This window comes from Methylomonas aurea (assembly GCF_024505045.1).
Taxonomy (GTDB): Bacteria; Pseudomonadota; Gammaproteobacteria; order Methylococcales; family Methylomonadaceae; genus Methylomonas; species Methylomonas aurea.
Window position 1 is genome coordinate 1 of the sequence record NZ_JANIBM010000027.1, and the last position, 57,671, is coordinate 57,671.

The 57,671-nt window shown below is 51.3% G+C and carries 62 protein-coding genes (1 of these 62 running past the window's edge); 36 read left to right on the plus strand and 26 right to left on the minus strand.

The window, feature by feature from the left end; translation table 11 throughout:
* Both NP603_RS16200 and NP603_RS16205 read left to right on the plus strand, forming a co-directional pair.
* Positions 1 to 2,022 (plus strand): efflux RND transporter permease subunit (locus tag NP603_RS16200; protein ID WP_256611990.1); only part of this gene is annotated, 2,022 nt, incomplete at its 5' end.
* Between the two features lie 143 nt (positions 2,023 to 2,165).
* Positions 2,166 to 2,504, plus strand: coding sequence for a hypothetical protein (locus NP603_RS16205; protein WP_256603895.1), 339 nt, complete (start codon positions 2,166 to 2,168; stop codon positions 2,502 to 2,504).
* Between the two features lie 910 nt (positions 2,505 to 3,414).
* Here the strand turns inward: NP603_RS16205 and NP603_RS16210 are convergent.
* The 11 genes from NP603_RS16210 to NP603_RS16260 form a co-directional block, all read right to left on the minus strand.
* Complete coding sequence (locus tag NP603_RS16210; RefSeq protein WP_256611991.1) at positions 3,415 to 3,777, minus strand: hypothetical protein; 363 nt, start codon at positions 3,775 to 3,777, stop codon at positions 3,415 to 3,417.
* Positions 3,778 to 3,950: 173 nt separating this feature from the next.
* Positions 3,951 to 4,583 carry a recombinase family protein gene (locus NP603_RS16215; protein ID WP_256603893.1) on the minus strand — a complete coding sequence of 211 codons (633 nt, stop codon included), beginning with the start codon at positions 4,581 to 4,583 and terminating at the stop codon, positions 3,951 to 3,953.
* A 135-nt stretch (positions 4,584 to 4,718) separates the two neighbouring features.
* Positions 4,719 to 4,970: a helix-turn-helix domain-containing protein gene (locus tag NP603_RS16220; protein WP_305891464.1), complete on the minus strand. Its 252-nt coding sequence runs from the start codon at positions 4,968 to 4,970 to the stop codon at positions 4,719 to 4,721.
* Positions 4,971 to 5,378: 408 nt separating this feature from the next.
* On the minus strand, positions 5,379 to 5,753 hold the full coding sequence (locus tag NP603_RS16225; RefSeq protein WP_256603891.1) for a hypothetical protein: 375 nt from the start codon (positions 5,751 to 5,753) through the stop codon (positions 5,379 to 5,381).
* 2 nt (positions 5,754 to 5,755) lie between these two features.
* Complete coding sequence (locus tag NP603_RS16230) at positions 5,756 to 6,247, minus strand: hypothetical protein (protein ID WP_256603890.1); 492 nt, start codon at positions 6,245 to 6,247, stop codon at positions 5,756 to 5,758.
* A gap of 105 nt (positions 6,248 to 6,352) precedes the next feature.
* Positions 6,353 to 6,538, minus strand: a complete 186-nt coding sequence (locus NP603_RS16235; RefSeq protein WP_256603889.1) for a hypothetical protein — start codon at positions 6,536 to 6,538, stop codon at positions 6,353 to 6,355.
* Positions 6,539 to 6,948: 410 nt separating this feature from the next.
* Positions 6,949 to 8,607: a DUF4942 domain-containing protein gene (locus tag NP603_RS16240; protein ID WP_256603888.1), complete on the minus strand. Its 1,659-nt coding sequence runs from the start codon at positions 8,605 to 8,607 to the stop codon at positions 6,949 to 6,951.
* Positions 8,608 to 8,981: 374 nt separating this feature from the next.
* Positions 8,982 to 10,037, minus strand: coding sequence for a replication initiator protein A (locus NP603_RS16245; RefSeq protein WP_256611992.1), 1,056 nt, complete (start codon positions 10,035 to 10,037; stop codon positions 8,982 to 8,984).
* A gap of 36 nt (positions 10,038 to 10,073) precedes the next feature.
* The gene (locus tag NP603_RS16250; RefSeq protein ID WP_256603886.1) at positions 10,074 to 10,421 is read right to left on the minus strand and encodes a TrfB-related DNA-binding protein; all 348 of its coding nucleotides are present in this window, start codon (positions 10,419 to 10,421) and stop codon (positions 10,074 to 10,076) included.
* A 43-nt stretch (positions 10,422 to 10,464) separates the two neighbouring features.
* Entirely contained in the window at positions 10,465 to 11,562 is a 1,098-nt protein-coding gene (locus NP603_RS16255) for a ParB/RepB/Spo0J family partition protein (RefSeq protein ID WP_256603885.1), read from the minus strand.
* 9 nt (positions 11,563 to 11,571) lie between these two features.
* Complete coding sequence (locus NP603_RS16260; protein WP_256603884.1) at positions 11,572 to 12,333, minus strand: ParA family protein; 762 nt, start codon at positions 12,331 to 12,333, stop codon at positions 11,572 to 11,574.
* A 735-nt stretch (positions 12,334 to 13,068) separates the two neighbouring features.
* Here NP603_RS16260 and NP603_RS16265 point away from each other — a divergent pair.
* The 9 genes from NP603_RS16265 to NP603_RS16310 all read left to right on the plus strand — a co-directional run bounded on the left by NP603_RS16265 (position 13,069) and on the right by NP603_RS16310 (position 24,354).
* Positions 13,069 to 13,497: a MerR family transcriptional regulator gene (locus NP603_RS16265; protein WP_256603883.1), complete on the plus strand. Its 429-nt coding sequence runs from the start codon at positions 13,069 to 13,071 to the stop codon at positions 13,495 to 13,497.
* 68 nt (positions 13,498 to 13,565) lie between these two features.
* A complete protein-coding gene (locus NP603_RS22060) occupies positions 13,566 to 14,276 on the plus strand; it encodes a MerT/CopZ fusion-like heavy metal transport selenoprotein (RefSeq protein WP_331725262.1) in 711 nt (236 codons plus the stop codon).
* A 17-nt stretch (positions 14,277 to 14,293) separates the two neighbouring features.
* Positions 14,294 to 14,728, plus strand: a complete 435-nt coding sequence (locus tag NP603_RS16280) for a putative iron-sulfur cluster-binding metallochaperone (protein ID WP_256603877.1) — start codon at positions 14,294 to 14,296, stop codon at positions 14,726 to 14,728.
* A 314-nt stretch (positions 14,729 to 15,042) separates the two neighbouring features.
* Positions 15,043 to 15,459 (plus strand): hypothetical protein, encoded by a 417-nt coding sequence (locus tag NP603_RS16285; RefSeq protein WP_256611993.1) that lies wholly within the window; start codon positions 15,043 to 15,045, stop codon positions 15,457 to 15,459.
* 90 nt (positions 15,460 to 15,549) lie between these two features.
* Positions 15,550 to 16,911: a TolC family protein gene (locus tag NP603_RS16290; RefSeq protein WP_256603875.1), complete on the plus strand. Its 1,362-nt coding sequence runs from the start codon at positions 15,550 to 15,552 to the stop codon at positions 16,909 to 16,911.
* Positions 16,908 to 18,452 carry an efflux RND transporter periplasmic adaptor subunit gene (locus NP603_RS16295; RefSeq protein ID WP_256603874.1) on the plus strand — a complete coding sequence of 515 codons (1,545 nt, stop codon included), beginning with the start codon at positions 16,908 to 16,910 and terminating at the stop codon, positions 18,450 to 18,452. Before NP603_RS16290 ends, NP603_RS16295 begins: the two co-directional genes overlap by 4 nt.
* Positions 18,453 to 18,470: 18 nt before the next feature.
* Entirely contained in the window at positions 18,471 to 21,653 is a 3,183-nt protein-coding gene (locus tag NP603_RS16300; protein WP_256611994.1) for a CusA/CzcA family heavy metal efflux RND transporter, read from the plus strand.
* A gap of 3 nt (positions 21,654 to 21,656) precedes the next feature.
* Positions 21,657 to 23,981: a heavy metal translocating P-type ATPase gene (locus NP603_RS16305; protein WP_256603872.1), complete on the plus strand. Its 2,325-nt coding sequence runs from the start codon at positions 21,657 to 21,659 to the stop codon at positions 23,979 to 23,981.
* Between the two features lie 49 nt (positions 23,982 to 24,030).
* Positions 24,031 to 24,354, plus strand: coding sequence for a hypothetical protein (locus tag NP603_RS16310; RefSeq protein ID WP_256603870.1), 324 nt, complete (start codon positions 24,031 to 24,033; stop codon positions 24,352 to 24,354).
* Here the strand turns inward: NP603_RS16310 and NP603_RS16315 are convergent.
* From NP603_RS16315 to NP603_RS16380, 14 genes are all read right to left on the minus strand, one after another.
* Positions 24,305 to 25,060, minus strand: a complete 756-nt coding sequence (locus tag NP603_RS16315) for a hypothetical protein (RefSeq protein WP_256603869.1) — start codon at positions 25,058 to 25,060, stop codon at positions 24,305 to 24,307. The two genes, NP603_RS16310 and NP603_RS16315, sit on opposite strands and share 50 nt — an antisense overlap.
* A gap of 249 nt (positions 25,061 to 25,309) precedes the next feature.
* Positions 25,310 to 25,453, minus strand: coding sequence for a hypothetical protein (locus tag NP603_RS16320; RefSeq protein WP_256603868.1), 144 nt, complete (start codon positions 25,451 to 25,453; stop codon positions 25,310 to 25,312).
* Between the two features lie 52 nt (positions 25,454 to 25,505).
* Positions 25,506 to 26,183, minus strand: a complete 678-nt coding sequence (locus tag NP603_RS16325) for a hypothetical protein (RefSeq protein ID WP_256603867.1) — start codon at positions 26,181 to 26,183, stop codon at positions 25,506 to 25,508.
* 74 nt (positions 26,184 to 26,257) lie between these two features.
* Positions 26,258 to 26,395 (minus strand): hypothetical protein, encoded by a 138-nt coding sequence (locus tag NP603_RS16330; protein ID WP_256603866.1) that lies wholly within the window; start codon positions 26,393 to 26,395, stop codon positions 26,258 to 26,260.
* 146 nt (positions 26,396 to 26,541) lie between these two features.
* Positions 26,542 to 26,805 (minus strand): hypothetical protein, encoded by a 264-nt coding sequence (locus tag NP603_RS16335; RefSeq protein WP_256603865.1) that lies wholly within the window; start codon positions 26,803 to 26,805, stop codon positions 26,542 to 26,544.
* A 58-nt stretch (positions 26,806 to 26,863) separates the two neighbouring features.
* A complete protein-coding gene (locus NP603_RS16340) occupies positions 26,864 to 27,154 on the minus strand; it encodes a hypothetical protein (protein WP_256603864.1) in 291 nt (96 codons plus the stop codon).
* Between the two features lie 93 nt (positions 27,155 to 27,247).
* Entirely contained in the window at positions 27,248 to 27,670 is a 423-nt protein-coding gene (locus tag NP603_RS16345; RefSeq protein WP_256611995.1) for an antirestriction protein, read from the minus strand.
* Positions 27,671 to 28,662: 992 nt separating this feature from the next.
* Entirely contained in the window at positions 28,663 to 28,947 is a 285-nt protein-coding gene (locus NP603_RS16350) for a hypothetical protein (protein WP_256603862.1), read from the minus strand.
* Positions 28,948 to 28,962: 15 nt separating this feature from the next.
* Entirely contained in the window at positions 28,963 to 29,325 is a 363-nt protein-coding gene (locus tag NP603_RS16355) for a hypothetical protein (RefSeq protein WP_256603861.1), read from the minus strand.
* A 346-nt stretch (positions 29,326 to 29,671) separates the two neighbouring features.
* Entirely contained in the window at positions 29,672 to 29,986 is a 315-nt protein-coding gene (locus NP603_RS16360) for a hypothetical protein (RefSeq protein ID WP_256603860.1), read from the minus strand.
* 247 nt (positions 29,987 to 30,233) lie between these two features.
* Positions 30,234 to 30,467, minus strand: coding sequence for a hypothetical protein (locus NP603_RS16365; RefSeq protein ID WP_256611996.1), 234 nt, complete (start codon positions 30,465 to 30,467; stop codon positions 30,234 to 30,236).
* A gap of 272 nt (positions 30,468 to 30,739) precedes the next feature.
* Positions 30,740 to 30,931: a hypothetical protein gene (locus NP603_RS16370; protein ID WP_256604017.1), complete on the minus strand. Its 192-nt coding sequence runs from the start codon at positions 30,929 to 30,931 to the stop codon at positions 30,740 to 30,742.
* 59 nt (positions 30,932 to 30,990) lie between these two features.
* Complete coding sequence (locus tag NP603_RS16375; RefSeq protein WP_256604016.1) at positions 30,991 to 31,809, minus strand: DUF932 domain-containing protein; 819 nt, start codon at positions 31,807 to 31,809, stop codon at positions 30,991 to 30,993.
* 958 nt (positions 31,810 to 32,767) lie between these two features.
* Positions 32,768 to 33,436, minus strand: a complete 669-nt coding sequence (locus NP603_RS16380; RefSeq protein WP_256604015.1) for a hypothetical protein — start codon at positions 33,434 to 33,436, stop codon at positions 32,768 to 32,770.
* 173 nt (positions 33,437 to 33,609) lie between these two features.
* Here NP603_RS16380 and NP603_RS16385 point away from each other — a divergent pair, with 173 nt between their 5' ends.
* Positions 33,610 to 33,816: a MerR family DNA-binding transcriptional regulator gene (locus NP603_RS16385; RefSeq protein WP_371927323.1), complete on the plus strand. Its 207-nt coding sequence runs from the start codon at positions 33,610 to 33,612 to the stop codon at positions 33,814 to 33,816.
* Complete coding sequence (locus NP603_RS16390; protein WP_256604014.1) at positions 33,813 to 34,820, plus strand: DNA-methyltransferase; 1,008 nt, start codon at positions 33,813 to 33,815, stop codon at positions 34,818 to 34,820. Before NP603_RS16385 ends, NP603_RS16390 begins: the two co-directional genes overlap by 4 nt.
* Here NP603_RS16390 and NP603_RS16395 read toward each other — a convergent pair.
* Positions 34,791 to 35,432 (minus strand): hypothetical protein, encoded by a 642-nt coding sequence (locus tag NP603_RS16395; RefSeq protein ID WP_256604013.1) that lies wholly within the window; start codon positions 35,430 to 35,432, stop codon positions 34,791 to 34,793. The genes NP603_RS16390 and NP603_RS16395 overlap by 30 nt on opposite strands.
* 351 nt (positions 35,433 to 35,783) lie before the next feature.
* On the opposite strand from NP603_RS16395, the gene NP603_RS16400 reads away from it, so the two are divergent.
* From NP603_RS16400 to NP603_RS16510, 23 genes are all read left to right on the plus strand, one after another.
* On the plus strand, positions 35,784 to 36,701 hold the full coding sequence (locus NP603_RS16400) for a DNA-binding protein (RefSeq protein WP_256604012.1): 918 nt from the start codon (positions 35,784 to 35,786) through the stop codon (positions 36,699 to 36,701).
* Positions 36,702 to 37,330: 629 nt separating this feature from the next.
* Positions 37,331 to 37,759: a hypothetical protein gene (locus tag NP603_RS16405; protein WP_256604011.1), complete on the plus strand. Its 429-nt coding sequence runs from the start codon at positions 37,331 to 37,333 to the stop codon at positions 37,757 to 37,759.
* Between the two features lie 258 nt (positions 37,760 to 38,017).
* Complete coding sequence (locus tag NP603_RS16410; protein ID WP_256604010.1) at positions 38,018 to 38,308, plus strand: TrbC/VirB2 family protein; 291 nt, start codon at positions 38,018 to 38,020, stop codon at positions 38,306 to 38,308.
* Positions 38,309 to 38,311: 3 nt separating this feature from the next.
* The gene (locus NP603_RS16415) at positions 38,312 to 38,677 is read left to right on the plus strand and encodes a VirB3 family type IV secretion system protein (RefSeq protein WP_256604009.1); all 366 of its coding nucleotides are present in this window, start codon (positions 38,312 to 38,314) and stop codon (positions 38,675 to 38,677) included.
* 17 nt (positions 38,678 to 38,694) lie between these two features.
* Entirely contained in the window at positions 38,695 to 41,157 is a 2,463-nt protein-coding gene (locus tag NP603_RS16420) for a VirB4 family type IV secretion/conjugal transfer ATPase (protein WP_256604008.1), read from the plus strand.
* 17 nt (positions 41,158 to 41,174) lie between these two features.
* Entirely contained in the window at positions 41,175 to 41,948 is a 774-nt protein-coding gene (locus tag NP603_RS16425; protein ID WP_256604006.1) for a type IV secretion system protein, read from the plus strand.
* A gap of 12 nt (positions 41,949 to 41,960) precedes the next feature.
* Positions 41,961 to 42,260 carry a hypothetical protein gene (locus tag NP603_RS16430; protein WP_256604004.1) on the plus strand — a complete coding sequence of 100 codons (300 nt, stop codon included), beginning with the start codon at positions 41,961 to 41,963 and terminating at the stop codon, positions 42,258 to 42,260.
* Positions 42,261 to 42,284: 24 nt separating this feature from the next.
* Complete coding sequence (locus NP603_RS16435; protein ID WP_256604003.1) at positions 42,285 to 43,307, plus strand: TrbL/VirB6 family protein; 1,023 nt, start codon at positions 42,285 to 42,287, stop codon at positions 43,305 to 43,307.
* Between the two features lie 39 nt (positions 43,308 to 43,346).
* Complete coding sequence (locus NP603_RS16440) at positions 43,347 to 43,514, plus strand: hypothetical protein (RefSeq protein WP_256604002.1); 168 nt, start codon at positions 43,347 to 43,349, stop codon at positions 43,512 to 43,514.
* A 57-nt stretch (positions 43,515 to 43,571) separates the two neighbouring features.
* Positions 43,572 to 43,817, plus strand: coding sequence for a helix-turn-helix domain-containing protein (locus tag NP603_RS16445; protein ID WP_256611997.1), 246 nt, complete (start codon positions 43,572 to 43,574; stop codon positions 43,815 to 43,817).
* A gap of 212 nt (positions 43,818 to 44,029) precedes the next feature.
* The gene (locus NP603_RS16450) at positions 44,030 to 44,746 is read left to right on the plus strand and encodes a VirB8 family type IV secretion system protein (RefSeq protein WP_256604001.1); all 717 of its coding nucleotides are present in this window, start codon (positions 44,030 to 44,032) and stop codon (positions 44,744 to 44,746) included.
* Complete coding sequence (locus NP603_RS16455) at positions 44,743 to 45,573, plus strand: TrbG/VirB9 family P-type conjugative transfer protein (RefSeq protein ID WP_256604000.1); 831 nt, start codon at positions 44,743 to 44,745, stop codon at positions 45,571 to 45,573. Before NP603_RS16450 ends, NP603_RS16455 begins: the two co-directional genes overlap by 4 nt.
* Entirely contained in the window at positions 45,566 to 46,804 is a 1,239-nt protein-coding gene (gene virB10 / locus NP603_RS16460; RefSeq protein ID WP_256603999.1) for a type IV secretion system protein VirB10, read from the plus strand. The genes NP603_RS16455 and virB10 overlap by 8 nt, the downstream gene beginning before the upstream one ends.
* A 43-nt stretch (positions 46,805 to 46,847) precedes the next feature.
* Complete coding sequence (gene virB11, locus NP603_RS16465; RefSeq protein ID WP_256603998.1) at positions 46,848 to 47,876, plus strand: P-type DNA transfer ATPase VirB11; 1,029 nt, start codon at positions 46,848 to 46,850, stop codon at positions 47,874 to 47,876.
* Complete coding sequence (locus tag NP603_RS16470) at positions 47,873 to 49,735, plus strand: type IV secretory system conjugative DNA transfer family protein (RefSeq protein ID WP_256603997.1); 1,863 nt, start codon at positions 47,873 to 47,875, stop codon at positions 49,733 to 49,735. Before virB11 ends, NP603_RS16470 begins: the two co-directional genes overlap by 4 nt.
* Before the next feature lie 12 nt (positions 49,736 to 49,747).
* Entirely contained in the window at positions 49,748 to 51,997 is a 2,250-nt protein-coding gene (locus NP603_RS16475; RefSeq protein ID WP_256603996.1) for an LPD7 domain-containing protein, read from the plus strand.
* Entirely contained in the window at positions 51,994 to 52,536 is a 543-nt protein-coding gene (locus tag NP603_RS16480; RefSeq protein ID WP_256603995.1) for a hypothetical protein, read from the plus strand. Before NP603_RS16475 ends, NP603_RS16480 begins: the two co-directional genes overlap by 4 nt.
* Entirely contained in the window at positions 52,533 to 53,120 is a 588-nt protein-coding gene (locus NP603_RS16485; protein ID WP_256603994.1) for a transglycosylase SLT domain-containing protein, read from the plus strand. Before NP603_RS16480 ends, NP603_RS16485 begins: the two co-directional genes overlap by 4 nt.
* Positions 53,120 to 54,052 carry a DUF6685 family protein gene (locus NP603_RS16490; protein ID WP_256603993.1) on the plus strand — a complete coding sequence of 311 codons (933 nt, stop codon included), beginning with the start codon at positions 53,120 to 53,122 and terminating at the stop codon, positions 54,050 to 54,052. The genes NP603_RS16485 and NP603_RS16490 overlap by 1 nt, the downstream gene beginning before the upstream one ends.
* Before the next feature lie 57 nt (positions 54,053 to 54,109).
* Positions 54,110 to 54,502: a glycine zipper family protein gene (locus NP603_RS16495; RefSeq protein WP_256603992.1), complete on the plus strand. Its 393-nt coding sequence runs from the start codon at positions 54,110 to 54,112 to the stop codon at positions 54,500 to 54,502.
* 88 nt (positions 54,503 to 54,590) lie between these two features.
* Positions 54,591 to 55,037: a hypothetical protein gene (locus tag NP603_RS16500; RefSeq protein ID WP_256603991.1), complete on the plus strand. Its 447-nt coding sequence runs from the start codon at positions 54,591 to 54,593 to the stop codon at positions 55,035 to 55,037.
* Between the two features lie 28 nt (positions 55,038 to 55,065).
* The gene (locus NP603_RS16505) at positions 55,066 to 55,932 is read left to right on the plus strand and encodes a 3'-5' exonuclease (protein WP_256603989.1); all 867 of its coding nucleotides are present in this window, start codon (positions 55,066 to 55,068) and stop codon (positions 55,930 to 55,932) included.
* Between the two features lie 14 nt (positions 55,933 to 55,946).
* Positions 55,947 to 57,671, plus strand: the 5' portion of a protein-coding gene (locus NP603_RS16510) for an AcrVA2 family anti-CRISPR protein (RefSeq protein ID WP_256603988.1). It continues 6 nt past the right edge of the window; 1,725 of the gene's 1,731 nt are visible here — the first part of the coding sequence; the start codon lies at positions 55,947 to 55,949; its stop codon lies off the right edge, out of view.

The following is a 57,671-nucleotide window of genomic DNA, read 5'->3' on the forward strand; positions in this document are numbered from 1 at the left end:
TTCATCGTCATGAAATGGCAGGGCCTGAACGCCAACATCATGTCGCTGGGCGGTATTGCGCTGGCGATTGGTGACATGGTCGATGGAGGGGTGGTGATGGTGGAAAACGCCCACAAGCATTTGGCCGCCGCCGTCGCCAAGAAAAAAGCCGAACTCACTGAAAAAGAACGCTGGCAAGTGATTGCCGCATCCTGCCGCGAAGTGGGCAGCGGGCTGTTCTTCTCGCTGCTGGTGATCACCGTGTCCTTTCTACCGATTATCACCATGCAGGCGCAGGAAGGCCGCTTGTTCAGCCCCTTGGCTTTTACCAAAACCTATGCCATGGCGGCAGCCGCCATTCTGACCGTGACACTAGTACCGGTATTGGTCGGTTATTTCGTGCGCGGCAAGATCGTGCCCGAGCGCAAGAACCCGATCAACCGGGTTTTGCATGCCATTCACGGCCCGGCGTTGAAGCTGGCCATGCGCTTTCGGCTGTTGACCGTGCTGCTGGCGGCGCTGCTGATGGCGTCGACGCTGTATCCCCTCTCTAAAATCGGCAGCGAGTTCATGCCGCCGCTGGATGAAGGGGATATTTTGTATATGCCGTCCACCTTTCCGGGTATTTCCATCACCAAAGCCCGGGAAGTCCTGCAGCAGACGGACAAGATTCTGAAAACCTTTCCGGAAGTGCATCATGTGTTCGGCAAGATCGGCCGGGCGGAAACCGCGACCGACGCCGCACCACTGATGATGGTGGAAACCACGATCCAGCTCAAGCCGCAGGCGCAATGGCCCAATCCTAATAAAACCACTCGCGAACTGATGGCGGAAATGGATAAGGCCATTCATTTTCCCGGCCTGGCCAATGCCTGGACCATGCCGATCAAGACCCGCATCGACATGCTGTCCACCGGCATCAAGACCCCAGTCGGTATCAAGGTGTCAGGGCCGGATTTGACGGTCTTGCAACGCTTGTCGCTGGACATCGAGCAAGCCATGAAAAGCCTGCCGGACACCTTGTCGGCTTACGGCGATCGCACCGTAGGCGGCTACTTCCTGGATTTTGACATCAACCGCGAAGCCGCAGCCCGTTACGGGCTGACCACCGGCGATGTGCAGGACGTGATTCAAAGCGCGATTGGCGGCATGAACATCACCGAAACCGTGGAAGGGTTGGAGCGATATCCGGTCAATCTGCGCTATCCACGCGATATGCGCGACAACCTGGACGCCTTGCGGCGGGTGCTGATTCCGACCCCCACCGGCAGCCAGATTCCCTTGACTCTGGTGACGGACATTCGCTTCACTCGCGGTACAGACGTCATCAAAAGCGAAGACGCCCGCCCCAACGCCTGGGTGTACGTGGACATCAAAACCGCCGACATCGGCGGCTTCGTCGCGCAGGCGCAAAAGACGCTGGCCGAACAGGTGCAACTGCCCGCCGGCTACACCGTCGCCTGGTCAGGGCAGTTCGAATACATGCAGAGGGCCGCCGAACGCTTGAAGATGGTAGTACCGATTACCCTGCTGTTGATATTCATCCTGTTGTATTGCTCGTTCCGCAATATCACCGAGCCCACCATCGTCATGCTGACCATCCCGTTCAGCCTGATTGGCGGCATCTGGCTGGTCTACTGGCTCGATTTCAATTTATCGATCGGCGTCTACGTCGGTTTCATCGCCTTGGCGGGTACGGCGGCGGAAACCGGCGTGATGGTGCTGAGCTTCATCGATATCGAACTGGAAAAACTGCGGGAACAAAAGCAGGTGCCATTGAGCGCTGCCGACATCATCGCCACGGCGGAAACTGCCACAGCCTTGCGGGTGCGGCCGGTTGCCATTACCTCGCTGGCCAACATTATCGGCTTGATTCCCATCATGTGGGCCACCGGCACCGGCGCCGACGTCACCCAGCGTGTCGCCGCGCCGGCCATGGGCGGCATGCTGACAGTGTTGGTATTGAGTCTACTGGTATTTCCAGTGGTGTACAGCCTGGTGCTGCAAGTTCAGGAAAACCGCAGGCGGGGAGCCGCGGAATGATGTCTTATCCAGCTTCGCTGTCGTACGGATACCCCTTCACTCACTATTTTCGGTCCGATTGTTACCAAGGAGTCGCCTGCAAAAACATGCTCATAACCTAACGCTGTTGCCATTAATCGATTGAATTTATTTGGAGAAAAGTCATGAACACTAAAATTTTAATACCCCTGTTTTTCAGCCTGGGCCTATTGTCCGGATGCGCCGAGACGAACCCGCACCCCATGGATATGAGCCAAGCCATACAAGACGCCAAAACCAAGGCCGATCACGAAGCGTTGGCGCAACACTATGAGGATGCGGCGAAAGAGATGCAGCTGAAGGTCGACGAACACGAGAAACTGCTGAGCAAATATGAGTCGCACGCCTATCTGTATGGCAAGCGAGCTGGAGATTTAAAAGCCCATTGCCGAAACCTGATCAACATTTATAAAAATGCGGTGGATGCCAATATGAGTATGGCAAAAATGCACCGTGCGATGTAATCAAACTTGGTTTGCGGGGGCGCGTAAAGCGCCCCCGCTATTGAACATGACGTGGCAAACGTGAAATCCCGATTTTTGAGAATATGTTGCATGACCAGCATGTTGCTTGCTAGCAACCCGGTACCCCCCGCATCCCATGGATATGAGCCAGGCGTTAAAAAACGCCGCAACCTGCGCTGACCACGAAACCTTGGCGGCACATTACCAAGCAACGGCGGGCAGACTGCAAGCAAAAGCAGAGGAACACAGGGTACTCGCCGCAGATTTCGGCTAAATGCCGGAGGATTTTCACGAAGACTTTAGAGGGCATTGTCAATGGCTAATCGATGCCTATGAAAAGGCGGCCAAAATCAATTTGGAGCTGGCCAATCAACATCGCCATTGGTATCGCCATGAGTAATCTGGGCATGATCCCATTCAAGAACGGCAATGGACACTAGCCAAACACGATGATCAATGCCATTCTGAACATATCAACTCCTTTTCAAAACAGGATTCAGTTGTGGCAAAGTCTGAGATTACCTGCTTAAGCAGGTATTGGCATCAGCTGTTAAAAAGTCATTGCGAGGTTTTGCCGGGCCCTGTGACGGTCAAGTATCAGGCTTATATCAGACCGTTAGGAGCTTAGATTTTCGATCTCTTGACAGGCGGGTATTGGCCGCTATGTTAAGCTCAACATAGTGAAATTATAGATTCCGAGTGGCCGATTCACATAATATTACTCACTTTTATACACTGGATAGAATCAAATAAAGCGAGAAATCCAACTCGATAAAATCATTTAATGTGAGAAAGAAAACCGTCCTGTGCAATTAATGTGAGAAAAAGTGATTTTATAGAGTCAGTTAATTTGAGATGAAAATCCCGGATAAGTGCAAGAAAAGCCGGTTATGAAATCAAGAAACTACATCTAGTATCGGCGATGATGTGTTACCTCAACAACCATTCCGCCAAGCTTAAAAATCAACCAGTCGTACAGAAACATCGTAAAAAATGCCGCAGCAGTCAACAAGCCAAAGCCCCACGTCAGCCGTGTATCGGCTGGATGCGTGAACAGACAGACCACGAACGCGATTATCAATGCGGTGGTCAATGGCGTAATCAAGAAAAACACCAACGGACGCAGAAACATTAAAATCATCAGCAGTAACGTTCGAGCGGAATCCCACGCGAACAAGACGACACGGCACAACGCCATAGCCAGCCACGGAAAAACCCGGTAGCGAACGGTCTCAGCGGCGTTGTTTTGCACGGCCCGCTTGGTAACGTCCAAGATTGCCGGCCGGCGGGCCGTTTTGGCTTTCGGAAAATTAACAACAGTCATACAACCTCCTTCGCATAATCACCATGCAATTGGAATACTAACAATTGTGACCCGAACCCTTAAAATACAACGGGTTCCTAATGTACACCGCGAAAAACTGACTCATGGCCTGTTACGATACGTTATGAATCGGCGGCCACCGCCTTTTTTTGGGCGGCCGCCCAAATCCGCTTCACCTGGCTAACGCTACATGGCGCAAGCCGAGCCGTTTCCTTGATCGAGTGCCCTGCCCTGCGAAACGCGACGACGCGCTCATTAACAGCGGCGTTTACTACACGGCCTGTGTATTTGCCGGCCTGTTTGGCCAGTTCAACGCCCTGCCGTTGCCGCTCGCGCCGAGTTTCGTAATCATCGCGTGCCATCTGCAACGCCAGTTTTAACAATAGCTCTTGCACCGATTCCAAAACAATCCTGGATACACCATCGGCCTTTTCCGCAAGCTCGGAAAGATCAACGATTCCCGGAACTACTAGCTTTGCGCCTTTTGCACGGATCGACGCGACCAAGTTCTCCGCTTCGGCGAGCGGTAGCCGGCTTATCCTATCGATCCGCTCAGCGATCACCACGTCGCCCGGTTGTAATTCCCTAATCATGCGTAGCAGCTCCGGGCGATCCGCCCGTGCGCCAGACGCCTTTTCCTCATACCGGCCAGCGATATAGTACCCCTCCGCTTTAGCCTGGTTAATGATGTCCTCTTGGCGAGTCATATCCTGCTTGTCAGTGCTAACGCGCAAATAGATTCGAGCAACTTTCATATAGTGGTCAACAAGGGTATAGGCAAAAAAGCCACTATAACCCGGATAGCCAAAAACTAAAACATGCGACCCTAAATAGCCACTGTGGCCGGGCCAACCCTAATTGGCCACAAGACCATTTTCGCGCCCGCGAAATTAACTTGCGGCCGATGGCGATTTGTCGTCATGCCTCCATATTTGCCCAAGGCCCGCGAAGTCGCATAAAAGCGCCCAAACTGCATACGGAATTTCTACCTCATTACCAATCCATTTCCGCACAGTCCGCGCCCCGGATTTTTGTTTCAGCCCAAGCGCCTTTGCTGCGGTCGAGCCGGTGAAACCGGCAAGACGCATAGCCGCGGCCACTTCGGCCCCGGTTGGTGTCGGCCAGTCTTCGCTAAATGACATCAGACATTCAGGCCGTATTGTTAATTTATATGGTTCCACCATGCCTTCCTCTAAACGTGCCGAGTGACCGGATTATCATCTGGTCCTGCAATTACATTTTTCATTTTCCGAATATCCAATTTAGGTTAATCATTCATTTGTTTAATCGCCCAACATGAAACGGATTTCACCGGGGAATGTTAATTGTTTAATACGTTTAATGAAATGGTGACAATTCGCCGGCCAGGTCGAGCTGGCCATGTCACCAAACTGGATTGGTGACAGGCACCGGCCGGATCGAGACCAGCGCCGGGCGAACCGTGTCACCATACGATTACCCAATTGGTGTCAGATCCCCGCGTCCGGATTCGCTTGTTTGTCACCATGCGCGTATGGTGACGCCGGCGCGCGATCGAGGCCTTCATTCTGTCACCATCGATACTTACCTGATAAATGGTTGACCGCATCGCGCAGTCGGGCCTTGCCTTGTAACAACAGGCTTTCAATCCTACGCGTTTCCGCCGACAACCGATCATACTCAATGGCCCGCTGTATGCCATCACGGGCGGCCTGTATGCGCTCAGGATCGCACCCGATATATTCACGTTTCCGTTTGCCGCCGTCCTCGGTAGGATAATTCAAGTACATATATTTATCGTCCCGCCAATATTCGTTTGCATAAATCAGACCCGCGTCTTTCAATGCGGTCATTTGCTGTTCAATCACTTGAAGAGTCGATTTTTGAGCTGTAATCAACGCCGGCAATTCGTTGGCTAACGCCTCTAATTCATTTATCAATAACATCGCTAGTGCACTATGTAAGACTGTTTAATAGTGCTAACCGCTTGCGGGCTAAAGGTTAAGTCCAACTCGCACCCGTGCGAAATTAAATCCATGATTGAAATATTCCTAAATTGTAAGCGGCGTTTTCGATCAGTGGCCAATATAACGTAACCAAACGCCTGATCGATGCGGTCACCATCTACACGTTCGGTAATATACCAATGCCAGTTATTCAATTTATAGTGAAGGAAAACTGTCGCTTGATCGTTTAAGCCGGTTTGTTCAGGTGATATTGAAATCTTTTCAATCACCTCGGCTATCGAGACTATTTGTTTCATCATATTCGCTTTATTCTCCCCTCGTAACGTAACTGATATTTCCTTGGCCTGTTTGTTTGAAATATATGGAGAAATAAAAATTGCATCTTGTGCCGCCCGAACTGCTAACGGTGTTGGATGAAATTCGGTGGTGGATGGGCGACGAACACGATCAACGGTTTTATGAAATTTAAACATCGGAAACCTCCGGTAAACTTGGCCAGAGCGGAATTGCCCGGCCTTTAGTAATCACTAACGACTAACATGGAGAGTTAGGCGGAAATCCCTTTCCGCTCCCTCTAATTAGTAAGCGTCCGCTTCCTCCCCGCATTGTTGACAGCCGTATTCCCACGGATCGGCATCGCCAGCCCCGCAATTGTTACACCGCCAAGTGGAGTCTTCATCGCCTGTGGCGACCCGGCTAAACTTGCCTGTTTTCGAGTCTTCCAGCCATTCTTGATCGAATAAATCGACTTCTTGCGTTGCCATCGGATACCTCCGGTAAACTTGGCCAGAGCGAAGCGCCCGGCCTTCTGGTGGTCTGGCGGTTGCCTGAACCACGATTTTATTATCTAGTATATTGTCCTGATTGTCAAGCGTTTTTGCCTGATAGTATAACTAGGCAAACCCCTCGTGGCATAGTCTTTCCAAGCAGATATTCCCGCGCAGAATAGTAGTGCGCAAAATAATATGACTTAAGTCGCCGTTTATGCTTTGGAACTGTGCGATCAAAGCCGATAAACGTCCGTTTTATATGGCAACTCACAAACCGCCGCATTGCCCTACTGGTGTGATGAAAAGGTTTAGTAGTCATATATCAATCCTTTTGGTGACAGAGGTTGCCCGGCGCCGGTGCCGATCCCGGTGGTGTTTGTCACCAGCGCCAGGCGAGTGAACATTTAGGCGGCCTCAGAAAAATCAACTGCCCCGTTTAATTGAAACATCCCGGACAAATCATAACCGGCAGCGGTACACGCTTCGGTGTGTGCATTATTGACCTGTTCATCCGAAGGCGAACCCCAGCGAACGTGTGGCACTATCATTGCGTCGGTAATCTTCTCGGCCATTTCGTAATGCTTCCAGAAATCCGTTGTGGCCGCATTATCATCTTGCGGTAACCATTGGCGTTCTTGACCAACCAAACGATTTAAACGCGCTATCAAATCCTTCCTACGCGGGTAAATATGAACAGTACCAACCCCCGCATAAAACCGAATGTCAAAATATTCCGTGGTATGCCTTTTTGATGGTGTTGGGCCGTAATATCCAGTATCAAACAATGAATAAAGACCGTTGAAACATGAACAAGTCTTAGATTCGTGATTCTCGCCATTGTCGCAATATAATTTGCCGTCGAGCATAGCAAACACTTTATCAAAATCCTGCATTAGCTTTTTAAAGTCCCACGGTATCCCGTGATAATTCCGAACTGGCAATATAAACCGCGTCATTTTGACACGATAGGCTAACTGCCTATGCTTTTCGTTAGATTTCCAGCCTTTGTAATAAGCGCGGTTCTCTGGTCGATACTTGGTTATCTCATCGAAACAATCAAGTAACATCTGGATATTCATATCGCCTTGATTATTAACCAAACCAATTAAAAAGCCTCTTATATTCGACTCAGTAAAAGACAGTTTGGCAATTTCTTCAAATTCAGTCGTAAGGCGTTGATAGGCTTTTGATGAAAGATATTTGTCAAACTCGGTTGAGTGCAAGACGTTTGTCCATGCCCGTTTTTTAAGGTCGTCGTATCCTTTATTAAAACGCTCCTGGATCGCAACGGAATCACCATCCTGTGAGGTTTTGTGTAGCTCATTCAGCGGCCGGCCTAGTAATCTGGCGTAGTAGTCGGCCTCTTCGCGTGCAACTTCTGCGGTTTTTAGTGACTGAACGGCGGCATTAAACACCGCGACTGCGTTACTGATCGTGTTTTGTCGTAAAGCGATGCTGTTCTTGTCTTGATGATCGAGTCCGGCAACGTGCTCGAATTCAAGGCCATTGGTGAAATTAGCTTTAACATCGAGCGTCTTTTTTAACCAAACTAAGGCAATCTCGACCGATGTCTTACGCTGGGTGTCTGGATCAAGAAAAGCCTCAGAAAGAAACTCGACCGAACCATGTTCCTCAATCCATTTGCAAATCAATTTCCGCTTAGCCGAATGGGGATTGCGGATAGTCTCGGCATTCAGTATTGCGACCAGTTCACCGTCTACTAACAAATTGAAAGCCTTAATAAGATGTTCATCGCCAGAAGAAAAAGGCGGGTTCATGATGATATGCGAAAACATTGCCGCACCGTCATAGGCCAAAAAGTCGCTATCGATTACGTTCAGGCCTTTACCGCGTAGGATCGCCTGATTGTCTAAATCGATTTCGATGCAATCGATATTAGCGGGGTGGCGTGATGAATAGTGATGGCTCCACTTTTCAAGCAGTGGCGCAAGTAGATCGCCGCGTCCGGCTTGTGGCTCTAGGATGCGCCGATAATTGTGAGATTGGAACTTAGCAATAGCTTTTTCAGCCAATGCGCGAGGCGTTGGATAGAATTGAAACATCGGAAATCTCCGGTAAACCTGGCCAGAGCGGAATTGCTCGGCCTATCCGTGGTTAGGATGTAAACCACGGCGCTATTATCGTGCCCTATTGTCAGACTGTCAAGCCTTTTCGCCTGATAGCGAAAAGTTTTAAGGTTTTAAAGGTTTTATTAGATTTAGACGCTAAAACACTATTTTTATTTATATAAAACATAGGCTTATAAATATAAGCGGTTCCTAAAGTACCCCGTTCGGTTCTTAATGTACACCTTTCGGTTCCTTAAATACGGGTTCAGGTTCCTAATGTACACAAATCGGTTCTTAATGTACGGAATATCCACAGGTTGCACTCGCCGAAATCGTTTTGACACTGTTGGAACGGTGGCGTGTGTACATTAGGAACCACTACTATCGATGACCTCAATTGAGTCGCGGTGAATCATGACTAATTGCGGGCCTTTGAGTCCTTTTTCCTCGCTTAAAATGTACTCGGGCAGGTCGTTCGTTTCGATGAGTTTACGCAGCATAAAGCAGAATTTCTTAAATGTGCCGGTGCTTCCGCTACGCTCATATATCGTTTGATATGACCACTTTGCGGAGTTCTTACCGGCAGCACGCCGTGCAAGCCGGTAAATGAATCTACCAAGGCCCGGCTCAATAAGAAAATAATCCTGGTGAACCGTGAGAACGTCTGGGCGCTTTCCGTCGATAATTTCCCGGTATAGCCATTTAGGTATTTCAATTTCCAATTCCGCAACGCGGCCCGAATCGGTATAGGACACTACACGATAACCGCCGATCAACCCTTCTGCCTCGACCACGCGTGATTTTTTACCGTTAGTGGTGACACCTTCCCGAACGCTTTTAATCGTTGTGCCTCGAAGCCGATCTAATGCGCGTTCGACTTCTTCGGCTTGTTTGCCGCCATGTCCCTTCCGGCAAAATCGTAGAATGTCGCTGACATGCGGCTTAAACGTTCGGCCTGGTTTCTCGCCTTTGTTAGCACGATAAGCGTTCATGGCTTCAGTTAATTGCGATACCAACATCAATACAATGTCGTAGTCCCAAATCGAGGCCATCCCGTCCGGGCCACTCTTCACCTCGACATAACCATCAGGCAGATCGTACCGGATCACGTCACCGGCGCGGCGTTCCTTTTTGGACAGCCTGAACACTGCGACATCCATAATACTGCGGCTATCGCGTGTGCCTACGTCATAAAGAGCGGGCGCAAAAAAATCCATTTGAGCGTCGCCATTAGGCGGTTTCCGCATATTCGACTTGGCGGCCGGCGGCTGTTTATCGGCGGCAACCTGTAAACGGTGGGCAGTTTGGGCGTAGGTCTCACCTGGGCGAGCCTCTTTCTCAATCCGCTGTTTTTGGGCTTCGCGGATTTTGTCCAGTTTATCCGTCATTGCGGATATTTCTTTTGATACGCCGTGGCCAGTCATTGTAATAAATCCTCGTTTAACCCATTGCCAACTAGACTAATCGCCGTGTTTTTCGCTTTCGTTCCGAAAGGCACTGATGACATTACGGAAGGCCGAAATAATCTCGGACGGCGCAACCAGTGTCACCCGCTCCCAGCCTGGCGGAATCGTTGCGTCGTCCTCTTCTGCCGCTTGGCTGGCCAACACTCTTTGATAGGTATCCCAAACACTATTTACGGCGTCACCGATAGATTGGCGAGAACAACCATATTCGGCGGCAACGGTTGTATAGGATTTATTAGCAACAAGAATCGCATAAGCGGCATCCTGCCGCTCTGGTGAAATTCTTAAAAGCGGCCGAACCGACGCGAATTCGCGTTCGGTCAGGCGTCGTTTAGCCGGCATAGGCAATTAACTCCGAATAACAAAAACATAATGTAACCATGGGTTACGCTTTAACACTGCCAAAAATATTCAACAAACTGAATTTTGAATCACGATCCAGACCGTATGCAAACGCCGCCAATGCAAACGCTCCAACACCGTCAGCAGCAAATAGATCGCCACGCAAACATACCAACATATCGCGGCCGGCATCTTTGCTTTGAACCCCCTTGTCATAAAACACGCGAAGCCAGACATCGATCATTTCCCGGTCGTCCTGGCTCATGTCGTCAAGCACCGACTTAGGCGACTTGTTTTGTAAAAAGATCGCGCTGTAAGCCAGACTCAACACTAAACTAACTGACTCGCGGGATGGCGGAATGGCCGTCGATTGCTCTCCATCGTCGCTTGGTTGATTTTTCGCGCCCGCGAAAACATCAACTTGTTTAGCGGGTTTTCTGTCTTCTTTTTTCTTAGGCGGCTTAACTTCATCCTTAGCGGCTTTTACCATATCCCGCACATTCGTTTTAGCGCCGCCGCGTTTGATTTCATCAACTAACGTCTTTGCTTTCGCCGGGTCGATCTTTTCGATCACCTTTACCGCATTGATGGACTCAACATCGGCGCTCAAATCCTCCGTTACCAAACGTCTTGCCTGCTCGGGTAAATCCAGCAAGCCCATCATTTTTGATAAGCGCGTCCGGCTTATGTTGTACTTCGCCATCACCTCGTCCATGCTCATGGTCTCAAGGTCATGCTCAATCTTCTTCGCTTCTTCAATTTGCGTGAGATTTTTCCGATGGATGTTTTCGACCACTTGGGCTTTTTCAGCCTGTTCATCGGTTAACTCCTTCACTCTCGCCCAAAGCTGCGTTAAGCCCTCGATCCGGGCCGCGCGGCAACGTCGTTCACCAGCCACCAACAGATAAGGCCTTTCACTTCCTGGGCGATTCGCGCGGAGGATAATCGGCTGTAACTGGTTTTCACGAAGACTACGGCCAAGATCGGCTAATTTGTTGTTCTCGTCCTCGAACTCTTCACGAACCTGGCTACCAATCTCAATATCATCCAGGTTAGCCATAATGTCGTATTCGTTGGGGTTACCGCTGGCCCCGAACAAACTATCGACACCACCACCGAATAATGTATTTGTGTTGTTCATATCGCCCCCTTAATTCAAGCGATCCAGAATAGCGGTGCATGCCGCCCGCCATTCATGCGCGGCCTTTAAATGGCCCTCGCCGCTCGTATGTGTCCACACCGGACGGCGATTTGCGATAGCTTTTTTAACTGGCGCACGTTCCGCCAAGGCCTCTTTTAAAATAATCGGCCCGTATTGTTTTTGGAGCAACGCAAGCGCCTGGCGGGCATCCGTGCTGCGGCTATTAACCTTCATCGGCAGAATACCGATGTGTTTCAACCGGGGGTTGAAACCCTGCGTGCGAATAACATGGATCGTCGCCATTAGATCGGCGACACCAGCCAACTCGTACAGGCCGATAGATACCGGCGTCACCACGTAATCGGCGGCCGCCAAGGACGCCATAAGGCGAATGCCGAGCAAAGGCGGCGTGTCGATCACGCACAAATCGTAATCTGCCGCAAATTGCCGTAATGCCTGGCCCGGCTGCCTGATCACTTCGTTTTCGGCCTTGTCAATTGACAGCAAGGCGTTATCCGCCCGGATAATGCCTAAATGATCGTTAAGCACTTGCGGACGGGTCTCCATCGCGCCGGGCACATAGAGTCTTGACGCGAATAAACCTAGCTCTGCGTCAGCGGGAGCCGGGAACGAAAGCGACAAACTACCCTGCTTGTCCATATCGACCAGCAACACCCGCAAACCGGCCTCTATGGCCGCGTATGCAATATGCACGGATAACGTGCTTTTACCGACACCGCCCTTTTGATTGGCTATTGATAATATTTTCATGACGTAACTATTCCTAAAATCGTGGCACCAATGGAAGTATTTTTATGCTCGTTCGACGCGTTCCAATTCCCAACTCGACAAACTAGGCCGATCCGGGAAACTGGTTCGCGAAAGAGTTTGAACCGCTTTTTCAAACACCTCGTGGTCAGTCGCCGTATCCGGTGCGTACACCTCAACGGAACCAGAATAGCGTTCCCACATGCCGGGTGCGCTACGCAAGTGACACAGATATTGAACATAAACCGGCAATTGTGATTCATCGAGCATCTTGTCTACCCCTCTGGTAACCTGGCCAGAGCGAAATTGCCCGGCCTTCTGATGGTGGGGCGATAACCCCGAAACCATGGGTCTATTATCAATAGATAAAGCCGGCGTGTCAAGCGTTTTTGCCTGACACGCGCATAAATATTATTACGCGTCTTCGTGACTCTCATTGGCCGGGGATAATGCCAGCATATGTCGGATGACACTATTAATGAAAAAAATGACAAGTTAGTGAAAAAATAGTGACATAGATAGTGAAAAAATCCGAGAGGATTTGGTTCTTAGAACCTAAAGGAGAGGCATGTTTGCAACTGTGCTGGCGTCATCGACTAGCCAGTTGCGCATTACCTCATAGGCAGACATCTGAGAATTTAGTCGCCATTCAAAATAATATTCATAGTAATTTGTTAATAGCTGATAAGTGGAAAAACTGAGGGACAATAAAAACCCTTTAACATTTGGTTCAAAGAAATGTCGCCTTTAACCATCGGCAAACTTGCCAAACAAACCGAAGTCACCATTGAAACCATCCGTCACTATCAACGCATTGGTTTACTGTCAGAGCCAGCGAAACCCGATGGCGGTTATCGAGTTTATTCAGCTGATGCGATTGCCCGAATACGTTTTATCAAACGCGCTCAACAGGCTGGATTTACCTTGAAAGAAATTGCCACCTTGCTATCGCTTGATGGGGCACACTGTGCTGATGTTCGACAAGTCGCCGAGCAAAAATGCCAGCAGATCGATCAACAAATCAGGGATTTAACCGCTCTCCGTCAGGTATTGGAAAGCCTAGTCAACGACTGTCAGCAGACAGCTCCAACCGCTCATTGCGCTATTCTCGATGCATTTAGCGATGATGCATCTGATCCCAACCTTGATTCTATATCACGCACTTGACTCTGTTCTAAGCAACAGGGTTTAGACTCCTTGCCAACATTGACCATGGTTTGGCTTAGGAGATTGCTATGAATACAGACTCAGAACCCCCCACTAACACCCCGTCATGGCTGGGTATCGGTGCCATATTGGCCGCTGTGGGGGCTTCGGCCTGTTGTGTCGGGCCATTTTTGCTGTTGTCGTTGGGTATTGGCGGTGCGTGGATCAGCACGTTGACGGCGCTGGAACCGGCCCGGCCATTTTTCATTGTCCTGACCCTGATACTTGTAGGGCTCGGCTATCGAAAACTCTATCTAACGCCTGATCGCTGCGCGGTAGGTGAAATCTGCTCCACAACCGACAACCAACGCCAACAGCGCCTACTGTTTTGGCTGGGTTCCGCATTCATTTTGATGCTGCTGGCTTTTCCCTGGGTAGCGCCTTTTTTCATGGCTTGAGAGAATTCCGATATGACCATTAAATCCGGATTATTACTGATAAGTTTGTTGTTACCAGCCACTTTGTTGATGCCCGTGGCTTTTGCTGAAACCACAGAGGCACAGCCAAACCAACAACAATCGGTGACACTGAAGTTAGAGAATATGACCTGCGCCATGTGTACCGTCACCATCAAAAAAGCCTTACAGAAAATCGACGGCGTGCAAAAAGTGGCTGTCGATTACGATGCAAAAACGGCCATGGTTACTTTCGACAGTCACAAAACCAATAGCGCAGCCTTGATCAAAGCCACGACGGACGCCGGTTATCCGGGCTCTCTGGTCACACCTATTAGCCAATAAGACCGAGGATAGCGTCTATGTCTGATTGTTGCTGCCCCACCAAGTCATCCGCCAAAACCCAACAGATTTGTCCTGAATGCGGTTCCGCGTGCAAAAGCGTCGGCATGCCTACGTTGTACCATCAGGTACGGTTTCCCGAGAATCAGTCAATCGTCATTGACAGCTATTATTTTTGTCCGGCAAAAACATGTTCGATTGCTTACTTTGCCAACGCCGGCAGCACCATTCCCAAACAGCATTTACGAAGCTATCAAGCGATTCAGAACGACGCGCTTTGTTACTGCTTTGACATAGACTCCGAGCAGTATTTATCGGCGTTAAAAGATCGACGGGCAGAACCGATCAAAGGTTTCGTCATGCAACGTACCAAAGCCGGCGAATGCGCCTGCGAAATCAGGAATCCGTCAGGCCAGTGCTGTTTGGCCAACTTCAAGCGTTTTGAAAATGAGTGACGTATGGTTGTCGAATTATTACTGGAAACCTTCCGTTTGAACTCTGGGTATTTTTTTCCGGCTTTCGCAGCCGCGAAATATTTCACTATCAGTGGCAAAAAAGTCGGAAGATTTCACTATTTGTGTCAAACCTCCAACTAGCATGTGACATGAATAATGAAATAATCCGACAGAGCTGCCAGGCTAAAGCAATCAGGGAGCCTTCAGGGTCACGCTCGCTGGTGTTTGTTCCTAAATGCTTGAATTATTTTGGATAGCGAGTATTCTTTTGAGGGATGGTTTCCTTACTCCGCTTTAAAACATGGCTCTCTATCGTGCTGATATTCGCTGTGCTCGGTCATTTTGGCCTGGGCCATCGAGATGTGTCGGCCTTTGTGCTATGTTTTGGTGCTGATGGTCATGTCGCTGTAGAGAAGATTGGAAAAGACCCATTCGCTCGTGTCAATGCTGCCACTCGTTTCAACGATGGGTCGAATGCTCTTACGAGCGATGACAGCGATCCCTGCTCGTCGCCTTGTACTGACATTCCTATCGATGGTGATGATCACATTCCCCTGCAACTGACGGATTTATTAAAATTAGCGATTGATATTGGGCTTTTGCCGGTATTTTTTCTGATTTCACTCTTGGTTCTTTATGCCAGAGTCATCATTCGGCAATCAGCTTTTTTAGATCCACCATTTACCGATTCCCGACTGCTTGCGCTGCGCAGCACCGTTTTACTGATTTAGCCACCACTCCTAGCTGCAACTCACCAGCCGAAGGCGCAGGTTCATCTGTGTCCGTGTTGACGTTTCCTCTATGCTACGGAGAAATTTTCCATGTTCTCAAATTATGTGCGGCCACTTGGCGTTGCACTGTGTTTAATGATTACTACCGGCCCGATCAATGCGGGCCCGACAAACAGCACTCAATCAACAGGTCAGCTAAGTGATCAGGCCTCAAACGATCCTAATCATCCAAACGCTGAGGAAACGACCGGCTCCCTGGTTTTGTATCAAGCGCTTGCCCTAGCACTAACCAAGAACCCCGAACTCTCCGCTTTTTCCTGGGAGAGCCGAGCACAGGAAGCCGCCACCCTCCAAGCGGGTTTGTTTCCCAATCCCACCTTCAATGCCAATGCGGCAAACTTTGGAAATCAGGTCATCAAGGGTTTCGACGGCGATGTCGTCACCTTGGAGCTGAGTCAATTGATCGAATTGGGCGGTAAGCGCGCCGCTCGCATGGAAGCCGCCTCGCTAACCAAGCAATTAGCCGATTGGGATTACGAAACCAAACGAGCCGATGTACTCACTCAAGTTACGCAGGCATTTATTGACGTGTTGGCCGCCCAGCAACGGTTGGCGCTAACACAGCAAATTCATGAATTGGCCAATCAGACAACGGTCACGACCGTTGCGCGCGTGCAGGCAGGCAAGGTATCGCCCGTTGAGGAAACCAAGGCTAAAGTTGCTCGCGCTTCGGTGCAAATTGAGCTGATGCGTGCCCAAAAAGAACTGGAAGCCGCCCGCAAGCGTTTAGCCGCTGGCTGGGGCAGCACGACGCCGCGCTTTGAGACGGTGAGCGGTCATTTGGAAAGCATACAAGCGCCGGCTTCCCTGGACTCATTGGCGCAACGACTCTCCAAAAATCCCGATTTAGCCCGTTGGGCCACCGAAATCACCCAACGTCAGGCGCTCATCACGATGGAAAAGTCCAAAGCCATACCGGATGTCACCGCGACCGTCGGTGCCAGTAAATATCTGATGCCCAATGATTACGCCTTAGTCGTTGGTTTTTCGGTGCCATTGCCGGTTTTCGACCGCAATCAAGGCCGTATTCAAGAAGCCGAGCATCGGCTGACCAAAGCGGAAGAGGAATTTCGGAGTGCCGAGATACGCATCGCCACTGCATTGAACACGGCCTATCAGGCCTTGGATGCCGCGCATTCCGAAATCATCACCTTGCAGCAAGACATTTTGCCCGGTGCCCAAAGTGCTTATGACGCTGCTTATGAAGGTTATCGTTTGGGGAAGTTCGGATTTCTGGACGTGCTCGATGCGCAACGCACGCTGTTTAGCGCTAAAAATCAGTATTTACTGGCCTTGGCCGAATATCACAAGTCCGTAGCCAACGTGGAACGTTTAGTCGGCAGCAATATGAACGAGACAGTGGCGGACAGCCAACCCGAGGTATCACCATGAACACAATTAACAAAAAACAATGGACCGCTATCGCCGTAATTATCGTGGTCGGCCTATTGCTCAGCCTATTTATTCTGAGCATCGACAAGTCGATGCCGGAAGGTGAGGAACACGGCGAAGAAAGCCATGCAGGGACTAAAGTCGATAGCACCGAAGGCGGCGATGATGACCATGCCGATGAAGCCAAGCAGACCCAAGGCCCGCACGGCGGTGATGTTTACAGCGACGGTGACTTTAAGCTGGAAATCCTGCTCAGCGAGGAAGGTGGTGAGCCGCACTTTCGAATTTATCCGTTCAATCAGGATAAACCGCTTCAGCCAGTTGCCGACCAACTCTCCGTGCAACTGAAGCGCCCGAGCGGTGAGCAACAGCGCATCGAGTTCGAGCCTGAAAAAGCGTATTGGCAGAGCACCCAGGCTATCGACGAACCCCATGTCTTTGAAGCCAACGTGATGGCAAGGCATGATGGTCAGACGTTTCAGTTTGCCTTCAATAAAGAAGAAGGCAAAGTGATATTGACCGATCAGCAAATCGCCGAAACCGGTATCACGATTCAGAACGCAGGCGTAGCGCACATCATAAGCTCTGTCACCTTGCCGGGTGAAATTCGCTTCAATGAAGATAAGACCTCTCATGTGGTACCGCGTTTGGCCGGTGTGGTGGAGAGTATTTCTGCCAACCTGGGCCAGCAAGTCAAAAAAGGCCAGGTCATCGCCGTGATTGCCAGTACGGCGTTGTCCGAACAGCGTAGTGAGTTGCTGTCGGCACAAAAGCGTCTGGAATTAGCCCGCAACACCTTTGCTCGGGAAAAACATTTATGGGAGGCAAAAATCTCTGCGGAGCAGGATTACCTGCAAGCCCGGCAGGCGATGCGGGAAATGGAAATCGCTGTTCAAAATGCCCACCAGAAATTGATAGCACTTGGCGCAAGTCCGACGGTATCATCCAGTGACGGTGCACTCAACCGCTATGAAATTCGTGCGCCGTTCGACGGCATGGTGGTCGAGAAACACATCGCCATGGGCGAAGCGGTCAAGGAAGATGCCAGCATCTTTACCATTTCTGACTTATCGACCGTTTGGGCCGAAATTATCGTATCGGCGAAGCATCTCAATGTCGTGCAAGTCGGCAAACAGGTCAACATCAAGGCCACGGCTTTTGATTCTTCGGCAAGCGGTACGTTGTCCTATGTGGGCGCATTGATGGGCGAACAAACCCGCACCGCTAAGGCTCGCGTGACACTGGACAATCCGCAGATGGCCTGGCGACCTGGATTGTTTATCACGGTCGAACTGCCTACCCAGGAAAGTGAAGTGCCGGTCGCGGTCGCAGCCGATGCCATCCAACTGATCAAAAACAAGCCGACGATTTTTATTCGCGTACCCGGCGGCTTTATTGCTCAACCGGTCACCACTGGCCTATCGGATGGCAAAGTCACCGAGATCGTGACAGGACTCATGTCCGGTACCGAATACGCTGTCAATGGCAGCTTCGTCATTAAATCCGAGCAAGGCAAAAGCAGTGCCGAGCACTCGCATTGATCTCCAGGAGTTCGCATCATGTTTGAACGACTTATTCGTTTAGCGATCGAGCATCGCTGGCTGGTTATCCTGGCTGTACTCGGTATGGCAGGACTCGGCATCTTCAATTACTCGATTCTGCCCATCGACGCCGTGCCGGACATCACCAATGTCCAGGTACAAATTAATACGACGGCACCGGGTTATTCGCCTTTGGAAACCGAACAGCGGATCACTTACCCCATCGAAACCGTCATGGCGGGTTTGCCGCATCTGGAACAAACCCGGTCGCTTTCGCGTTACGGCTTATCGCAGGTCACGGTGATTTTCCAGGACGGCACCGATGTCTATTTCGCCCGGCAATTGGTGAACCAACGTATTCAGGAAGCCAAGGATAAACTGCCCGCCGGTATCACGCCGGCGATGGGTCCCATTTCCACCGGTCTTGGCGAAATCTATTTATGGATAGTCGAAGCCCAAGAAGGGGCCAAAAAACCTGACGGTTCGCCTTACACCGCGACCGATCTGCGTGAAATTCAGGACTGGATTATCAAACCGCAGTTGCGCAACGTGCCGGGGGTCACCGAAATCAATTCCATTGGCGGCTACGCCAAACAATATCAGGTGGCACCGATTCCGGAAAAACTGGCGTCCTATGGTCTGACCTTGCAAGACATCGTTACCGCGCTGGATCGTAACAATAATAATGTCGGTGCCGGTTACATCGAAAAGCGCGGCGAACAATATCTGATTCGTGCGCCGGGCCAAGTGCATTCGATGGAAGATATTCGCAACATTATTCTTGGCAATGTCCAGGGCGTGCCCATTCGCATTCGCGATGTCGGCGAGGTCGAAATCGGTCGGGAACTGCGCACCGGCGCGGCGACCGAAAATGGCCGAGAGATGGTATTGGGCACGGTCTTCATGCTGATCGGTCAGAATAGCCGTGCCGTCTCGCAAGCGGTCGACAAAAAAATGGCGGAAATCAACCGCACGCTGCCCGAAGGGGTGCAGGCAATCACTGTCTATGACCGGACGGTATTGGTCGATAAAGCCATCGATACGGTCAAGAAGAACTTAACCGAAGGGGCAATTCTGGTCATTGTGATTCTGTTTCTGTTCCTCGGCAATATGCGTGCGGCCATCATTACCGCAATGGTCATACCGTTATCGATGCTGTTCACCTTCACCGGTATGGTGACATACCAGGTCAGTGCCAACTTGATGAGCCTTGGGGCACTCGACTTTGGTGTGATCATCGACGGTGCGGTGGTGATTGTGGAGAACTGTGTGCGAAGGCTGGCCCATGCCCAGGAACAGCAGGGACGTTCGCTAACACGTCATGAACGTTTTCATGAAGTGTTTACGGCGTCGAAAGAAGCGCGGCGAGCGCTGTTATTTGGCCAGTTGATCATCATGGTCGTGTACTTGCCCATCTTTGCGCTGACCGGGGTGGAAGGCAAAATGTTTCATCCGATGGCATTCACTGTGGTCATTGCCTTGGTGGGAGCCATGATACTGTCGGTGACCTTTATTCCGGCGGCTGTGGCGCTGTTTATCGGCGATAAAGTCGCCGAAAAGGAAAATGTGGTGATGCTGAGTGCCAAGCGTATCTATGCGCCGGTACTGGATAGCGTCATGAGCAACAAGCCGGTGATACTCACGCTGGCGGTGGTCGCGGTGATTCTGTCGGGCTTGTTGGCGACGCGGATGGGCAGCGAGTTTGTGCCGAGCTTGAATGAAGGCGATTTCGCCATTCAGGCCATGCGTATTCCGGGTACCAGTTTGTCGCAATCGGTCACCATGCAGCAGCAGATTGAACAGGCTCTGAAGCAGCAGTTTCCCGAAATCGAGCGAATATTTGCACGAACCGGCACCGCCGAAATCGCATCCGATCCCATGCCACCCAATATCTCGGATGGTTACATCATGCTCAAACCACGCGAGCAATGGCCTGATCCCGATAAATCACGCGACGATCTGCTGGCGGCGATACAAGCGGCGGCTAGCAAATTGCCCGGCAACCTCTACGAGTTTTCCCAGCCTATCCAGTTACGCTTCAATGAACTGATTTCAGGGGTGCGTAGCGACGTAGCCGTTAAAGTGTTTGGCGATGATATGGATGTATTGAATGACACGGCGACTGAAATTTCAGAGGTCATGGAGGCGATTCCCGGTGCATCCGAAGTGAAAGTCGAGCAAACCACCGGCTTGCCGATGCTGACAGTCAATATAGACCGGGATAAAACCTCGCGCTACGGCTTAAATGTGGGCGATGTACAGGATGCGGTAGCAACTGCGATTGGTGGCACCGAAGCCGGCACCTTGTTCGAGGGCGACCGCCGTTTCGACATCGTCGTGCGTTTGCCGGAGAACCTGCGCAGTAATCTGGATGCCATCAACCGCTTGCCGATCTCATTGCCGGGCGGGCAAAACCGAGACGGACGAACCAGTTATATCCCACTGGCCGAAGTAACCAGCTTGGAAATGGCTCCCGGCCCTAATCAAATCAGCCGCGAGAACGGCAAACGCCGAATTGTCATCAGTGCCAACGTGCGAGGCCGTGACATCGGCTCTTTTGTTGCCGAGGCCGAACAAAAGCTGCAACAGAAAGTCAAAATTCCATCCGGTTATTGGACAAGTTGGGGCGGACAGTTCGAACAGTTGCAATCGGCGGCCCATCGCTTGCAAATTGTGGTGCCTGTGGCGTTAATCCTGGTTTTCACACTCCTGTTCATGATGTTTGGCAACGCCAAGGACGGTTTGCTGGTGTTCAGCGGCATCCCCTTTGCGTTGACCGGCGGCTTGGTCGCACTTTGGTTGCGCGATATTCCGATGTCGATTTCGGCGGCAGTCGGATTCATCGCCTTGTCGGGTGTGGCGGTACTGAACGGGCTGGTGATGATTGCCTTTATCCGTGGTTTGCGCGACGAAGGCATGTCGCTGGATAAGGCGATTGTAGAGGGTGCTCTGACACGTCTTAGGCCGGTGCTGATGACCGCATTGGTGGCCTCGTTCGGTTTCGTGCCAATGGCCATTGCGACGGGTACCGGTGCAGAAGTACAGCGCCCGCTGGCGACTGTAGTGATTGGCGGTATTCTGTCGTCAACGATGCTGACATTGTTGGTATTACCGATTCTTTACTGGTTCGCGCATCGCCAAGACCAACCAGTAAGTCCCATGATACCGGGAATACCGCAGATTGATTCTAACGAGGGTTGAACGATGAGTACCTGCAAGCCATCAGAAAAAACCTGTTGTTGTCCTGGCGAGAAACCGGATAACCACCAGCCAACGCCATCAAACTCGTCGAGTGGCATCACGTTCAAAATCGAGGGACTGGATTGCGCCGAAGAGGTCTCTACCTTGAAAAGTGCGATAGGCCCGCTCGTGGGCGGCAGTGACAAACTGGCCTTTGATGTTTTAAACGGGCGCATGACACTGTTGCCTGATGCCAAACCTGTGGCTGAAAAAGCCATCATCAAAGCGGTAGCAGCAACGGGTATGCAGGCGGCTCGTTGGCAGTCCGGTCAGACCGATGTCGATGCCAAACAACTGCACCGTTCGAAGACCGTTTATACCGTGCTTAGCGGTGTATTTATCGTGGCCGGCATGCTGATTCATATCGCCATAGCCGGCGGCCTTTTGGATATTCAAACGGTTTTCAGCTCGGCAAAAAACGGAACCCTACAATGGGATGTGGTCACTCGCTATCTTTACAGCTTACTAAATGCCCATGCTCAGCAGGCGATGCCTTTGCCTGAAAAAATAGCCTTTGGTTTGGCGGTAGCTTGCGGTGCTCGGCATGTGATCGTTAAGGCATTTTATGCCTTGAAACGTTTACGGGCGGATATGAATTTGCTGATGACGATTGCGGTTATCGGTGCGATGTTCATTGATGAATGGTTTGAAGCAGCAACGGTCAGTTTTCTGTTTGCCCTGTCCCTCGCGATTGAAAGCTGGAGTATTGGTCGTGCCCGTCACGCGGTAGAAGCCTTATTGGATTTAGCCCCATCGACGGTGACGGTCAAGGATGAATCCGGCCAGGAATGCGTGGTATCTGCCGGCGAAGTCAGCATCGGTACCCATTTCATATTAGCGCCTGGCGCTAAAATCCCTCTGGATGGCAACGTAATTGCCGGTTTCAGTTCAGTCAATCAGGCACCGATTACCGGTGAAAGCATGCCTGTTACCAAGCAAGTGGGTGATGAGGTGTTTGCCGGAAGCATTAATGTTGAAGGAACATTGGAAATCCAATCCACCAAGCTGGTTTCGGATACTACCTTGGCGCAGATCACCCGGTTGGTGGGCGAAGCCCACGGTAAGCGAGCCGAGGTCGAGCAATGGGTGGAGAAATTTGCGCGTATTTATACCCCGGCAGTGATGTTGGTAGCGTTGGGAATGTGCGTCATTCCACCGTTATTTTTCGAAGGGGCCTGGAACGAATGGTTTTACCACGCCTTGGTGTTGCTGGTCATCGCCTGCCCCTGTGCCTTGGTCATTTCGACACCGGTAAGCATTGTCGCGGCGCTGGCATGCGCAGCCCGACAAGGCATTCTGATCAAAGGTGGCATTTATATCGAAACACCTGCCCATCTCAATGCGATTGCCTTTGATAAAACCGGCACGCTGACCTCTGGTGAGCCCATCGTAACCGGTGTTTATCCATTCAATAGTCATAACGAAGAAGAACTGTTAAGCCGTGCCGCCGCACTGGAAGTACGAAGCAATCATCCGTTGGCAAAAGCCATTTTACGCTATACGGAACAACGCGGTATCAACGTGGCCAGCGCAGAGAATGTGAAGGTGCTGCCGGGTAAAGGTGTCACCGGACTATTTAATGGCACGGATTTCTGGCTGGGATCGCGTCGCTATTTATTGGAACGTAGTCAGGAAGTACCGGAAATCAGTGAAAAAGCGATTGCCCTTGAACAAACGGGGCAAACCGTGATCGCCATTGGCAATGATCGGCATATTTGCGGTCTGATTGCCGTTGCTGATCAGCCTCGCGCCGACATCAGATCGATTTTGCAAGCGCTGAGACAGACTGGCATCAAACATCTGGTCATGTTGACCGGTGACAATCGGGTGACGGCCAATAACATCGCGGCCCAAATTGGCATCGATGAGGTACACGCCGAATTGTTGCCCGCCGATAAAGTGGAGATCGTCAGTCAAATGGTCGAAAAATACGGACAGGTGGCGATGGTCGGCGATGGTGTCAACGATGCGCCGGCGCTGGGCCGGGCCAACCTGGGGATTGCCATGGGGGTATTAGGGTCGGATGCGGCCATCGAAATAGCCGATATTGCGCTGATGGGTGATGATCTTTCCAAACTGCCTTGGCTGATTGGGCATTCCAAAAGAACCTTGGCGATTATTCGACAGAATATTGCTTTTGCGCTGACGATCAAGGCCGCGTTCGCCGTCTTGGCCTTTGCCGGTGTGGCAACCTTATGGGAAGCCATTGCCGCCGACATGGGGGCTTCTTTGTTGGTCGTTGCAAACGGATTGAGATTACTACACCCCAAAAACGTTTCTACTAAATAGCCTGAACAACGCTATAGAAACAACTTATAAACTCCTCTTGGAACAAACCATGAAATCAAAATTACTGATTACCCTTTTTTTGGCGCAATATTTACTATCAGGGTGCAGCCTCTTTGACCGGCATGAGATGGCTCCTGATCTTGCCATACAGCATGTAGCACTAACCAAACACTTCGAAGATGAAGCGAACGAATTGCAGACCAAGATAGAGGAACACAAAAAATTTCTCAGCCAATTTGAGTCAAAAAGCTATTTATTCGGTAGACATGCGAACGATCTTAAAGCGCACAGCCAAGAAGTGATTGATCTTTACCAGCAGGCTGTTACTGCAAACCAGGACATGGCAGAAATGTTGCGGGAAGCGGATCATTAGTTGTAGCGCTTCGCGTTCCACTGTATCCGTTCTTGAACTGACAAACCAATAGTTTTCGGATAAATACTTGGAAACCGGTCGTCCGAAATCTAACCACTGTTTCCAGATTCTTATAGACGGGAAATTTTTCAATATTAGTGGCACAAAATCCGGAATATTTCATTTTTGGTGTCGCAAGTGGGTGTGATGTGTGACATAAATAATGAAAAATCACTTCAAAATCAATCGACCGTTTTTCACTTTTTGTGTCACCCGACAGCATATCCAAAAACACGGTTAGACTTTTGCAAGCCGGTAACTCTGAATCGCCGCGATCCCGCCGAAATGCATTCATCCGCTGTTCGGCCGCAAGGCGGCTGGCTTTCATCTGCGGCCAATTGTGAATCAAATCCAGCAACATGACAGGGTTTGCGGTCAAGCTATACGTTTGCCAATACCACAGAATGCCATCCTTTTCGGCGTGCTCTCGTAACAAGCGCCGCGCTTTGCGCCAGTCCGCCGCATGCCGGCGGCGGTCGTGAACATCGTCGTCCGCATGCTTGCGCCGCCTAGCCGCCATTTCCTTATCTTCGTCTACTGGTGCAATCTCTCCGATGAATGCGAGCAACGGGTATTTATTGACTTCGCGTTTATGCCGGCGACGGATAGCCGCCCTTTTTTGGTGGGTGTCGGTAAACTCAAAACGTGGATGTTTATTGAATCTCATCGGAAACCTCCGGTTAACTGACCTGAGCGAAGCGCCCGGTCTCTATATGTGTGGCCAGAGCAGAATCGCCCGGCCTCCTATGGTGACAGGGATTACCCGGCGCTGGTCTCGATCCGGGCCGGGTCTGTCGCCAATCCGATTTGGTGACGCGGCCAGCTCGACCTGGCCGGCGAATTGTCACCAAGTAACGGCATTCGTTTTTCGCGCCCGCGAAAATATCTTATGCCGGCGCATGGCGGAAAAAGCGCCTTACTTTGTCTTCACTGGGTAAGGCCCAACAATCAAAATACCAACTGCCGCTATTGCTGCGGTGATCTTGACTGTAAGATTTTCTGCCGAGATATGCGCTATTACCTTGTTGCCACGAAGAACATCAAATCTATGTTTTGCCATCGGTTTAACTCCGGTTAGCGGCCAGAGCGAAGCGCCCGGCCTGTTGTGTAACTCAAGCCGCCAAAGGCAGGTAGCGGCAAAGGCCAATCTGTTGCGGCATTGCATCGGCATCGATGATTTCGATTTTAAAATCATCGGTGTTATCAAAGCGGTGCCGATAACGGCGCTCGTTGTCCCACTGATACCAGCGCCAATAGATCGCCTCTTCAACGTCGGCGCTCGCGTCTGCGCTTCTACCTGCTTGGGCTGCTCTAAAAATCCCATCCTGGCGGCCTGGTAGATATTTTTCCACCGTATCCCGATACAGTTGTTCATAGTCCAGTTCCCGCAACGCCGCTTGTGCGTACACGCGGGCCGCGTCGATTTCATACGCCATGCCACGGCTAAGGCGTTTGCCGTTCAAGTAGCGGCCAAAGGTCACACCCTCGCCATACTTGCTGTGATCGCGGAGCCAATGACTCATATACACGTTAAATGCAATATCGTGTACCTCTTGAGCGGATAAATGGAATGGCTCTTGATCCAACAACACAGCTTCGGATTGATTGCCGATAATTTCCATCGCATCGGACAAAATGCGACCTCGAACGATATTGTCTAAGCTGTGGTGCCGAACGTCGCCGCTCGGTAAGGTTTGCATTAGTGAACTACTAGGCACGCGGTTAGCGTAGGCCTGCCATTGTGCATCGGAAACGATAACGCGGATTCTCGCGTTTTGAACGGTTTTCATGGCTGTTATCCCCTATCAAATAAAGATGGATTTAGTGGCGATAAAGTCCCGCGCCCGAAGCGCGGGGACGCGGTTTATTTGTTGCCTAACCAGGCGCAACCGTTGTCTTCCCAAGCGTTTTCAGCTTGGCGCATCGCACGGCAACTATCATCCCAAGCCATGGCATCAAGCCACTCGTAATAAAAAACCACATGCGCGTCGTGTAATTCCATAATGGAAACCTCCGGTAATCTGGCCAGAGCGAAGCGCTCGGCCTTCTGATGGTCGGGCGACTGCCCGAAACCATGGGTCTATTGTCCTGCGTTTTTGTTTGCCTGTCAAGTGTTTTTGCCTGATAACGTAACATAATTACCTGGCTTTACCGGCACCACGTTTTTACAATCGGCCAACGTTCTAAAACCGGCGATCCCGCGCGATCATCGTTAACATCGACGGCGATATAGGCCACCGTCTGCAAAAGTCGCGCAAACCGCACCGATCCGTCGGACATTGCGATTTCCCACTCAAGCCCGTGCTGAGCCGCCCAAGTGTCGGCGGTTGGGCGGAACTCAAAGCGGGCCTTAGTCTCGCGGTGATAGAACTCGCCCGCCGGTCTATCCTTCTGATCGTTAAAATAACCCATTACAAGCCCCAATAGAGGCCCGGCACCTGGCCGGGCGTTACGGTTTAACCAAAGACATCTAACCGCGAAGAATGCCAACGACATCGGCGATTTTGTCTAACACCTGCTGAGGGTTGAGCCATGCGCAATCGCGGAAGGTGAAGCAACGGGAATCATCCAGCTTCACAAAATAACTGGTCACGTTGCCCGCGTAATACTCGCAAAGCTGGAAATATTCACCTGGAAAGCCGCCTAACCGCTTCCAGTTCTCGGGCGGCAACACATTAAGCATTTCATCGTAACGATCAATCGTCACGGCCTCCGGGGCTGTAACGTATTGCGCAAGGACATTCGTTTTTAACTGAGACATCGGAAACCTCCGGTAACCTGGCCAGAGCGAAGCGCCCGGCCTTCTCTTTAAATTAGGTAAAGATGCCCCGGCACATGGCCGAGGCGTTAAGCCTTAATCGATAGCGGCGAAGATCAAGGCGGCTTCGGCATGTTCGGAAGCAAAGGCCCGCAAAAAATGATAGCGGTCAATCAGTGCATCGACATCGTGTTGCCAGCACATGGCGCTAATGAGTTTATTGATTGCAAACAAGCTAATCACGACACCGGCCGCATCGGGCGACATTACATCGTCGAAATAATTACCGGCGACCGAAATCCGTACCGGCGCATCGAAAGCGGGAGCCATATAAAAGCCACCGTTGCTAAGCTCATGAAACAACCAGTAACCGCCTTTGTAATCGGGGCACAATTCATCGGCGGTTTGATAAACCAGCATTTCACCGATTAACATCAACTCGCCACCGAAATAAGTAGGAAGGAAGTTAAGACGATTGCTATCTGCAACCAAGGAAGAAGAAACAGGATTTTCTAACATCGGATACCTCCGGTAAACCTGGCCAGAGCGAAACTGCCCGGCCTTCTGATGGTAGGGCGGTTGCCCCAAACCATGGTGCTATTATCCGGGTTTACTGCTTAATTGTCAAGTAAAAACACCTGATAACGCAACAAAAAAAGCTTTACACTGTCCGGCAATATAACGCGTTCTGGCACGCCCCTTGCAATCGGGATTAAGGGTTCAGGGGAGCGGAGAAATCTAAATAGCGCGGCGATAGCCGCACCGCTTGTTAGCCGGGGCAATACCCGGCCTGGGTTGAATCGGTCTTAATGGGACGAGGGTGTGCGGTGCGTACAGGCAGGCGGAGCGTTCGGCGCGGTCAAGGGCGATCATAAAAAAATCGACGCAAAGCCTTAATCAAAAAGGCGTCTATTTTTTTATGATTGGGCGTAGCCTTTACCCTTGACCGAAGAAGCCGGGCGCTCTGGCAATCTGTCCGCACATTCCGCACACCCCCCCATTAAGACGAACACTGGGATGGCCACGGCTAAACCTGCCTGTCAGAATCAGCCGGCGATAGCCGCACCTTTCAAGGATCGAACACACCAAATTTTCGCGCCCGCGAAAATCACCAAATTACAGGTGGCGATAGCCACCATCAAAGCCAAACGATTTATGCACATTTGCCCGCGCGGGGGTCTTCCAATCTACCCCCGAAAAAGTGGGCGGTTGTGTATAAATCCACCGTCCCCCTTTAGGGTGTTGCTGTTCGAGCAGGGCGATAGCCTTGCGCGCCGTTAGGGATAAGCCCAAGCGGCTAAGGGAGGCGTGGCGGTGCGGAGCTTGCGGAGTGCCGACACACGTCCCTTATTGAGCGTCGGCAAGGTGGCCTGGCAGGTTGGCCGCGTGCGGCCAAGTCGGAACGACCGAGCGAATAGCGAGCCTAGAAGGGCATCCGGTTTTTGTGTAGCGATAGCGGAACAAAAATGCCCCAACCTATCCAAAACAGTCACACCACAACCCTCCATAACTCAACCGTCAATCGTAACCAAACCATCCCAACCCGCCGCCCGGATCGCCGCAAGCGCCGGATCAAGCGAATTAAACTCGATAATATGTCCATCCTCATTGGACAAAGCAAAATCGACAAACAACGCCTCCGCATCGGCTACCAAATTAGGCCAAACCTCCCAATGCCCCGGCACACCATCAACCAAACCACGAGCCAACATAAACCCGTGAACATTATCAGCGGCCACCATATCGGCCAAAGCCGCCAACGTCATAAACCTAGTTTTCAATTCCACTTCATTCATTGCCTTACACCCTATTTAAACAACCGCGTCCAGCTCGGACGCAAACACCTCGCCGCGTTCCACCTCACCCGGCCAAACCCGCAAATACCCGGCCGCAAACTCACCATCTTTACGTTGCGGCCGCACTAAAAAAACCGGGCACCAATCCCCTACCCTTTCCAAATATTCCGGCCGCACATACACCACCAAACCGGCCCGCAAAACGCGCTGGCCGTGTCGGTCTAAGTCCAGCCAACGGATTACGTCGCCAACCTGATAAGGTTGCGTGTCCCGCGCAGCCTTGAGGCTTGAATTGTCGAACGCATCCCACGACAAAAAGCCCGGATCGCGGATCATTGTCACGGCCAACAGTGGCGAGTAAGGTTTAAATGGTTTCATAACCAAAAGCTCCAAAATACCTGAGAGGCCGATTTGCCCACAGAAACACGCTTTTTCGGGGGCAGCTTGGAAAGCCCCCCCGCGTGTTTATATGGACAAATCTCTTTAGCCGAACTCAAAAACACCTGTCTGAGTTGCATCTGTTTTAGTTTTGCGTGAACGAACAACCTCAGCAGAAACGCGAGCGATCAAAACCCCGCCAACCCTATGCTCCCAAAACGTGTTGTCAGCAGTTTTTTTCGCAAAGTCAAAATTTTATATCGCTGCGAAAATAGCTTTTCAGTAACCCGCTGTTGCGGGAAATGTTCATATTTCCATTTGATTGCAAAAGACATAAAAGCCCGCGTTAAGCGTCCGCCCAATCGAGCGCCGATAACGCCTCGTCCCAAACCCAATGCGTTTCGTCATCCATTGCGCCGGCTGGCAAATCAAGTGCGATATTAGCCGCCTCTGCAAGATGCGTGGCATCGTCGTAATCTGCGGCGTTACGCCGCATCCAGCTTCTCACCTGGCCCCTGGTCGCACTCGGCTTCGGCGGTGCAACCGCCGGCCGTGGTAATCGCTCCATAAAAGCCGCTTCCAGTTCTCGTTTAATGTCGGGTAATGCCCTACCCTGCGCGATCACCAGTTTACGGTAACGGTTTTCTTGCCGAACGCTCATCACTCGCCCTCATCCAAATTAACAACATCATCAACAACCGGCACATGAACGGAGCGAACAGACAACCGGGCCGGATCAACCCAACGGATCACAGACACCCACTGACCGGCCACGAACCGCGCGGCACGAACCCTCACGCGGCTAGGGCCGACGCGAACCACGACGGCGGCCACCGGAACGGAGAAACCGTAACCGCCGCGCGGTTCGTACCGCCAATTAACCCTATCGCCCACGTTAAAAGCCATGGCTAAAAAAACCAGTTCCGAAGACCTAAAACACTGGTCACGGTAAAACCGATCTGCATCACAACCAGCGGCCACGTCCGGGTTTTGGTGCCGTGATAAATCCAAGCGAAGTTGGACACCAAAAAGGCCACGAAACCATAGCCGGAATATGCGGTATTCAGCGCAAGCAGCAAGCTACCGGCAAGCGCCGTAAAAGAGCCAAACCACCCGACCGCCGCCAAACGTCTAGTAACCATTATCGCCACCCTTTCGCCTTGCAATACGCTGTTAATAAAGCCTCGAACTCGCCCGCCTGCATCAATGCCAGATCGCCGCCTCGACCTGGCAAGCCAAGCTCACTAGCAACCTGGTGGATCGTGCCACCCGCCCAACCGAACACCCGACAAGCCCGGCTTAAATTCGTTGCTTCTGATACCTTCATTGTGCACCCGTGAAAATGAAAAGAGGGGAAACCGACAACACCAGCAAGCGGGAAGCGCGGCCGGTGGTGAACCGGCCGCGCCGCGTCCTAAACGGGTGTCTCTCCGTCTATTGGTGTGGCGGAAATCATCACCCACATAACCGATTCGGCCAGCGATGTAATAACGGTTTGCGTTGCTTCGTTGTTCTGGCCAAGCGTGCCGCTTTGCCGTTTGATCTCTTCAAGCAAGTGCAAGGCTTTTTTGTGTTCACCTGCGGGGATTTGAAAATAGTTGCTCATGGTTAGGTTCTCTTATAGAAGTGAGGGAAGGGGGCCGCATCCTTGCGGCCTGTGCATCACTAGGCGGCTTTCAGCTTGCGCATTTCCTCCGCAAGCGTCCAAAGTGCCTTATTCAGCTTGACGTTTTCACTAACGCCTTTCACCTCACGCGCGCGGTGTGAGCGGCGAGTCTCCTTATTCATCACATTAACCCCGCCGCGAATGACTTTTTCTTGCAACACGTTAAACGTGGTGAACAAATCGCCGGCACGGTCGCCGGTGCGGCGTGGGAGTAACAGCGCGTCATTATCAACCGCTACCTCGTCAGCATCCCAGCGCAGTTCTTTAGCCGCCTCGGCAAAAATGCGGCGCTCTGCGGGGCTTAGGTCAATGCCTTGCATCAGTTCCATTTGTTCAAGCGCTTTAGGCGTTTGCGAAACCACGTGATAAGTGCCCTCGATGACGTTATTAACTACGTCGCCAGAATGGCGAACTCTAACGGCTTCAATCTGGCCATCACTAACAATCATGCCGTTTGAGCACACAAGGCGGTAAAGGCCAGCGCTCAACTGATAAGAGCTAGTGCCATCGTGCGAATTAACCAGCACGATTTCCGGCTTGACTTCGCCAACGGTTGAAAATCCATCATGCTGACGGAATCTTAAAAGATGTTTCGCGTAACCTTTTTTTGTCACATCGCGAACGCGGCTTTCGGTTGCGAACACGGGCAAAAAGCCTTCGTTGCGCAAGGCTTCGACGATGTTAATGGTAGGGATGAATTTGTAAGAGTCTTTGCGGCTCTCGTGCTTATCGGCGGCGAACACCGATGGAGCCAAGCGGCGCAATTGATCGTTGTCCAGTGGGTTTTGGGTTTTGGTGCCGTAAAAAGAACGTAACATGGTAAATCTCCGTTAAACCTGGCCAGAGCAAAGTGCCCGGCCTTCTGATGGTGGGGCGGTTGCCCCGAAACCATGGTGCTATTATCCGGGTTTATCGTTTGCCTGTCAAGCTTTTTTGCATGATAGAAGAAAAAAAACACCGCCTTTTTTACAAGCAAATCAACCAGTTATGGCACGCCCCTTGCATCTGGATTAAGGGTTCAGGGGAGCGGGAATCTAAACAGCGCGGCGATAGCCGCACCTTTTGTTCACCATGACAAAACCCCGGCTCGGGAGGCATCCGTCTTAATGGGACGAGGGTGTGCGGTGCGTACAGTCGGCCGGAGGGTTCGGCGCGGTCAAGGGCGGACATAAAAAAATCGACACAAAGCCATAATCAAAATGGTGTCTATTTTTTTATGTTCGGGCGCAGCCTTTACCCTTGATCGATGAAGCCGGACGCTCTGGCAATCTGTTCGCACATTACGCACATCCTTCCCATTAAGGCACCACGCTAGGACAGGTGGGCACGGTTAAACCCCCAACATCTAAACTCAGCGCGGCGATAGTCGCACCTTATTCATTGCAACAACATTTTCGCGGGCGCGAAAATCACCTCATCGATCATACAAGCTGATTTATGCACACTCGCCCGCGTGGGGGTCTTTCAACCTACCCCCGAAAAAGCGGGGCGTTGTGTATAAATCCACCGATTACCTTTAGGGTGTTGCTGTTCGAGCAGGGCGATAGCCTTGCGTGCCGTTAGGGATAAGCCACAGCGGCTAAGGGAGGTGGGGCGGTGCGTAGCTTGCGGAGCGCCGACGCACGTCCCTTATTGAGCGTCGGCAAGGCGGCCTGGAAGGTGCCGGCGATAGCCGGCAGTCGGTACGACCGAAGCGAAAGCGGAGTCTGTAAGGGCGTCCGGTTTTTCGCGGGCGCGAAAAATGCCCCTGAAATAAAAAACAGCATATGATCCCAATCAGACCCTAATGTGGCCAAACATTCCGGTGTAGATCAGCGCGTTCCAAATTTTCTTTATCGTTTGACCTGTTTCTTGGTTCACAAACAAAGATGATCGACTGCCATAAGGAGCACCCAAGAAATATGGGCGCATTGATTCCCACGTTTCAGCTACCTCTGACCACCTCCAGCACGGGATCTCTTTCTCTAAAATGAGAGGCATAGCGAGTGACAAAGGAATCATTCTATCCATTGGAAGGGGCTTATCCCAATCGCACTTGACCAAAATAGGATTGGCATTGGGTTGGTATAGCTGTACATCTAGCCTTTCCGCAGTAATGGTGGCAACAGGATGCGGTGGAAGCTCTGCGACGGAATCAATTACTTTTTGACCATCATGGTACGGACACGTGATAAACGCGTTTGCAAGATATATTGTGTGATCGAGACCTCTGTATCCACATTCACGACCAGGATGAGTTACCGGATCGCGGCTGTCATGATTCGTGACTAACGGATGCCATGATGGATAGCTGTCAATCACTGGCCCATACTTATCAACAATATCATCGAACGCTTCTTTGCTGCGCGCCCTCTGAGATTCGTCCGCATCCCTAAGTCGAGAAATAAGATAATTTACCGCACGTTCATATCCCATTCGTGCAGCTTCGTCTGCTCTGAAAGCCATCTAGCACCTCGTAACACTAACTTAAAATACACATTATACACTTATCGCGCATAAGTTTATAGTTTTATGCGCAATCGCGTCGATTGGTGCGAGCTTTGCAGAGCAACGATAATATGCTAATGTTTGATAATGTTTTTTAGATATTGACAACGTTTGACAAGGTTTGATAAGGTATGAACAACAATGCCGGCCCCTTAAATCTGAGCGATTACTTAACCATCGGGGAAGCGTCGGAAACTCTTGGTGTAACACGCGCGACGTTGCGAAATTGGGATAAAGCCGGAAAACTGAAACCTTACCGCCACCCCGTTAACGGCTACCGACTTTACAACCGCAACGAATTGGAAACCTTGTTAAAAGTGGTGCAAACAACCCAATGAAACAACACACACACGACACAAAGCCGCTTGCCCTAGATTACACAACAGAAGCCTTTAAGCATGGCCGCATTATTCATGCGGATTGCTTCGAGTGGCTTTCTAGGCTCCCGGAAAACTCGCTTCATGCCGTCGTCACTGATCCGCCCTATGGTGTGCGGGAATATGACGACCACGAACTAGAAAAACGCGCGAACGGAAAGGGCGGAATCTGGCGATTGCCGCCGTCCTTCGATGGATCGACCCGCGCCCCGCTGCCACGTTTCACCGCCTTGGATGCCAAAGACCGGAAACGCCTTAAGCTGTTTTTTGCTGAATGGTCACGGTTGATTGTCCATGCCTTAAGACCAGGCGGGCATGCCCTAATCGCCACGAATGCCTTTATTGCATCGCTACTTTATGAAGCAATCACGGAAGGCGGTTTAGAATTTCGCGGACAGCTCATCCGCCAAGTTAGAACATTGCGCGGCGGTGATCGGCCTAAAAACGCAGAAGATGAGTTTCCGGACGTCGTCTCTCTGCCGCGTGGTTGTTATGAGCCGTGGGGCTTATTCAGAAAGCCGTTACCTGCAAAAATGACGGTTGGCGAGTGTTTGAGACAATTTGAAACTGGCGGGCTTCGTCGTCTACCTGACGGCAACCCGTTTGAAGATGTTATAGCAAGCGAAAGAACGCCGAGTGTTGAGCGTGATATAGCAAACCATCCAAGCCTAAAGCCTCAATCATTTATGCGGCAAATGGTTTATGCCGCTCTACCACTAGGCAAAGGGGTTATAGCCGACCCTTTCATGGGTTCAGGTTCAACGATAGCCGCCGCCGAAGCAATGGGGCTGCAAGCTATCGGCGCGGAAAGATACCTTGATTATTACAAGATGGCGGCTGACGCGATACCTGAGCTGGCCTTGATCGGCAAAGGACAAGCCCGCCGCGCAAAGACCACGCCCAAAACGGTTGAACAGCGCAAAGACCGTAAAGGGCTAGACGTCGTCGCGGTAAATCCAATTTGAATTCATTTTGTTGAAGCCGCTACGGGTAACGCTGGCCGTTATGGTTCGGCGGCTTGTTTCAGAACGACCGGAAAAATTCCAATCTTCTTTCTCAAGCTGCGCTCCATATACACCAACAAAGCGAAATGGACGCGGCGGGATATTGGTTAAGGCATCGCGCGACGTGTTGGAATCAAAGACAAAGACCATAAGCCAGCAAGCTTCGGCATTATGGCCTTGCCAGCCGCTCTTATGCCTTGAGCCTTTAACCTCAATACCAACCGTGTCGTGTTGAACGGCATCACCCGCAAACATACCGGCGGGGATTAAATCGGGGTGCCCGTTGTGATAGTTGTTCTTTACTATCGTAGGGCAATATTTAGGAATCGCCGCATTCATAAATTCGCCTACCATGCTGCTAAAATTCGCGGGCATAAGGAACGATTCTAAACGCGGAATTTGTTTGGAAAGCAAGGACGTATTTACAAAGCCCAAAAAGTCTAAAAACTCTTGCATTGCCGATTGAATATGATCGACTTGCAAACCAAATGGGATTTGTGTGTGTGGATTAAAGCCGTTGACATTCAAAGGTAGAGGCTGGCAAGCCTGTACCTCTAGTTGGGTTAGTTCCATTATATGCCGATTCGATATGATTCTATTGAATCGCGGAACTATAACTGTTAAGACAAGAATAGACAAAACATCTTAACGGATCGCGGCAACCACACCCGTACAAATCACTTGCGCACTCCCCGCGTGTCACCGCTCGATGACACAAATTTTTCGCGCCCGCGAAAATACCCCAATCAATCCACTGATTAACAAGCCACTCTCAAATTCCGATCTAAACCCGGCCAGCAATTCCAGCCAAAACCCGCCACCCATATCATAAAAACCGCTTGCCTTTCCCTGTATCATAACATAACATTACATATCTGTTACGTTATGATATGTTACGCAATACACCAACGGGAGAAACTAACTATGGCACGAATAGGTATTTCATACGAACAAGTGGCACAAGTCGCCGATGCGATCCTTGGCTCAGGCCAACAACCAAGCATCCGAGCTATCCGGGATCGGTTAACGACCGGCAGCCCCAACACCATCCAGCGACACCTAGCAACCTGGCGAGACGCCCGGCCACAAGCGGCCGCCACCGCCCCGGAATTGCCCAGCACTTTGACCGCGGCCATAGCGGCGGAAATCGAAAAAGCGGCCGCCATGGCACGGTCGGAAATCGAGGGCAGGCTTGTACAAGCCCAAGGCGACGCCGCCGAACTTGCCGCCACTGGTGAACAGCTTGAAGACGAACGCGACGAACTGCTCAACCAGCTAACCATCGTCACCACCGAACGCGACCAAGCCACCGCGACGGCTGCCGAACGAGCGACCGAAATTGAACGGATGACGGCTGAACTAGCCCGCGAGCGTCATGCAGCGGAACAAGCCCGGATCGAAGTCGCGCAAGGACGGAATAAACAAGAAGCGAGCGACGAAAAGCTCAAAGAACAGAAAACGGAAATCGAGCGACTCCGGCAACAGATTGATCAACTACAAACGGGCAAACAAGCGGCCGAGCAAGCGGCGGCTGTGGCAAACGCCAAACTGGAAGCCATGACGGATCGGACAACCCGTGCGGAAGCGCGGATTGATCAATTAGAGAAACAACAGGATGCCAACACCAAGGAACTCAACAGCGCCCGCAACCAAATCACCAGCCAGCAAATAGCGCTTGATGCGGCGAGCCGCGAAGCGGACACGCTAAAGGCCCAACTCAAAGAAACGAAAGCCGACGCCAAAAAGGCCGAGGGCGAAGCCTCCGAGCTGCGCGGCCAGGTCACGGCACTATCCACGCAACTCAAAAATAAACCGAAGCCCGGCAAAAGCGACCCCAGTTAACCCGTCCCGGCGAATTACTCAACCCACGCCTCGCGTGCCATCGTTCGATGGCACCGCTTTTTCGCGCCCGCGAAAAATGTCTCAAATTTAAATAAATTTTAGTTACGCGATAAAATCCCAGAAGCAAGCCAAAGCTGTCAATTGTACAAACATGCACAAAGAAGGGTAGGGCAAAAGAACCAACTTGATTAAACTACAACTGGCCCACAATAAAGTAGGGCAAAACCAAAACGATGATAACGACGGCACCGACCGGATATTAACGCGCGTATGAGAACAGAAGAGCAAGAAGAAGAACGAGAAAAAAAGAGGGAATTTCGAGCGGTTTTAGACCAATATGGAATCACGCAAGCCCAGGCAGCGGAGTTGATCGCCAACGAGACGGGGCAACCGGTTGCCGCGCGAAAGGTGCGGTCGTGGCTGGCAGACCCAGAAACGCCATCATCGCGGAATCTCCCAAATTGGGCGCTAACCGCATTGAAACGCGCAACGCAAAACATCCCTCCAGCAGTCCCACAAGATTAAGTAAAATAGTCTTGACATAGGCTCAGTGAGCCTATAACATCGGAACCAATTCAAACATTCGTCGCACTCTGTGCGGCGAACACAACATGCAATTGGACGGTGTTATGCAAAAAATCATCATATTCGTTGTAATGACCATAGGCGTAGTTACGCCGACGCTGGCACAAACGCCGCCGGCACAGGTGAATGTTGCGGAGCAACAGAACAGGGACGTCGAAAAAATCAAGATTCTGAACGCCGAGCTAACCGAGCAAAAACAGCTTTTAGCGGACGCTCAAAAAACCCGCGCGGTGCAAATGTCGGCCAACGAAACCGACGCCTTGGCGAAAACCGAACACCGGCTCGAAGAGCTAAACGCGAACATCAAACAACTGCAACAGGAAATTGCGCTTGCCGACGGCAGCGCCAATAAGACTGTCGTGGTCACGCCAGTGACTCCACCTGTTGCCAATGCAGCGACAACCCCGCAAAAAACCGCGACAACTGGCCCCTGGTGGGATTTGTATAACAAACCGCCACAGGCCGCACAATGACGACGGTATCGGCCGCGAACGGCGGCCAACCCCCTACCAGCAACAAAAAACACAGGCGTTTTTTGCCTGCCTTGTCTGCGGCCGGCACGATAAGGCCAACAAGGCAGCCAAAAATATCCTGGTTATGGGTATTTTAAAGTACGGACGCGAGGAAGCTATCAACATGGACGAATACCAACGATTTTCGCGCCCGCGAAAATTCACACCATTAAACAATCCGCTTTACCTACCTCTTTTACAACTTAGGAGAAATCCAGCATGAGAAACAGCCGTAAATTGATTCAACAACTATTGATCGCCATCTTCTGCTTAGGCATTCAGCGCCTCGCCTACGCCGCAGGCCCGTTTACAACCGGATCGGGCGCACTCTCGACCGACATTCTGGCGATCCTGACGCCAGTCGCAGTAATCGGCGTCATGGCGCTAGGCGCATTTGCCTGGTTCGGCCGTATATCCTGGGGAACGGCCGCCATGAGTATGATGGGCATCGTATTGGTATTCGGCGCACAACAGGTTGTCACCTGGGTACGCGGCCTTTTCGGGGTATAAAGTATGAGCCGCCGGAATGATGGCTTACAAGCCGACCCGTTGTTTGTCGCCGCAACGCGTCCCCCGATGCGGGCGGGGGTGACAACATCCGGCATCGTATTAGCCGCGATGTTAGTCATTGAAATGTTTTTAATGACTCGAAACATGCTGTGGCTGTTGTCCTATATCCCGATCCATGGACTGCTGGCCCTGATCCTAATGCCTGAGCCTCGTTATTTTGATTTGGCAACCCTTTGGGCCAGAACCAAAGGGCAGAATTGGATTAAGGGCAACTATAAAGCTTGGCGAGTGAGCAGCTACACCGCGCACCGCTACAACCTACCCAACAAAAAGGGGCGGCGACAACTGCCGCCAACTTGTTCCGCTTAACAGACAAGGAAATCGATATGTCACCGATAGCTCTAAAAAACCACACGGCGCTGTTAAGGGAAGAGGCCGCCGCAATTCATATTCCCTACACGATCCACGCGAATGAACACGTTGTAAAAACCAAAAATGGTTACGTGATGGTGTTCAAGTTGTCCGGCATCGGCTACGAAAACGCCGACGACGAACAGCTCAACATCTGGCACGAACGTTTGAACGTGTTTTACCGCAATATCGCCCGCCCGAATATCTCGATCTGGCAAACCATCATCCGTCACCGCGAAGACGCCTACCCGGCCGGCGAGTTTGAGCCGGGCTTTGCCCATGACCTTAACGAGAAATACCGCCGCCGGATTGCACAAGAAACACTCATGTGCAACGACCTTTACGTGGCGATAGTGTACCGGCCTCAACCCGGCACAGTTGGCAAAACCGCGATGAGTTTCCTCAGCCGAGTCAACAAAGAGTCGGCCAAGCAAGAGCAAGCGGAAGCGCTGGAGGAAATGGCAAAACTGCAACAACACGTCACGGCCGCCCTGGGCCGCTACGATCCCGAGCCGCTCGGCATCTACAAACGTGGCGATCATTATTACTCGACCATCCTGGAATATTTCGGATTGCTCATTAACGGCGAATGGCAACGAATCGCCTTGCCGCGATCCCCATTGAACGAAGTGCTGGCCACGTCGCGTTTATCATTCGGCACCGAGGCCATGGAATATCGCACCTCCACGAATACCCGCGTCGGCGCTGTGTTGGGCATCAAAGAATACCCGACGCCAACGGTCGTCGGCATGTTTAACCAATTGCTCAAGGCACCGTACAGCTTCGTTATGACGCAAAGCTTTACCTTCATGATGAAGGCAAGCGCCCAAACGCTCTTGGTAAACCAGCACGCCAGAATGTCAAACATTGGCGATCTAGCGAAGACGCAAACCGAAGACCTCGAACTTGCTATCGATCAAATATCCGGGAATGAAATTGCCATGGGCGATCATCATTTTTCGTTGCTGGTTCACGGCGAACCGTTTGAAGGCGTGAAGGAGGCGGAAAATTCGTCCCGACTGCGCGAACTCAATAACAATATCGCCCACGCGCGAACCGTGTTAGGCGACACCGGCATGACCGTTGCGCGGGAAGACATGGCCATGGAAGCGGCGTTTTGGGCGCAACTGCCCGGCAATTTTGCCTATCGGCCCCGTCTATCGCCGATCACTAGCCGTAACTTCTCAGCGATGGCCCCGTACCATAATTTCCCGGTAGGCCGGGCAACGGGTAACCATTGGGGCGACGCCATGGCCGTTCTGATTACCAACGCCAGAAGCAACTATTATTTTTCGTTGCATGCCAGCGATCCCAAAGACCCGACCGGCGGCTCCAAAAAAGACGTGGCCCACACCTACCTATGCGGCCCGACGGGTTCCGGTAAAACTGTTGTGTTCGGCTTCATGGTATCGATGCTGCGCAAGCAAAACGTCACGCAAGTAATTTTTGATAACGACTACGGCCTCGAAATCTTGATCCGTGCTTTGGGCGGCCGCTACCTGCCAATCCGCAACAAACACAATACCGGCTTTAACCCGCTCCAGCTCGAACCGACCCCAAACAATGTCGAATTCATGCGGCAATTTGTGCAACGCCTGGCGTATCGCGCCGACAAACCGTTAACTGAACGCGAATTGAAAAATCTCAATTCAGCGCTCGACGGCACGTTACTACTCGACCGCCAATACCGCCGTTTATCGCGCCTGGTGGAATTCCTGGACGTGCGCGACCCGGAAGGCCTTTACGCCCGCCTCAGTAAATGGGCGGAAAGCACGGCCGGCGAATATGCCTGGGTGTTCGACAATGAGACCGACACGATTAGCGGCCTCATGAATGAAGCCGCAACCATCGGCTTCGACTCCACCGATTTTCTGAAAAACCCGGTGACCTGCGGGCCGATCACCATGTACCTGTTCCACCTCGTGCAAACATTGATGGACGGCCGTCGTTTACTGTGTTGGATGGACGAGTTTTCGCGTTCTATCAACGATCCGGCCTTCCAAGAGTTTGCCAAGGATGGACTGGAAAGGGCACGTAAAAAGAACGCCGGTTTTATTTTTGTCACGCAAAGCCCAAGCTCGGTGCTGGAAAGCCCGATTGCTCGAACTCTGGTCGAGCAAACCCCGACCCAAATCTTCATGCCCAACGAAAAAGCGCGGGAAGAGGACTACATCGACGGTTTCGGCCTGAGTGAGCGCGAATTTCTGTTAATCAAACAGGAAATCCAGCCGGGCAGCCGGCAATTCCTGATTAAACAAGGACATGCCAGCGTCGTGTGCGAACTCAATTTAAAAGGGTTTAGCTACGAACTGGATGTAATTTCGGGCCGTTCGCACAACGTCGAATACGTCCGAAAACTGATAGAGGACGTGGGCGACAACCCGCAGACTTGGTTACCGCTATACAAGCAATACTTGGACGAACAACGCCATTCCTAACCGCCGGAGTACACCACATGAAAATGATTCAGAAAAAACCCATCGCGTTAGCCATCATCCTGATGTTATCAGCGACTAACGCGAACGCAATTGACATTGTGAACGACCCGGCACACATGGCGGAGACCATCGCCGGTTGGGCCGCTAATCACCAGGACGAAATCCAACAGTTTAATACCATGGTGGAGCAATTACAGCAATTGCAACAGACCTATCAAATGGTCACCTCCACCTACAACAGCCTCACGGGCAGCCGGGGACTTGGGGCTTTGCAAACCTTAACCAATGCCTCACGTAACTACCTGCCGGAAAGCACGGGCGATCTACTCGATACCATCAACGGCGCAAGCCAGACTTATAACCAGATGAGCGGCATGGTTCAGGGATTCACGAACCAAAACGCGATACTGAATGGCAACGCCCTAAATAGCCTCAACATGACCGGCCAACAGCTTAACCTTTTCACTCAGCGCCGGAAAAATGCGGCCGCGATACAGGCCACGGCACAGCAAAGTATGAATGCGGCCGGCCAGCGTTACGGGTATATCCAAGGAATGATAGATAACATCAATAACACCAACGATCCGAAGGCCATTGCCGAGCTTCAAGCCCGGATCGCAGGCGAACAGGTGATGCTACAAAACGATCAGAGCAAAATGGAGCAGATGTATGCCTATATGCAAAATCAGGAGCGGATCAATCAGCAACAAATGAGCGAACTATCGGTACAGCAAATCGGCCGGACGCGTAATTTGGTGCAACCGAATTACACGGTTTACAACAATCCATAACCGGAGACGAAAATGACCAAGAATCTCACAATTTTAACAACCATCGTGTTAACCGCAGCCACGACGGCCGGCGGCACATACTACCTGACCACAAATGGCCAGACGAGCAACAGCGCTGAAAATACGCCGGTAGCCATGGCACCTCAGACGGACAACGGGCAATCCGTGGTTCAAGTGGCAGCACAGGATGCGGATAAACCGATCACCATTGTTGTTAAAACACAAATCGAAGAAGCGAAACACACTCGAAGACCAACAGGGCACATTCGAGATTTAAAGCAACCGGAATACGGGGTATTCCAGGGCAATTAACGCCACTCTTATGAGGATAATGACATGGGGTTTTTTCTACAATTCTGGACGTATTTACAGGGAAACGTATTGAATACGGTTGGAGCGGTGACAGCCAATATAGCGGGCAGTATCGCGCCGGCAGCCGTCACGTTTGCAACCATGTATGTGATGTTATGGGGATATTTACATTTACGAGGTGCAATCGAAGAGCCGATCATGGACGGGGCCAAGCGGATCATCCAGTTGGCAGTGATTTTCGCCGTGGCAATCGATTTATGGGAATACAACGCGGTTTTCATAGATTTTTTTGTGACAACCCCTGACTCATTATCCAATGCAATATTGGGTGGAAATGCGGCAGTGACGGCCGTCGATAACATCTGGAAAGATGGCGGCGACGTGGCGGAATCCCTAATGGCGCAAGGCGGCATCATGAACGGTAATGTGGATTTCTATATTGCCGGGTTTGCGGTCTATTTGTTTGTCGGCGCAATCTGCATCTGGATGGCGTATTTATACTGTTTATCGCTGGTGGCCGTGGGATTGTTGTTAGCCATTGGCCCCTTACCTGTATTGGGGTTAATGTTTGAAACCACGAAGCGATTTTTCGAGGCATGGGTCGCTCAACTCGCCAATTACGGCCTAATTATTGTTATTGCGTCAGTGGCGGCAAAACTTCTTCTTGGAATGCTAAATTCGTATGCCACAGCGGCGGCAGCGATGGGTGCCGCGATAACAGTGGCCGAGGCCATTCAATTGTGTTTGGCATCCGGTTTTATCCTCATCCTCATGAAGCAAGTGCCGACCATTGCGGCGACATTGGGCGGTGGCGTGGCGTTGAGTACATTCAACACCCTAAGCCGGCTTATGTCTGGTACAGCGAGAAGTACTGGCGGCACCGCGTACCAATTCGCGCGTGGTGTGGCAGATGGGCGAGCAGGGCATCAACCAAGCCGCTATCAATCGATAACCCGTAACCTGGGCACCCGCTTAGGCGCAAGGCGTGCGCCGCAACAGGCACAACAGCAAACAGGAGGAAAAATAGCTCGGAGTGCTGTGTTCTAGCGGTTTTTTTCGCGCCCGCGAAACTGGAGTTCAATACCGATGAACGATTCAATACAAACAATCCTCGACGATCCAGCGGCATCGGATTGGCTAAAAACGGCATTGCGGGCCGCGTTGGCCCGCGATCCTGTTGATGCGGTCAACGACGCCGAAATTCTTTGTGAATCACTCAAACAACGACTGGACGATATTTTTCAATCAATCTAGGAGCATGCGGCGATATGGTCGCCGCACGTTATCTGTTAGCGAACAGGAACCGTTTAAATGGAGCAACCGCGCATACAAGAACACGACGAGAATCAAAAAGAATTTCGCGACATTCTGTCCAAATACGGCCTTACGCAAGCCGAGGCCGCCGCGCTAATAACGAACGAAACCGGGCAATCAGTCGGAACACGCAAAATCCGTAGCTGGTTGGCAGGGGTGTCGATTCCATCCAGCAGGAAATGCCCCAAATGGGCGTTAACCGCACTCAAACGAACCACCGAAAATCTATCGGAAGAAAAGTAACATTATTCTTGACATAGGCTCAATGAGCCTATAACATTCAAGGCACCCTAACTACCAAAACCTCCTGCGACTATGAAACTCAGCAATTCTACCTGGCTTGTTATGGCCATTTTATCAACCGTAATCATGACAGGCTGCGCAACTACGCCGCCGGCCCGCTGCACCGAGGATTTCACGCCCATCAACGCAAATGCAACGGAAACGGTGCAACCATGAAACGCGACCCGGAACTGGAAAACTATCTGGCCGAGGCGAGTTCCTGGGAAGCCGACAAACTCAGGGACGCGCTCAAACAAATCAAATTTCAAAAAGTGGTCATTGTGGGCCTGGTCATCGCGACCGGAAGCCTGGCATGGGCCATCAAGGGATTGACCCCTTTGAAAACCACGCAACCCTATGTCGTTCGCGTGGATAACTCCACGGGAATTGTCGATGTTGTGCCGATCTACAACGGCCAAGCCGAGCTAAACGAGCTTGTCACGCGCAACCTTCTAACCCACTACCAAACCGCACGGGAACGTTATTTTTACGCGATTGCGGAAACCGATTACGAGTACGTCGGCGCATTTAATAACTCCAAACTCAACGACGAATGGGCACGGGAATGGATGGAAGGCAACCCGGAATCGCCGCTTGTGAAATACAAGGACGGCACGACCGTAACCGTCCACGTCAAGGGCATCACTTTCCTGGAACCCGACAGCGGCGCACGCGATACCGCACAAATCCGTTTCACCACGGAAACACGCAAAGGCGGCAATGGCGCACCCGTCGTCACGCATTGGCTATCGACCGTCAAATACGCTTACGGCGAACCCTCCACCAACGACAAAGAACGCAGCCTGAATCAATTAGGCCTGCGGATCACCAGCTACCACAAAGAGCCGGAAGTTATCGCCGAGCAACGCGCAATAGGAGGTCAGCCATGAAAACATTAGGACGTTTAAGTGCTATTGGCCTGATGGTGTGGGCCACCGCTTCGGTCGCGGAAATCAACCCCATGCCGGGCATGACAGACCCGCGTGTACGTGAGGTGGTTTATGACCGGGACGATGTAATCCGTTTGATTGGCTATGTGGGTTATCAAACGCATTTACGCATGGCTCCGGGCGAGAAGTTTGTCGGCGTCGGCGCTGGTGATACCGGCGGCTTGGATATAACGGCCGACGGTAGCGATACATGGCTCAAACCCAAAGCCGAATTGGTGCGAACCAATTTCGACGTGAAAACCAACCGCCGGGTCTATCACTTCGATTACGAAGTACGGAAAGAGCCACCGCACAACAAAAAAGCCATGATCTATTCGATTACCTTCCGCTACCCCGCCGATGAGGAAGAAAAGCGGCTGGACGACTTCGCTAAAGCGAAGTTGCACGACAAGTTGCATGCGCCGGCCTACAAGGTGAACAAAGACTATTGGTATTGCGGCGCTCCATCGATGAAGCCGGTTGAAGCCTACGACGATGGCATTCAAACACATATCAAGTTTGGATCGCATGCCGAGTATCCGGCCATCTTCGCCGAAAACGCGGATCAATCAGAATCGTTGATCAATTTTCACGTTGAACCAGACACCGACGAGGTGGTGGTACACCAAATCGCACACCGTTTTATTTTGCGCCGTGGTGAATTAGTAGGCTGCATCGAAAACCGGCAATTTTCCGGCGGTGGATCGCGCTTGACGTCGGGCACAGTAAAGGACGACGTAGTTATAAAAACACACAAAACCGAAAACGAGGCAGCCGGCAATGAGTGAAAACAATCATGAAATAGATATGCACTATGACGACCATGTAGACAACCACGACCACGTACCGGGCGAACGCCAAATACCGAGCGTGACGCGCGGCCAGTCGTTACAGTCGAAAATGAATAATGTGTTTGCGGTCGCTTTAATACTGCTATTGGGAGGCGGCTTTTTGACCTGGTATTACACCAATATGTATGCCAAGAAAAACGCCGAGGACGAAAAACGCAAACAGGAACAAGAGCAACTGACGCAATCCACCGGCAGCCTGCCAAAACTCGGTGCAGTGCCGTTTCCACAAGTAAAAACGCCACCGCCACCGCCCCCCGTTGAATCAGTAGACGCTGGCAACCTGTTTGGGCCAGCTCCAGGATCGCAAGCCAACGTCAATAACGGGCCAAAAGAACCGACGCCGGAAGAAGTCGCGCAAATGCGCCGACTGACAACCCCTGTTTATGTGAAACCAAATAACAACATGGCAGGGGCCGAGCAACCAAGCGCCGATCCTAACCAACGTCATGCCAGTTTGGACTCCATCGCCGGGCAGAATACCGATCTTGCAAAAGCGCTACAGCCGACAACTACCGCCATGGCACGGGCCGAAATGTTGCCGTCATTAACGTTCGTTATCCCAAAAGGCCGCAAAGGCGACTGCACGCTAGAAACCGCCATTGATTCCCAACTGCCCGGCATGGTGACCTGCGTATTGTCACACGATATTTTCGGTGCTGACGGCAAAGTGCCTCTGTTAAAACGCGGCACGTCGATTACCGGCGAGACGCGCACCAACGTACAACAAGGGCAAAGTCGCGTGTTTGTGTTGTGGACGGACGCAAGAACCGAAGCCGGCGTAGTGGCACAACTGGCGTCACCGGCAACGGACTCGCTCGGACGTAGCGGGATTACGGGCGAGGTTGACAACCATTTTTGGGATCGCTTCGGTGCGGCAATCCTAATATCAGTCATCAATGGCGTGATTCAGGCAGGCACGAACTACGCGAGCGGCGCTGGCAACAGCGGCGGAACGACACTTAATTACAACACACAACAACCCAACCAAGTCATGACGGAAGTATTGAGAAACACCGTCAACATTCCGCCCACTATTCGCGTACCGCAAGGGGAGCGCGTGCAAATTCTGTTCGCGCGTGATGTGGACTTTCGTTCGGTTTATGCACTGGCTGATAAATACCAGTACATCTATGACGAAGCGGAAGCCAAATATCGCCAGTATCAGTAATCAATTTTCGCGCCCGCGAAAATCCAACACCGAGAGGAAACACATGGAATCAGCACAACACCGCCGCGACAATGTGGAATACCTGAGCGCATTGCATCATTACCTAACCCCTTTACGTTGCATCTTGGATGATGACGCCGTGACTGAGGTCTGCATCAATAAACCGCATGAAGCCTGGGTGCAACGATACAGCGGCAAAACCTGTGAAAAACTGGCGTTTGCGTCGCATGGTTGGTGCCGAAACATGGCCAATCTGGTTGCGAACAAAACCTCACAAGGAGCCGACGAAACGACGCCCCTGTTATCGGCTGATTTACCGACTGGTGAGCGGATTCAATTCGTACTGCCACCGGCCAGTGATCACGTATCCATTACGATCCGCCGGCCGTCTAAAACCGTGTGGACACTCGACGAGTTGGCCGACAAAGGACTCTTTGCGCAATGCAAAGAGTCGGGCGACGAACTGGACGACGTGGAAAAGGAATTGCTCGAACTTAAGGAACAGCGCCGTTATGGTGAATTCATCAAGCTAGGCATAAAGGCCAAAAAGAATTTTCTATTATCCGGGGTAACAGGTAGCGGGAAAACCACGGCAAACAAGGCCTTAATCCTCGAAATCCCAGCCGACGAGCGCATCATCACGATTGAGGACGCCAAAGAGTTGATATTAGTGAACCAACCGGATCATGTTCGCCTGTTTTATTCCAAAGGCGGGCAGGGCATTTCAAACGTTAACGCCAAAATGCTACTTGAGGCCTGTTTGCGGATGAAGCCGGATCGCTTGTTCCTGGCGGAGTTGCGAAGCGACGAAGCCTTTGAATACCTGCGGGCCGTTGCTTCTCACCCTGGCTCGATTACCAGTATTCACGGCCACACCGCACAATTGGCTCTCGCGCAAATGGTGTTATTGCTCAGACAAAGCCCGGCAGGGCAAGCCTTGCAGTCGGAAGAAATCAAATCGTTGCTGTATCAAACCATTGACATCGTTCTACAGTTCGCGGCCGATGGCCAAATTCGATATATCAAAGAGGTCTGGTACAGACCCGATCTGAAACGCAAACACGGCCTATGAAGAAAATAGCAAAAATCCTCGCTGGGTTGTTATTGGCGCTCGCAGCCGGACTTTATGTGTCCGGCTATTTTTTTCTGGTAGTCAGCCACTTAAACCCGTATCAAGCGACGCCGATAACCATCCTTCAATATCACCAACATTACGGCCAAAAACCGACTGTACACCGCAACCTGATTGGTAGCACGATAGCCGGGTTTCTGTTGGTCGGCGGTGGTATCGCCCTACCACTCCTGCCACGGCGGCGGGCATTGCATGGCGACGCACGCTTTGCCAGCCGCCGGGAAATCCGGGAGCGTGGCTTGTTAGACGGCGACGGCATAATTATTGGCAAACTCGGTGAGAAATACTTGTCGATACCTGGCCAGCAAGGGGCAATTCTGGCCGCCCCGCCTCGCGCGGGTAAAGGGGTGGGTGTAGTAGTACCGAATCTGTTGAATTTTCCCGGATCGGTGATCGTCGTTGACATCAAAAAAGAGAACTGGGAAGTCACAGCCGGTTTTCGGCATCAACACGGCCAAGAGGTGTATCTATTCGATCCACTATCCGAAGAGGGACAGACAGCCCGCTGGAACCCGTTTTTTTATGTGTCAGCCGATCCACACACCCGCATTAACGATATTCAACGGATAGCGGAAATGCTCTACACCGTAGACGGCAATAAGGACTCATTTTGGGTGTTAAGCGCCAGAACGTTGTTCTTAGGATTGGCTCTTTACCTATTTGAGACGGCATATACCAAGCGCACGATTGGCGAAGTGTTACGGCTAGGCATGTCCGGCGGCACAACCGGCGAGGGCTTTGTCGAACATTGGAAAGGCGTTCTCGCCCGCCGAAGAGAGGGCAACAACCCGCTTTCCTGGCAATGCGTGTCGTCGATCTATGAGGTTATCGATCTACCGCCGCAAACAGCGGGCGGCATCCGTAAAGAGCTGACATCGAAACTCTCGCTATGGCTGAATCCATTACTGGACGCGGCCACGTCCGAGAATGACATGGATTTACGCAATTTGCGTAAGCGGCCTATGTCGATTTATGTTGGCGTCAAACCGGACGACCTGGACAGGATTCGCCCGGTATTGAGTCTGTTTTTTCAGCAAGCGATTGGCTTGCAGACCCGCGAACTGCCCGAACACAACCCGCAATTGAAACATCAACTGCTGTTGTTACTGGACGAGTTTACCGCCCTGGGCCGTATCCCCATTATCGAAACCGCCAGTGGCTTTTTGCCTGGTTACAACGTTCGCGTGCTATTGGTCATTCAAACCCCGTCGCAACTGCGAGCCGTGTACGGCCGCGACGGTGCCGACACGATTATGAAAACCCTGGCCGGTCGAATCGTTTTCGCCCCGAAAGACTTTCCCGACGCGCAAGAAATCTCGAACGATTTAGGTTCCACAACAATGAAAGGCGAAAGCCGGTCGCGGCCTATGTGGGGCACAAAAGGCCAGACCACGACGGAGAGCGACCAGCGCCGGATGTTGTTATTGCCGCAGGAGGTTAAAGAAATCGGCCCGGATCGAGAAATCATCATCTACGAAGGCATCCGCCCAATCCTGGCGGAAAAAATCATTTACTACACCGACCGCCATTTCAAAAAACGCTTGCTGCCGGCACCGAAGGTACGACGGATCGCGCCCGTCATGCAGACCTACGAGAACATTTACACCCAAATGGATGTAGACGACGAACCAACATACCGGCCGGTGACGATAGAGGAACTGGAAAATTTCGATGAACTGTCACTAAACGACTTTGCAATCGATACCGATTACATCCTGCAACCCACAGACCAACCCATGAGCGCCGACGAAATCAAGGCAGCCGCTCAGCGTTACCTAAACCTTGTGATTGAAGACTAAAAGGAGAACACGATGGCAACAGAAAGACAACCGGGCGATGAATTGGAAACCCGCGTTAAAGCAGACCTGGCCGAAACTCAATATCGCTATGGCGTAATCGATCCGAACAGTCATGCGCAATATCGCGTCTACACCTCAGCGGAAATGATCGCCAAGGCCGACGAGTTCGGAATTAGCGAAGTCAAAGGCTATAGCGCCGATGGCCGGGAATCCCGGATTACAAAAACCGGCGATAACTGGGTACGCGCCGACGGCCAAAAGATCGAGGACATGCAGGCCGAAATTGACAAACAAAGCGTGGCCGATATTTTGAGCCGCGCACAAGCAAGGGCAAAAGTAGGCCAGACAGGCGACCACGATATAGACCGGAAACTGGCGCTGGTAGACGCCTCGGCATTCCTCCGCATTCAAGACGTGGAACAACAAAAGATCGCGGCGGCCGCCATTGTAAAAAATACCCAAGAACACCCGGATTATAAAGCCGGCCTTGAGGCTGCTTTCACGGGGTACATTAGGAACCCGCCCAAAATTTCAGAAGTCGCGGATCGCATCTATCACCTGGAACGCGGCACACCGCGCGAACAATCGGCAAACGAACAGGCGGGCGAACAGGCTAAGGCACAAGAGGCGGCGCATGTGTTTACCCTACGCACTGGTAACCGTGAGCGCGAGTTTACCGACGCCCAAAAAGCCGGGGCCGCTTATTACACCGCAGACCCGGAAAAATCGCCACGCCCGAGCGTGGTACACGCGGAAGGAAATCGCGGCCGAATCATCGCCTCAACCGAGATTCACGGCCAATATGAGGATGGCCAGACCCGCTTTTTCAAAACCCTGCCGGATGTAATGCCTATCGATAAAGAATTTCAGGCCGGTTACTACGAGGCACTGGAAAAAGCGGTTCGCAAACATCTTCGCACCCTCAAAACCGAAGCGACCCAAGGACAAGAACCGCCGAAGCAATTGGAAAACCGGATTGCCGACGATCTGGAACGTTTCGCGGTCTACGATTCAGCCAAAGCCATAAAACTATGGCAAAAGAACGCCCCGGACGGCATGAAGACGCCGGTTTTTCTAACCGAACAGGCCGTGAGCCAAGAAAACAAGCCGGCCACTAAAGACCCCAAGCAAGTAGAAAATATCATTGAGTTTTACGATAAGGCTCAAGAGAAAACCGCACCCAAGACCGAACAAGCGGCTCAGGTAACCGCCGCAGAAAACGAACAGGCACAAGTGGGCACCGACGGTAACCACGCAATACCGGAAAGGCTGGCAAGTCGTTATTTGCGCGTGAAAAATCAATACTATTTTCAGGATAAATCTCTGGCGTTCGAGGACGGCGGCAAGCATTTGAAAGTCGAGACCGAAAACGCCACCGTGATTAAGGATGCAATCGCTATCGCCGAAGATCGGAACTGGCAAACCATCAAAATATCCGGCAGCGATAATTTCAAGCAACAGGCTTGGCGGGAAGCATCGCTCAAAGGCCTGGAAGTGGTCGGGTATCAACCGACTCCATTGGAAGTGGCCGAACTGGAAAAAGCCAAGGCCGCGCTCGAAGCAAAACAGCAAGTCGCCGCGCCGGCATCAAGAGACCGCGACGGCATGATTGTCGGAACATTGTTGGATCACGGCGCGGATCACTATAAACACGATCCGAATCAAGGCAAATCCTATTTCGTCAAATTAGAGGTGGATGGGAAGGAAGTCACTAAATGGGGCGCTGACTTCAAACGGGCCTTTAAAGAATCTCAGTCAAAGCCGGAAGTCGGCGACAAAATCATCATGGAGTCGGTCGGCCAGCAAGAGGTGAACATCGGTACAAAGGAACGCGACGCTGACGGTAACGAGGTGGAAGGCAAAAAGCCGGTTAAAAAGAACACCTGGCGGGTCGAACGCGAAGATTATCAAACGGCGCTCGAAGAGCAGGCCCAAGCGCTTCGCACGGGCCGGGAAATCGAAGGCAATGTCATTCGGCAAATGCCGCAAGTCGCCGAAGCGATTACCGCCGCCAAACTCGGCGAGAAGATCGCCGAACAAGCTCATCAATCCGGCGTTATCAAGTCGGAAGATGAAAAAGAGGCTCTGGTGTACCTAATCCGCGAAGGCCTTGCCTCCGCATTGGAAAAGGGTAAAAAAATCACTGCGCCGGAAGTACGAGAACAGGGGCGGCAAGCCACCATTGACGCGAACAACGTACTGAATGATCAAAAACCGCCAGTGGTCACAAAAGAACCTGTGCAACAGGAAATGGTTAGATGAAAACCTGGGCCAAAATGGCATGCGTGGGGGTGTTGCTCTGGTGGCACGCCCCCAATGCGGCAACCCTAGATCAACAAACGGTCGAGGATGCGCGAATCTTCCTGGCGGGTTACCTGGAACTCAACAACACCAAAAACATTAACCTGCTGCCGCTGTATGCCGATGAGGCAGAAATTAACGTCACCGTAGTTACTCTGGATCGGGAAGTTCGAACGTTAGAGTTGAACGGGCGCAAATGGAAGCAATTGCTCCGCGAAACTTGGTACAACGGCCAACCGTCGGCAGAACCGATGCAGCTACACGACATCAAGATTAAACCGATAAGCGGCGAAGCCTTAGAAATCAACGCTCATCGGTACGCGCTCGGACGTTGTTACTGGGACAACCGCTATCGCCTTGTAATTGCGAAGGACGCCAAACGGTATCGCATCATTAGCGAAACATTGCTTATCCATCATCACAACCAGTGTGAACAGCCAGAAACAACAATCGTCAATCAGGAAATAACCATTACCCCAGCCATGGAACCACGCCAATGAAAATGCTTTATGGCGCTATCGCCTTAGTTTTAGCCCATTCGGTGCAAGCGGCACCGAATTCAGAAGCGGTAATACGTTTACAAGTCGCCTCGATAGATTCGACAAAAGCCGACACCGTACAACATGACAGAACAATCAACGATGACGAACAGCATTGGGTTGATCAAACCGAGCAAGCACTCATAAAGGAAATGGCAAAAAATAAGCCCTTAGCGCAACGTATGAGCAATGAGCGCTTACGCCGGGAGCTGTTGCACACCATTTATTACGAGGCAAAACGGGCAGGCCTGGAACCGTCGTTAGTCATTTCGGTGATTCGCGGGGAAAGCAATTTCCGCAAATACGCGATTTCATCGACCGGTGCGCGGGGCTTCATGCAAGTGATGCCGTTTTGGGCCGATATAGTCGGTACAGAGTCCGCCGATCTGTTCAATGTGAGAACAAACCTCCGGCTCGGGTGCGCAATCTTGCGCAGCTATTTGGACAAGGAAAACGGCAATATCACTCGGGCATTAGCACGGTACAACGGCAGTCGTAGCAGCGACGCTTATCCCAATTACATCTATGCCGCCTGGGTGAACTAATGTCAATTAACAACATAACGAAATGGCTTAAAACCGGCGTGAATTTGATACAGGAAGACCTCGGCTATAGTCCGGTCAAACTACTTAGCGCGATAGATAGTTACCCCGATTTCCTTCCCAAGCTTGAAGAGCGACCTAAAACGATCAATGAGGGCGATATTGTAAGGTGGCATGAATGGGGCGAAATGCGGTATAGCTTCACGAAGTATGCAAAACATAACGTGATGCTCGGTTGGCGATATAGCCAAGGGACATACTCCAGTTTTGAACAGGTTATGCCTGAATTCGACCACTTCGGCCAATATGAGGCGACACCAAACTGGGAATGCGAAATACAGGACATAGCCGGGCTATCGAGTTCAAAATCCAACCTAAATCAATTCACCAATCTTGATCAATTCATACAAACAAGATACCCAAGCTTGATCGAAGAAATCACCGAGCGAAATCTTTTAAGTACCTTGGCGCATAACGAAATACGAATCGGTCATGAACTGCACACCGATACAACGGCTGATTGCTTTAGCCGCTATTCATGGGATAACCGCATCTTCCTACGCAATCACGGCGGTTCCCATCACTTCGCAGCCGCGCGTTATATCGCCGGCAAATTAGGCCGTAAAGTACGCCTGAATGGCAAGCTCAAATCCTATTCAATCAATCCGCGTAGCGTAGAGGCGCTAAGGGAGCGTTTCGAGATTGTAGTGATAGACGACCGCGCCAAAGAACAAAATGAATTTCTTCATGCCATGAAGGCATTTAGTGCCACCTACCTATGGCGACAATTACCGCAGCCATACGATAACTGCCGCGCCATCTTCTTACCGAAAGACGAAACCCGCTCAAGAACTGTCGCCGGCTACTTAAGGGCAGCCGGTGCATTCGACCTGGGGGCATTCTTACAGACATTGATTGTCCCGCGCGAACATTGATCGCGGCATTTTCGCGCCCGCGAAAAACAGAACCCATAAACAACAAGGAAACAAGAAATGAGAAATGACAAAGCCAAACGCCTTTTAATCGTAACCGCTCTTTTAACCATGGAAGCCTGTAGCGTTTATAAGCCAACCATTGACGTTCGTAATGACATGAACGCCTACAGACTCGATCAAGACTTTGAAGACTGCAAACACCTTGCGTATCAAGCCTCGGGTAACACTGTACAAGAGACCGCAATTGGGGCTGGAGTTGGGGGAGTAGTGGGGGCAGGTGGTGGTGCCGCTCTTGGCGCTGCCATGGGAAACGCAGGAAAAGGTGCGGCTATTGGTGCGGCTGTGGGTGGTCTTGGCGGCGCTACAAAACAAGCCCTGGAAACCGGGCAAAATTTTAAATATGCATATCAAAACTGCATGCGGAATCGCGGGCATAACGTCATTAACTAATGCCGGGGAACAAGCTTTAGCTACAGAATACGGAAAAAATAGTACGCTAAGCCTTTTTTAGTGATCAGAACGACAAAGGATTTAATGCATGAAGGTAAAAAAGATTCGCCGATCCATTCGGGAGCAATTAACGGGGGCCGGAGCGGGAAGCTTTGCGGAATTGTCAGCAAGCCTTCCACCTCTACAAGAGTATGCAAAAGAAGCAATAAGCGCCGGTCGGCAAACCGACGCTGACGCAATTTTAATAGCCATCATTCACGCAGATACGGTGTTAGTGGCGTTAGTAGCCGGTCGTTCAATTTTATTAGGGGATGGCATTCGCGACTATTTGTCAGAATATCATGACGGCATCGAGGAACACACGCGTCATTGCATTGATTGGATGGTAGATAACGCGACTGACGGACTAAAAGACGAAAATCAATGCCTAGTCGTGTTACGAGACACCGACGATGATAGATGGCGAGGGTTTAGAGGCGACCAACCAATGACTATCGAAGAAATCAAGGCGAGCGGCCGGGCACGACTCAATTAACGACTACTGCCGATACAGTCGCCCCGACATGCAAAACGACGACCTAGAAACGCTTAGAGCCACCGCGATTGCCGCCGACAAAATTTACTCAAAAAGTCGGCTTCTTGATGAATTACGGCTTAAACCAAAACCGGACGCCGCACCCGTCAAAATCGTTAAAAACGGCTACGGCGGACGAAGCCCACTTTATCGGGTGGCGGACTGTGTACCAATCAGGGAAACCGCTCAAAAAGAACCAACCCCTAAGCAACTAAAGGCAAGGGCGATTCAAGCGATCAAATCAAAGAAACGAGGCCGCCTTGCGCGAGCAGGGGCCGAAGCAATGGCCTGGCTCGGTACAGACCTGTGCTTCATCGACCTTGAAACAACGGGGCTAGGCCCAACCGCTCAAATCGTTGAAGTGGCAGCGGCCGACCAGTTCCGCAATGTGTTATTTCATACGACCGTCAAACCAACCGTTCCGATTGATCCGGGCGCTATCAATATCCACGGCTACACCGAAGCGATGCTTGCCGATTCACCAACCTGGCCGGATGTCATCGATCAGTTCAAACAGGTCGTCACGGGCCGAATGGTGGTGATATTCAATGCCGACTATGACAGTCGGATCATTCAGCAAACCTGTGACGCATTCAATTTGTCCACGGAGTGGTGGGACGAAATAGACACACGTTGCGCAATGTACCTGGCGACCGATGCGTTTGGAGCCACTAATAGATACGGTACAATTTCCCTGGATAATGCCACACTGGAGGCGGGCGTCGAATGGACTGGGAACGCACACACCGCCATTGCCGATACATTGGCCACTGTCGATTTGGTTAACGCAATTGGAAATAGTTATAGCGAACTATGCCGGCAGCTCGAAGAGCTAGAGGCTACGACACAGGCGTAAAAAACAAATAAGACATGACAACAAAAACAACGCAAATACCATTCGATAACTTTATTGCATCACTTATAAAAAATGGTTACTCCGATGAGGTAAGAGCATTTACTAAAAGCATCGAAACGAAACCGCGAATGGTTCAAGACTTTGCGGATTCTTTTAATCGCCTTATAGGCGCTTGGGTGGATGTACTGGAAAATAACGAGGTACAACCAGATAAATTGGAAGAAGCCGAAACATCGAATACCTGGGACAATGAACATACGGTAATGATAGTGTCCGAGGCGATATTCGACTCATATCTGGAGTTAAAGGAATTCTGCAATGCAAATGCACGGATGCTGGGTTATTTTTTGGAGTTTATCAATCATCACTCCGAAGTAACGGCACGTATTGGATGGATCGACGAGCGCCCACAAATCGGTCGCGTATTGTGGGATTCCGTAACCATCGATGTGTCCGATCCCGTAATGGAGTACGTTCGAATAGCAGAATTCTTTGATGAAGTCGGCGATGAGGTTAAATATGTTTGCGAACCAAAACCAAAAGAACAGCCAGACCCGCCACTCTACATTTTACATCCAGAGAGATTTAAGGCGTTCCACGCATGCGCAGAACCGATAGGCAAAATCTATCGCCAGCAAGTCGATCCTAATACCGGCTTTTTAACCGTTCCACTATTAAACAAATTGATGCAGCACGCTTGTGAAGAAACGAATAACAAGGTACTGAATTATCCACGTCGCCTAACCTTAGATTCACCCAGTCCGACGCACGTCATAGAGTCATTAGAGGTGTTATCGACTGCATACGGTCGGTTTGTCCAAGCGGGCCGCCAGATTATGAAGTTTCCACCATCATTGATCGAAATGCTGGCAAAAACGGATGTTGACGAAATCCCGCTTAACTTGTTGAAAACACCATTCTCAGCCCAATACCTATACTTTGGCATGCAAAAGCACTTGGAGTTAGAGGAGGGCTGGTTTGTCGATGGGGCATACGTTGAAACAAGAGGAACCGCCGGGGATATACGTTTTACAATCACAGCCATTCCGTCAGATAGGCAAAAATCACGCCTTTGGTTTGTGATCCCGGAGCCACACTACACACAGGATTTTGTCGGCGAATTCCGCGAAAAAACCTTAGCGACCGCCATTGATCAAGTGTTTAACGATAACAAAACAACGCTTGCTCAGAAAGCCACCGGCGACGGTGGCGATATTACACAAAAGGTGTCGGACGAATTCGGCAAGATGGGCGAGTCAATGCCGGACTCGCTAAACATTGTGGACGTTTCGCCGGCAATGGCCAAGCAACGGATAGAACAACTTACAAAACGCCATCCGATTTACCACGAAACGCTTAAATTAGTGGTAAATGCGCTTTGCTATGTGACCGCGTACCCAGACGATATTGAAACCGTCTGGCCCGATGAAACACCTGTCAAATTAAAGGCGAAGGCAGAAGCCGGAAATGGTAAAGAGTCAGCGAGAGCGAAGTCGAAATTAACATCAATGGGATATGTGCAAGTACATATCTGCGGAAAAAAGATCGATGAACAACGCAAGTTAATAGGGGCGTCAACAGGAAGTCATCCAGCAAGCCATTGGCGGCGTGGTCATTGGCGAAACCAACCGTATGGTGAAGGTCGCGCCCTTCGCAAGTTGATTTGGTTAATGCCCGTGCTAGTTGCACCTAATAACGCCAATGATGACCTGGAAAACGGACATATATATTTAGTATCC

Coding starts and splice junctions, on each gene's coding strand:
- NP603_RS16475 (WP_256603996.1), top strand. CDS start 49,748: ATGGCAACAGAAAGACAACCGGGCGATGAATTGGAAACCCGCGTTAAA.
- NP603_RS16235 (WP_256603889.1), bottom strand. CDS start 6,538: ATGGCAACGCAAGAAGTCGATTTATTCGATCAAGAATGGCTGGAAGAC.
- NP603_RS16350 (WP_256603862.1), bottom strand. CDS start 28,947: ATGAATGAAGTGGAATTGAAAACTAGGTTTATGACGTTGGCGGCTTTG.
- NP603_RS16315 (WP_256603869.1), bottom strand. CDS start 25,060: ATGAGATTCAATAAACATCCACGTTTTGAGTTTACCGACACCCACCAA.
- NP603_RS16400 (WP_256604012.1), top strand. CDS start 35,784: ATGGCACGAATAGGTATTTCATACGAACAAGTGGCACAAGTCGCCGAT.
- NP603_RS16505 (WP_256603989.1), top strand. CDS start 55,066: ATGCAAAACGACGACCTAGAAACGCTTAGAGCCACCGCGATTGCCGCC.
- NP603_RS16365 (WP_256611996.1), bottom strand. CDS start 30,467: ATGGTTACTAGACGTTTGGCGGCGGTCGGGTGGTTTGGCTCTTTTACG.
- NP603_RS16430 (WP_256604004.1), top strand. CDS start 41,961: ATGACCAAGAATCTCACAATTTTAACAACCATCGTGTTAACCGCAGCC.
- NP603_RS16445 (WP_256611997.1), top strand. CDS start 43,572: ATGGAGCAACCGCGCATACAAGAACACGACGAGAATCAAAAAGAATTT.
- NP603_RS16375 (WP_256604016.1), bottom strand. CDS start 31,809: ATGTTACGTTCTTTTTACGGCACCAAAACCCAAAACCCACTGGACAAC.
- NP603_RS16230 (WP_256603890.1), bottom strand. CDS start 6,247: ATGTTTAAATTTCATAAAACCGTTGATCGTGTTCGTCGCCCATCCACC.
- NP603_RS16355 (WP_256603861.1), bottom strand. CDS start 29,325: ATGAAACCATTTAAACCTTACTCGCCACTGTTGGCCGTGACAATGATC.
- NP603_RS16290 (WP_256603875.1), top strand. CDS start 15,550: ATGTTCTCAAATTATGTGCGGCCACTTGGCGTTGCACTGTGTTTAATG.
- NP603_RS16220 (WP_305891464.1), bottom strand. CDS start 4,970: ATGTCATTTAGCGAAGACTGGCCGACACCAACCGGGGCCGAAGTGGCC.
- NP603_RS16265 (WP_256603883.1), top strand. CDS start 13,069: ATGTCGCCTTTAACCATCGGCAAACTTGCCAAACAAACCGAAGTCACC.
- NP603_RS16385 (WP_371927323.1), top strand. CDS start 33,610: ATGAACAACAATGCCGGCCCCTTAAATCTGAGCGATTACTTAACCATC.
- NP603_RS16280 (WP_256603877.1), top strand. CDS start 14,294: ATGTCTGATTGTTGCTGCCCCACCAAGTCATCCGCCAAAACCCAACAG.
- NP603_RS16405 (WP_256604011.1), top strand. CDS start 37,331: ATGCAAAAAATCATCATATTCGTTGTAATGACCATAGGCGTAGTTACG.
- NP603_RS16330 (WP_256603866.1), bottom strand. CDS start 26,395: ATGGAATTACACGACGCGCATGTGGTTTTTTATTACGAGTGGCTTGAT.
- NP603_RS16360 (WP_256603860.1), bottom strand. CDS start 29,986: ATGAGCGTTCGGCAAGAAAACCGTTACCGTAAACTGGTGATCGCGCAG.
- NP603_RS16450 (WP_256604001.1), top strand. CDS start 44,030: ATGAAACGCGACCCGGAACTGGAAAACTATCTGGCCGAGGCGAGTTCC.
- NP603_RS16320 (WP_256603868.1), bottom strand. CDS start 25,453: ATGGCAAAACATAGATTTGATGTTCTTCGTGGCAACAAGGTAATAGCG.
- NP603_RS16300 (WP_256611994.1), top strand. CDS start 18,471: ATGTTTGAACGACTTATTCGTTTAGCGATCGAGCATCGCTGGCTGGTT.
- NP603_RS16325 (WP_256603867.1), bottom strand. CDS start 26,183: ATGAAAACCGTTCAAAACGCGAGAATCCGCGTTATCGTTTCCGATGCA.
- NP603_RS16395 (WP_256604013.1), bottom strand. CDS start 35,432: ATGGAACTAACCCAACTAGAGGTACAGGCTTGCCAGCCTCTACCTTTG.
- NP603_RS16420 (WP_256604008.1), top strand. CDS start 38,695: ATGTCACCGATAGCTCTAAAAAACCACACGGCGCTGTTAAGGGAAGAG.
- virB10 (WP_256603999.1), top strand. CDS start 45,566: ATGAGTGAAAACAATCATGAAATAGATATGCACTATGACGACCATGTA.
- NP603_RS16260 (WP_256603884.1), bottom strand. CDS start 12,333: ATGAAAATATTATCAATAGCCAATCAAAAGGGCGGTGTCGGTAAAAGC.
- NP603_RS16245 (WP_256611992.1), bottom strand. CDS start 10,037: ATGACTGGCCACGGCGTATCAAAAGAAATATCCGCAATGACGGATAAA.
- NP603_RS16345 (WP_256611995.1), bottom strand. CDS start 27,670: ATGTTAGAAAATCCTGTTTCTTCTTCCTTGGTTGCAGATAGCAATCGT.
- NP603_RS16255 (WP_256603885.1), bottom strand. CDS start 11,562: ATGAACAACACAAATACATTATTCGGTGGTGGTGTCGATAGTTTGTTC.
- NP603_RS16205 (WP_256603895.1), top strand. CDS start 2,166: ATGAACACTAAAATTTTAATACCCCTGTTTTTCAGCCTGGGCCTATTG.
- NP603_RS16390 (WP_256604014.1), top strand. CDS start 33,813: ATGAAACAACACACACACGACACAAAGCCGCTTGCCCTAGATTACACA.
- NP603_RS16310 (WP_256603870.1), top strand. CDS start 24,031: ATGAAATCAAAATTACTGATTACCCTTTTTTTGGCGCAATATTTACTA.
- NP603_RS16485 (WP_256603994.1), top strand. CDS start 52,533: ATGAAAATGCTTTATGGCGCTATCGCCTTAGTTTTAGCCCATTCGGTG.
- NP603_RS16415 (WP_256604009.1), top strand. CDS start 38,312: ATGAGCCGCCGGAATGATGGCTTACAAGCCGACCCGTTGTTTGTCGCC.
- NP603_RS16410 (WP_256604010.1), top strand. CDS start 38,018: ATGAGAAACAGCCGTAAATTGATTCAACAACTATTGATCGCCATCTTC.
- NP603_RS16250 (WP_256603886.1), bottom strand. CDS start 10,421: ATGCCGGCTAAACGACGCCTGACCGAACGCGAATTCGCGTCGGTTCGG.
- NP603_RS16340 (WP_256603864.1), bottom strand. CDS start 27,154: ATGTCTCAGTTAAAAACGAATGTCCTTGCGCAATACGTTACAGCCCCG.
- NP603_RS16495 (WP_256603992.1), top strand. CDS start 54,110: ATGAGAAATGACAAAGCCAAACGCCTTTTAATCGTAACCGCTCTTTTA.
- NP603_RS16225 (WP_256603891.1), bottom strand. CDS start 5,753: ATGTTATTGATAAATGAATTAGAGGCGTTAGCCAACGAATTGCCGGCG.
- NP603_RS16305 (WP_256603872.1), top strand. CDS start 21,657: ATGAGTACCTGCAAGCCATCAGAAAAAACCTGTTGTTGTCCTGGCGAG.
- NP603_RS16470 (WP_256603997.1), top strand. CDS start 47,873: ATGAAGAAAATAGCAAAAATCCTCGCTGGGTTGTTATTGGCGCTCGCA.
- NP603_RS16295 (WP_256603874.1), top strand. CDS start 16,908: ATGAACACAATTAACAAAAAACAATGGACCGCTATCGCCGTAATTATC.
- NP603_RS16500 (WP_256603991.1), top strand. CDS start 54,591: ATGAAGGTAAAAAAGATTCGCCGATCCATTCGGGAGCAATTAACGGGG.
- NP603_RS16380 (WP_256604015.1), bottom strand. CDS start 33,436: ATGGCTTTCAGAGCAGACGAAGCTGCACGAATGGGATATGAACGTGCG.
- NP603_RS16370 (WP_256604017.1), bottom strand. CDS start 30,931: ATGAGCAACTATTTTCAAATCCCCGCAGGTGAACACAAAAAAGCCTTG.
- NP603_RS16490 (WP_256603993.1), top strand. CDS start 53,120: ATGTCAATTAACAACATAACGAAATGGCTTAAAACCGGCGTGAATTTG.
- NP603_RS16440 (WP_256604002.1), top strand. CDS start 43,347: ATGAACGATTCAATACAAACAATCCTCGACGATCCAGCGGCATCGGAT.
- NP603_RS16435 (WP_256604003.1), top strand. CDS start 42,285: ATGGGGTTTTTTCTACAATTCTGGACGTATTTACAGGGAAACGTATTG.
- NP603_RS16455 (WP_256604000.1), top strand. CDS start 44,743: ATGAAAACATTAGGACGTTTAAGTGCTATTGGCCTGATGGTGTGGGCC.
- NP603_RS16425 (WP_256604006.1), top strand. CDS start 41,175: ATGAAAATGATTCAGAAAAAACCCATCGCGTTAGCCATCATCCTGATG.
- NP603_RS16480 (WP_256603995.1), top strand. CDS start 51,994: ATGAAAACCTGGGCCAAAATGGCATGCGTGGGGGTGTTGCTCTGGTGG.
- NP603_RS16335 (WP_256603865.1), bottom strand. CDS start 26,805: ATGGGTTATTTTAACGATCAGAAGGATAGACCGGCGGGCGAGTTCTAT.
- virB11 (WP_256603998.1), top strand. CDS start 46,848: ATGGAATCAGCACAACACCGCCGCGACAATGTGGAATACCTGAGCGCA.
- NP603_RS16240 (WP_256603888.1), bottom strand. CDS start 8,607: ATGTTTCAATTCTATCCAACGCCTCGCGCATTGGCTGAAAAAGCTATT.
- NP603_RS16215 (WP_256603893.1), bottom strand. CDS start 4,583: ATGAAAGTTGCTCGAATCTATTTGCGCGTTAGCACTGACAAGCAGGAT.